Origin of the sequence: Streptomyces sp. NPDC059874 (assembly GCF_042731135.1) — a bacterium.
Lineage (GTDB): Bacteria > Actinomycetota > Actinomycetes > Streptomycetales > Streptomycetaceae > Streptomyces.
Genome location: NZ_JBHWJY010000073.1, coordinates 1 through 43,699, shown reverse-complemented (window position 1 = coordinate 43,699; position 43,699 = coordinate 1). Strand labels below are relative to the sequence as shown.

44 protein-coding genes and 1 pseudogene are annotated in these 43,699 nt (G+C 71.8%); 21 read left to right on the top strand and 24 right to left on the bottom strand.

The annotated features are described in order from the left end of the window. Positions 1 to 94: 94 nt before the first annotated feature. Complete coding sequence (locus ACFV9H_RS31810; protein ID WP_385405049.1) at positions 95 to 1,942, bottom strand: phosphatidylglycerol lysyltransferase domain-containing protein; 1,848 nt, start codon at positions 1,940 to 1,942, stop codon at positions 95 to 97. Positions 1,943 to 2,095: 153 nt separating this feature from the next. Between ACFV9H_RS31810 and ACFV9H_RS31805 the strand changes: the two genes are divergently transcribed. Beyond that, the gene (locus tag ACFV9H_RS31805; protein WP_385405047.1) at positions 2,096 to 3,205 is read left to right on the top strand and encodes an alpha/beta hydrolase-fold protein; all 1,110 of its coding nucleotides are present in this window, start codon (positions 2,096 to 2,098) and stop codon (positions 3,203 to 3,205) included. A gap of 138 nt (positions 3,206 to 3,343) precedes the next feature. On the opposite strand, the gene ACFV9H_RS31800 is transcribed toward ACFV9H_RS31805, so the two are convergent. Continuing rightward, positions 3,344 to 4,309, bottom strand: coding sequence for an ABC transporter ATP-binding protein (locus tag ACFV9H_RS31800; protein ID WP_385405044.1), 966 nt, complete (start codon positions 4,307 to 4,309; stop codon positions 3,344 to 3,346). 130 nt (positions 4,310 to 4,439) lie between these two features. Here ACFV9H_RS31800 and ACFV9H_RS31795 point away from each other — a divergent pair, with 130 nt between their 5' ends. The 4 genes from ACFV9H_RS31795 to ACFV9H_RS31780 all read left to right on the top strand — a co-directional run bounded on the left by ACFV9H_RS31795 (position 4,440) and on the right by ACFV9H_RS31780 (position 7,953). After that, positions 4,440 to 5,132, top strand: a complete 693-nt coding sequence (locus tag ACFV9H_RS31795; RefSeq protein WP_385405042.1) for an ABC transporter permease — start codon at positions 4,440 to 4,442, stop codon at positions 5,130 to 5,132. Positions 5,133 to 5,139: 7 nt separating this feature from the next. Beyond that, a complete protein-coding gene (locus ACFV9H_RS31790) occupies positions 5,140 to 5,805 on the top strand; it encodes an ABC transporter permease (RefSeq protein WP_385405061.1) in 666 nt (221 codons plus the stop codon). 51 nt (positions 5,806 to 5,856) lie between these two features. Then, on the top strand, positions 5,857 to 6,840 hold the full coding sequence (locus tag ACFV9H_RS31785) for an ABC transporter substrate-binding protein (protein ID WP_385405039.1): 984 nt from the start codon (positions 5,857 to 5,859) through the stop codon (positions 6,838 to 6,840). A gap of 99 nt (positions 6,841 to 6,939) precedes the next feature. Beyond that, positions 6,940 to 7,953 carry a hypothetical protein gene (locus ACFV9H_RS31780; RefSeq protein WP_385405036.1) on the top strand — a complete coding sequence of 338 codons (1,014 nt, stop codon included), beginning with the start codon at positions 6,940 to 6,942 and terminating at the stop codon, positions 7,951 to 7,953. Between the two features lie 10 nt (positions 7,954 to 7,963). On the opposite strand, the gene ACFV9H_RS31775 is transcribed toward ACFV9H_RS31780, so the two are convergent. The 5 genes from ACFV9H_RS31775 to ACFV9H_RS31755 all read right to left on the bottom strand — a co-directional run bounded on the left by ACFV9H_RS31775 (position 7,964) and on the right by ACFV9H_RS31755 (position 11,987). Then, complete coding sequence (locus tag ACFV9H_RS31775; RefSeq protein WP_385405033.1) at positions 7,964 to 9,217, bottom strand: alpha/beta hydrolase family protein; 1,254 nt, start codon at positions 9,215 to 9,217, stop codon at positions 7,964 to 7,966. 84 nt (positions 9,218 to 9,301) lie between these two features. After that, positions 9,302 to 9,637, bottom strand: coding sequence for a hypothetical protein (locus tag ACFV9H_RS31770; protein ID WP_385405030.1), 336 nt, complete (start codon positions 9,635 to 9,637; stop codon positions 9,302 to 9,304). A 69-nt stretch (positions 9,638 to 9,706) separates the two neighbouring features. Next, entirely contained in the window at positions 9,707 to 9,922 is a 216-nt protein-coding gene (locus tag ACFV9H_RS31765) for a hypothetical protein (RefSeq protein WP_385405027.1), read from the bottom strand. 28 nt (positions 9,923 to 9,950) lie between these two features. Continuing rightward, on the bottom strand, positions 9,951 to 10,799 hold the full coding sequence (locus ACFV9H_RS31760) for an arylamine N-acetyltransferase (RefSeq protein ID WP_385405024.1): 849 nt from the start codon (positions 10,797 to 10,799) through the stop codon (positions 9,951 to 9,953). Between the two features lie 45 nt (positions 10,800 to 10,844). Continuing rightward, positions 10,845 to 11,987, bottom strand: coding sequence for an NADH-quinone oxidoreductase subunit D (locus ACFV9H_RS31755; RefSeq protein WP_385405021.1), 1,143 nt, complete (start codon positions 11,985 to 11,987; stop codon positions 10,845 to 10,847). A 31-nt stretch (positions 11,988 to 12,018) separates the two neighbouring features. Between ACFV9H_RS31755 and ACFV9H_RS31750 the strand changes: the two genes are divergently transcribed. From ACFV9H_RS31750 to ACFV9H_RS31740, 3 genes are all read left to right on the top strand, one after another. Further along, the gene (locus tag ACFV9H_RS31750) at positions 12,019 to 12,510 is read left to right on the top strand and encodes a PH domain-containing protein (RefSeq protein WP_385405019.1); all 492 of its coding nucleotides are present in this window, start codon (positions 12,019 to 12,021) and stop codon (positions 12,508 to 12,510) included. Then, the gene (locus ACFV9H_RS31745; RefSeq protein ID WP_385405016.1) at positions 12,507 to 13,880 is read left to right on the top strand and encodes a PH domain-containing protein; all 1,374 of its coding nucleotides are present in this window, start codon (positions 12,507 to 12,509) and stop codon (positions 13,878 to 13,880) included. Before ACFV9H_RS31750 ends, ACFV9H_RS31745 begins: the two co-directional genes overlap by 4 nt. 136 nt (positions 13,881 to 14,016) lie before the next feature. After that, on the top strand, positions 14,017 to 14,643 hold the full coding sequence (locus tag ACFV9H_RS31740; RefSeq protein ID WP_385405013.1) for a hypothetical protein: 627 nt from the start codon (positions 14,017 to 14,019) through the stop codon (positions 14,641 to 14,643). A 77-nt stretch (positions 14,644 to 14,720) separates the two neighbouring features. On the opposite strand, the gene ACFV9H_RS31735 is transcribed toward ACFV9H_RS31740, so the two are convergent. Both ACFV9H_RS31735 and ACFV9H_RS31730 read right to left on the bottom strand, forming a co-directional pair. Continuing rightward, positions 14,721 to 15,398 carry a response regulator gene (locus tag ACFV9H_RS31735; protein ID WP_385405011.1) on the bottom strand — a complete coding sequence of 226 codons (678 nt, stop codon included), beginning with the start codon at positions 15,396 to 15,398 and terminating at the stop codon, positions 14,721 to 14,723. Between the two features lie 17 nt (positions 15,399 to 15,415). Beyond that, the gene (locus tag ACFV9H_RS31730; protein ID WP_385405009.1) at positions 15,416 to 16,618 is read right to left on the bottom strand and encodes a sensor histidine kinase; all 1,203 of its coding nucleotides are present in this window, start codon (positions 16,616 to 16,618) and stop codon (positions 15,416 to 15,418) included. A 155-nt stretch (positions 16,619 to 16,773) separates the two neighbouring features. Between ACFV9H_RS31730 and ACFV9H_RS31725 the strand changes: the two genes are divergently transcribed. Then, positions 16,774 to 17,718: an SAM-dependent methyltransferase gene (locus ACFV9H_RS31725; protein WP_385405058.1), complete on the top strand. Its 945-nt coding sequence runs from the start codon at positions 16,774 to 16,776 to the stop codon at positions 17,716 to 17,718. Between the two features lie 73 nt (positions 17,719 to 17,791). Here the strand turns inward: ACFV9H_RS31725 and ACFV9H_RS31720 are convergent, their stop codons facing one another. Both ACFV9H_RS31720 and ACFV9H_RS31715 read right to left on the bottom strand, forming a co-directional pair. Then, positions 17,792 to 19,339 carry a M28 family metallopeptidase gene (locus ACFV9H_RS31720; RefSeq protein WP_385405006.1) on the bottom strand — a complete coding sequence of 516 codons (1,548 nt, stop codon included), beginning with the start codon at positions 19,337 to 19,339 and terminating at the stop codon, positions 17,792 to 17,794. 151 nt (positions 19,340 to 19,490) lie between these two features. Next, entirely contained in the window at positions 19,491 to 20,612 is a 1,122-nt protein-coding gene (locus ACFV9H_RS31715) for a DUF5937 family protein (RefSeq protein ID WP_385405004.1), read from the bottom strand. A gap of 259 nt (positions 20,613 to 20,871) precedes the next feature. Between ACFV9H_RS31715 and ACFV9H_RS31710 the strand changes: the two genes are divergently transcribed. Next, positions 20,872 to 21,072: a hypothetical protein gene (locus ACFV9H_RS31710; protein ID WP_385405001.1), complete on the top strand. Its 201-nt coding sequence runs from the start codon at positions 20,872 to 20,874 to the stop codon at positions 21,070 to 21,072. Here the strand turns inward: ACFV9H_RS31710 and ACFV9H_RS31705 are convergent. The 5 genes from ACFV9H_RS31705 to ACFV9H_RS31685 all read right to left on the bottom strand — a co-directional run bounded on the left by ACFV9H_RS31705 (position 21,069) and on the right by ACFV9H_RS31685 (position 26,516). Further along, positions 21,069 to 21,878 (bottom strand): type III pantothenate kinase, encoded by an 810-nt coding sequence (locus tag ACFV9H_RS31705; RefSeq protein ID WP_385404999.1) that lies wholly within the window; start codon positions 21,876 to 21,878, stop codon positions 21,069 to 21,071. The two genes, ACFV9H_RS31710 and ACFV9H_RS31705, sit on opposite strands and share 4 nt — an antisense overlap. Positions 21,879 to 21,881: 3 nt before the next feature. Next, complete coding sequence (gene nadC, locus ACFV9H_RS31700) at positions 21,882 to 22,850, bottom strand: carboxylating nicotinate-nucleotide diphosphorylase (protein ID WP_385405056.1); 969 nt, start codon at positions 22,848 to 22,850, stop codon at positions 21,882 to 21,884. Positions 22,851 to 22,852: 2 nt separating this feature from the next. Further along, positions 22,853 to 24,544, bottom strand: coding sequence for an L-aspartate oxidase (locus ACFV9H_RS31695; RefSeq protein WP_385405053.1), 1,692 nt, complete (start codon positions 24,542 to 24,544; stop codon positions 22,853 to 22,855). Between the two features lie 68 nt (positions 24,545 to 24,612). Then, on the bottom strand, positions 24,613 to 25,605 hold the full coding sequence (gene panC / locus ACFV9H_RS31690; protein ID WP_385404997.1) for a pantoate--beta-alanine ligase: 993 nt from the start codon (positions 25,603 to 25,605) through the stop codon (positions 24,613 to 24,615). After that, positions 25,602 to 26,516, bottom strand: coding sequence for a Rossmann-like and DUF2520 domain-containing protein (locus tag ACFV9H_RS31685; RefSeq protein ID WP_385404994.1), 915 nt, complete (start codon positions 26,514 to 26,516; stop codon positions 25,602 to 25,604). Before ACFV9H_RS31685 ends, panC begins: the two co-directional genes overlap by 4 nt. Before the next feature lie 101 nt (positions 26,517 to 26,617). Here ACFV9H_RS31685 and ACFV9H_RS31680 point away from each other — a divergent pair, with 101 nt between their 5' ends. The 7 genes from ACFV9H_RS31680 (at position 26,618) to ACFV9H_RS31650 (ending at position 30,766) form a co-directional block, all read left to right on the top strand. Beyond that, positions 26,618 to 27,781, top strand: coding sequence for a threonine aldolase family protein (locus ACFV9H_RS31680; RefSeq protein ID WP_385404992.1), 1,164 nt, complete (start codon positions 26,618 to 26,620; stop codon positions 27,779 to 27,781). A gap of 187 nt (positions 27,782 to 27,968) precedes the next feature. Beyond that, on the top strand, positions 27,969 to 28,169 hold the full coding sequence (locus ACFV9H_RS31675) for a DUF397 domain-containing protein (RefSeq protein WP_385404990.1): 201 nt from the start codon (positions 27,969 to 27,971) through the stop codon (positions 28,167 to 28,169). Positions 28,170 to 28,234: 65 nt separating this feature from the next. Beyond that, positions 28,235 to 28,819 (top strand): hypothetical protein, encoded by a 585-nt coding sequence (locus ACFV9H_RS31670; protein WP_385404987.1) that lies wholly within the window; start codon positions 28,235 to 28,237, stop codon positions 28,817 to 28,819. Between the two features lie 202 nt (positions 28,820 to 29,021). Further along, the gene (locus ACFV9H_RS31665; RefSeq protein ID WP_385404986.1) at positions 29,022 to 29,186 is read left to right on the top strand and encodes a hypothetical protein; all 165 of its coding nucleotides are present in this window, start codon (positions 29,022 to 29,024) and stop codon (positions 29,184 to 29,186) included. Positions 29,187 to 29,293: 107 nt separating this feature from the next. Beyond that, on the top strand, positions 29,294 to 29,722 hold the full coding sequence (locus ACFV9H_RS31660) for a BlaI/MecI/CopY family transcriptional regulator (RefSeq protein ID WP_385404984.1): 429 nt from the start codon (positions 29,294 to 29,296) through the stop codon (positions 29,720 to 29,722). An 11-nt stretch (positions 29,723 to 29,733) separates the two neighbouring features. Further along, complete coding sequence (locus ACFV9H_RS31655) at positions 29,734 to 30,264, top strand: amino-acid N-acetyltransferase (protein ID WP_385404981.1); 531 nt, start codon at positions 29,734 to 29,736, stop codon at positions 30,262 to 30,264. 166 nt (positions 30,265 to 30,430) lie between these two features. Further along, the gene (locus ACFV9H_RS31650) at positions 30,431 to 30,766 is read left to right on the top strand and encodes an Lsr2 family protein (protein ID WP_385404978.1); all 336 of its coding nucleotides are present in this window, start codon (positions 30,431 to 30,433) and stop codon (positions 30,764 to 30,766) included. On the opposite strand, the gene ACFV9H_RS31645 is transcribed toward ACFV9H_RS31650, so the two are convergent. Next, positions 30,751 to 31,452, bottom strand: coding sequence for an SCO3374 family protein (locus ACFV9H_RS31645; RefSeq protein ID WP_385404976.1), 702 nt, complete (start codon positions 31,450 to 31,452; stop codon positions 30,751 to 30,753). The genes ACFV9H_RS31650 and ACFV9H_RS31645 overlap by 16 nt on opposite strands. Positions 31,453 to 31,915: 463 nt before the next feature. On the opposite strand from ACFV9H_RS31645, the gene ACFV9H_RS31640 reads away from it, so the two are divergent. Together ACFV9H_RS31640 and ACFV9H_RS31635 are read left to right on the top strand one after the other, a co-directional pair. Then, positions 31,916 to 34,441, top strand: a complete 2,526-nt coding sequence (locus ACFV9H_RS31640; RefSeq protein ID WP_362592261.1) for an ATP-dependent Clp protease ATP-binding subunit — start codon at positions 31,916 to 31,918, stop codon at positions 34,439 to 34,441. 407 nt (positions 34,442 to 34,848) lie between these two features. Next, complete coding sequence (locus ACFV9H_RS31635; protein ID WP_385405051.1) at positions 34,849 to 35,427, top strand: M23 family metallopeptidase; 579 nt, start codon at positions 34,849 to 34,851, stop codon at positions 35,425 to 35,427. Positions 35,428 to 35,497: 70 nt separating this feature from the next. On the opposite strand, the gene ACFV9H_RS31630 is transcribed toward ACFV9H_RS31635, so the two are convergent. Beyond that, on the bottom strand, positions 35,498 to 36,682 hold the full coding sequence (locus tag ACFV9H_RS31630) for a LamG-like jellyroll fold domain-containing protein (RefSeq protein WP_385404973.1): 1,185 nt from the start codon (positions 36,680 to 36,682) through the stop codon (positions 35,498 to 35,500). A 460-nt stretch (positions 36,683 to 37,142) separates the two neighbouring features. Further along, on the bottom strand, positions 37,143 to 38,450 hold the full coding sequence (cseC, locus tag ACFV9H_RS31625) for a two-component system sensor histidine kinase CseC (RefSeq protein ID WP_385404971.1): 1,308 nt from the start codon (positions 38,448 to 38,450) through the stop codon (positions 37,143 to 37,145). A 44-nt stretch (positions 38,451 to 38,494) separates the two neighbouring features. Here cseC and ACFV9H_RS31620 point away from each other — a divergent pair. Then, a pseudogene (locus ACFV9H_RS31620) lies at positions 38,495 to 38,707 on the top strand (zinc ribbon domain-containing protein); the annotation flags it as partial. Between the two features lie 23 nt (positions 38,708 to 38,730). On the opposite strand, the gene cseB reads toward ACFV9H_RS31620, so the two are convergent. The 5 genes from cseB to ACFV9H_RS31595 all read right to left on the bottom strand — a co-directional run bounded on the left by cseB (position 38,731) and on the right by ACFV9H_RS31595 (position 42,592). After that, positions 38,731 to 39,444, bottom strand: coding sequence for a two-component system response regulator CseB (cseB, locus tag ACFV9H_RS31615; RefSeq protein WP_385404969.1), 714 nt, complete (start codon positions 39,442 to 39,444; stop codon positions 38,731 to 38,733). A 14-nt stretch (positions 39,445 to 39,458) separates the two neighbouring features. Continuing rightward, complete coding sequence (locus ACFV9H_RS31610; protein WP_385404966.1) at positions 39,459 to 40,211, bottom strand: hypothetical protein; 753 nt, start codon at positions 40,209 to 40,211, stop codon at positions 39,459 to 39,461. Continuing rightward, on the bottom strand, positions 40,199 to 40,759 hold the full coding sequence (locus ACFV9H_RS31605; protein WP_385404963.1) for a SigE family RNA polymerase sigma factor: 561 nt from the start codon (positions 40,757 to 40,759) through the stop codon (positions 40,199 to 40,201). Before ACFV9H_RS31605 ends, ACFV9H_RS31610 begins: the two co-directional genes overlap by 13 nt. Positions 40,760 to 41,021: 262 nt before the next feature. Beyond that, on the bottom strand, positions 41,022 to 41,939 hold the full coding sequence (locus ACFV9H_RS31600) for an A/G-specific adenine glycosylase (protein ID WP_385404960.1): 918 nt from the start codon (positions 41,937 to 41,939) through the stop codon (positions 41,022 to 41,024). Then, positions 41,936 to 42,592 (bottom strand): phosphatase PAP2 family protein, encoded by a 657-nt coding sequence (locus ACFV9H_RS31595; RefSeq protein ID WP_385404958.1) that lies wholly within the window; start codon positions 42,590 to 42,592, stop codon positions 41,936 to 41,938. The genes ACFV9H_RS31600 and ACFV9H_RS31595 overlap by 4 nt, the downstream gene beginning before the upstream one ends. Positions 42,593 to 42,752: 160 nt before the next feature. Here ACFV9H_RS31595 and ACFV9H_RS31590 point away from each other — a divergent pair, with 160 nt between their 5' ends. Next, positions 42,753 to 43,559, top strand: coding sequence for a hypothetical protein (locus ACFV9H_RS31590; protein WP_385404956.1), 807 nt, complete (start codon positions 42,753 to 42,755; stop codon positions 43,557 to 43,559). Positions 43,560 to 43,699 lie beyond the last annotated feature (140 nt).

Below are 43,699 nucleotides of genomic sequence, written 5' to 3'. Positions count from 1 at the left end.
CGGGGGCTCCGCCCCCGAACCCCCGCGCCTCAAACGCCGGCGGGGCTGGAAGATCCAGCCCCGCCGGCGTTTGAGGGGTGCGCCCGGTCGGGGTTCAGGCCGCCTGGATCTCGCGGTCGGCCTGGCGGACCGACGGCATCTGGTTGTGCGTGCACGTGCGGACCGGCTTGGGGCGGCGGCGGCTCGCGAACAGCCGCGGCAGCGCCAGCGTCACGAAGCCCTCGGCCTGCATCGCGGCGAAGCCGATGCGGGGCAGGTCGCGGGTGGTGCGGAAGACCACGAAGCGGGGCTCCCAGCGGGGGCGGAACTTCGCGTTGAACTTGTACAGCGACTCGATCTGGAACCAGCGGGAGAGGAAGACCAGCAGGCTGCGCCACATCCGCAGCACCGGTCCGGCGCCGATCTTCTCGCCGCGGGCCAACGCCGAACGGAACATCGCGAAGTTGAGGGAGACCTTCTCGATGCCGAGGCCGGGGGAGGCCTCCAGGGAGGCCACGATCAGCAGCTCGTTCATGCCGGGGTCGGCGGAGCGGTCGCGGCGCATCAGCTCCAGCGACATGCCGTCCTTGCCCCACGGGACGAAGTGCTGGATCGCCTTGAGGTCGCCGAAGGGGCTGGTGTCGCCCTCCTCCACCCGGTGGGCGGTGGCGATGAAGCAGTCGCCGTCGCCCGGGTCGCCGACCCGGCCCAGGGCCATGGAGAAGCCGCGCTCGGTGTCGGTGCCGCGCCAGGCCTCGGCCGCGCCGCGGACCTGCTCCAGCTCCTCCTCGGTCAGCTCGCTGACCCGGCGGACCTTGGTGGTGTAGCCGTTGCGCTCGATGCGCTTCACCATCTGGCGGACATTGCGCATGGCGCGGCCCGAGAGGGAGAAGTCTTTGACATCGACAATCGCCTCGTCACCCAGCTCCAGGGCGTCCAGGCCGGTCTCGCGGGTCCAGACCTCGCCGCCGGTCTCGCTGCAGCCCATGACGGCCGGGGTCCAGGAGTGGGCCTTGGCCTCCTCCATGAACCGCTCGATGGCGCCGGGCCAGGCCTCGACGTCGCCGATCGGGTCGCCGGAGGCGAGCATCACGCCGGAGACGACGCGGTAGGTGACGGCGGCCTTGCCGCTCGGGGAGAAGACGACGGCCTTGTCGCGGCGGAGCGCGAAGTGCCCGAGGGAGTCGCGGCCGCCGTGCTTGGCGAGGAGCTCGCGCAGCTTCGTCTCGTCGTCGGCGGTGAGGCGGGCGGCCGGGTGTTCGGGGCGGAAGGCCAGGTACATGGTGGTCAGGGCGGTCAGCATGCCGAGGGCGCCGAGGGAGTAGCCGACGGTCCAGGACACCCTTTCGGCGTAGTTGACGGGACCCTCGAAGCCGAAGAGCCCGAAGACCACGTGGGTGAGCTGCTCGGACAGGCTCGGGTTGCCGACCACCTTGTTGGGGTGGACGTTGACGATGAGCAGGCCGAGGCCGATGGAGCCGGCGCTCATCAGTACGAAGTTCGCGAGCGCCTTCCAGCGGCTGCGCGGGTCGGGCAGCGCCTTGAATTCACCCTGGTGGCGCAGCAGCAGCGCGAGGAGCACCGCCGCGATGATCACGCCGATGACGGAGTGCCGGGAGTTGAACTGCGCGACCGCGCCCGCCGGGAGCAGCACGACGGCGGCCCGCCAGGCGCGCCGCTTGTGCCGCTTGAGGCCGTGCGCGAGCAGCAGGAGCAGCACGCCCGCGCTGATCGACATGGCCGCGGCGAAGGGGCCCAGGGAGCCGGGCAGCACCTCGGTGATCGCGTGGATCCGGCTGTGCCGGAAACGCGGGAAGACCCCCGCCGCGATGTCGAGCAGGCCGACGAACGTGACGGCCGTACCTACGAGACCGGGGACGGCCTCCGGTCGGGGACCCCGGAGGATTCGGCCCACCAGGGACGGAACCTGTCCGGACTTATCGCCATCTATCCTGCTAGACATCGCTTCCCGTTGCTCCGCGAGAGAATCATGTGGCCGAAGGCCGCGACAGCCTCCGGAGTGTGGTGCGTCCATTAGGACGACGTCGACGAGGAGCGGGTTCACTCTTCCGTCGGAAATTTCCAGTCCTGCCATCAGAAAGTCGACTGACTGCTCATGGGTCTCACCAGTAACACGGTTCTTGTGCTGGCCGTCCTCGCCGGTGTGCTGCTCTTCGCGGCCACCGTGTGGTTCTGGCCGAAGCTCTCGAGCCGCAGCTGGCGCTCCGTCGCCGGCCGGATCGGGCTCCTGCTGGCGACCCAGCTGGCGCTGTTCTCGGCTGTGGGGCTCGCGGCCAACAAGTCGTTCCTCTTCTACGGTTCCTGGGCCGACCTGTTCGGCCAGGAGACGTCCATGGGCAAGGTCGTCGACCACTCGATGAGCAGCAAGGACATCAAGGTCGTCGACAAGCAGAAGCTGGACGTGCCCGGCGGAGCCAAGCCTCAGGTCGGCGGACAGATCCTGAAGGTTGCCATCACCGGGCAGAAGTCGAAGATATCGAGCCCCGGCTACGTGTGGCTCCCGCCGGAGTACTTCCAGCCGCAGCACAAGAACGAGAACTTCCCCGCGTCGATCGTCCTGACGGGCTACCCGGGCACCGCCGAGAACCTGATCAAAGGGCTCGACTACCCCATGAAGGCCTTCAGCCTGTCCAAGGCGGGCAAGATGAAGCCGATGATCCTGGTCATGCTGCGCCCGACCGTCGCGCCGCCGCGCGACACCGAGTGCGTGGACATACCCGATGGCCCGCAGACCGAGACCTTCTTCGGCGTGGACCTGCCGCAGGCCATCCAGGACACCTTCCGGGTCGGCAAGAAGCCGGAGAACATGGGCTTCATCGGCAACTCCACCGGCGGATACTGCGCGCTGAAGATCGCGGCGCACTACCCGGAGACCTTCGGCGCGGCCGCGGGGCTGTCCGCGTACTACGACGCACCGGACGACCCGACGACCGGTGACCTCTTCCACGGGGACGGCAAGTTGAAGAAGCGCGCCGACGTCCTGCACAGCATCGAGAACAAGAAGCCGAGCGGTACGTCCTTCCTCGTCACCAGCAGCGAGAAGGGCGAGCCGAACCTCGGGGACACCAAGAAGTTCATCAAGAAGGTGCAGAGCCCGGACCGGGTCTCCTCGATCATCCTCGACAGCGGCGGCCACAACTTCAACACGTGGCGACGCGAGATCCCGCCGATGCTGGTGTGGATGAGCGGCCGCATCCAGGCCTGACCCGCCGGGCCCGCTCGCGCTCGGCCCACCCGACCGACGCCAACGCCAACGCCAACGCCCGTGCCCGGCCCGTCCAGGCCGGGCACGGGCGTTTCCGCGCGTTGCGGGCCCCGCCTCTTCCGCGCCCGCCGGGGCGGGTTACGCGTGCTGCGGTTCGGTCCGGCGCAGCGCCCGGTGGACGCCCTCCGGGGTCAGTACGCCGACCAGCGCGCCGGAGTCCGGATCGGTGACCCCGATCCGGCCCGAGTCCTCCTGGAGCAGCGCCGCGAGGGCCTCGCGCAGCGACGCGCCCAACTCCACCGCCGCGGCGACGGGGGCGCCGTCCTCGGCCGCCGTCAGGTCGGCCCGTTCCACCGCGGTGACCGCGAGCCGCTTGAGCCCCCGGTCGGCGCCGACGAAGGAGGCCACGTAGTCGGTGGCCGGCGCGCCGAGCACCGCCGCCGGGCGGGCGAACTGCTCGATGGTGCCCTGTCCGTAGACCGCGATGCGGTCGCCGAGCCGGATCGCCTCCTCCAGGTCGTGCGTGACGAGCAGGATCGTCTTGCGCACCGTGCGCTGGAGCGCCAGGAACTCGTTCTGCAGGCGCTCGCGCACCACCGGGTCCACCGCGCCGAACGGTTCGTCCATCAGCAGCACCGGCGGATCGGCGGCGAGGGCGCGGGCCACGCCCACGCGCTGCCGCTGCCCGCCCGACAGCTGGTCCGGGTACCGGCCCCCGTACACGGCCGGATCCAGGCCGACCAGTTCCAGCAACTCGGCGGCCCGCGCGCGGGCGCTGGCCTTCGGGGTGCCGAGCAGCAACGGCACGGTCGCCGTGTTCTCCAGCACCGTCTTGTGGGGGAACAGCCCGACCTGCTGGATCACGTACCCGATGCGGCGGCGCAGCTCGACCGGGTCGGCTGCGGCGATGTCCTCGCCGCCGAGCAGGATCCGGCCGGAGGTGGGCTCGATCAGCCGGTTGACCATCTTCATCGTGGTCGTCTTGCCGCAGCCGGAGGGGCCCACGAGCGTGACCAGCTCGCCCTCCGCCACCTCGAAGGACAGGTCCTCGACGGCCGTCGTCCCGTCGGGGTAGCGCTTGGTCACGTGCTCGAATCGGATCACCCCGCCATCCTTCCCTACCGGGCCTACCGGTTTGTGAAGGGCGTGTTGCCCACGTGCGAAGGATTCCGGCCATGGACAGTGCCGGGGGTTATGGTCGAACCCACGTGCGTTCGGTGACGGGGGTGAGGAGATGGCCGGGCAGAACTGCCTGGTGGCGAACGACTGGTTCTGCTGGGAGTACGTCTCCTCCCGCTCCCAGGAGCTCACCGACGCCACGCTCGAACACATCTGGATCACGGGCGCGTCGGTCCTCATCGGCCTCGCCGTGTCCCTCCCGCTCGCCCTGCTGGCCCGCCGCGGCCGCCGCTGGGCGGCGCCCGTGCTCGGGCTCACCACCCTGCTCTACACGATCCCCTCGCTCGCCATGTTCTCCCTGCTGCTGCCGCTCTTCGGGCTGTCGGCGGCGCTGGTGGTGACCGGGCTCGTGCTGTACTCGCTGACCATCCTGGTCCGCAACGCGCTGGCCGGCCTGGAGGCCGTGCCCGAGGAGGTGCGGGAGGCCGCGCGCGGCATGGGGTACGGTCCGGGCCGGCTGCTGTGGCAGGTCGAACTGCCGCTCGCGTTGCCCGCGTTGCTCGCCGGGGTGCGGATCGCGACGGTGTCCACGGTCGCGCTGACCACCGTCGGCTCCATCGTCGGCAAGGGCGGCCTCGGCAACCTCATCGCCCCGGCGGTGAACAGCTCCTTCAAAGCCCAGGTGCTCACCGCCTCCGTGCTGTGCGTGCTGCTCGCGCTCGTCGCCGACCTGCTGCTGCTCGGCGTACAGCGGCTGCTCACGCCGTGGACCCGGGCCGGGCGCCGGCCGGCCGCCAAGGAGGCCTGACGTGGCGATGGGTGTGGCGGGGGACGCCTGGGACTGGCTGGCGGACGGCGCCAACTGGGCGGGGGAGAGCGGTGTCTGGCACCGGCTCGCCGAGCACGTCTACGTCAGCGGGGTCGCGCTCGGACTCGCCTGCGCGGTGGCGCTGCCCGTCGGGCTGTACCTCGGCCACCTCGGCAAGGGCGGCGCCCTCGCGGTGAACGTGTCGAACATCGGGCGGGCCGTGCCGGTCTTCGCGGTGCTGGCCCTGTTCATGGTCTCCCCGCTGCGCAACGCGGGCTACCTGCCGACGATCGCCGCGCTCGTGCTCTTCGCCGTGCCGCCGCTGCTGACGAACGCGTACGTCGGCATGCGCGAGGTGGACCGCTCGGTGGTGGAGGCCGCCCGGGGCATGGGCATGTCCGGCGCCCAGCTCTTCTTCCGGGTGGAACTGCCGCTCGCCCGGCGCCTGGTGATGACCGGGCTGCGCTCCGGGGCCGTGCAGGTCGTCGCCACGGCCACGATCGCGGCGATGGTCGGCCAGGGCGGCCTCGGCCGGATCATCACGGCCGGCTTCAACACCTACAACACCGCGCAGGTCGTCGCGGGCGCGCTGCTGGTGGCGGCGCTCGCCCTGCTGGTGGAGGGAGCGCTGGTGGCCGCGGAGCGGCTGCTGCCGCGGACGACCCCGCGCTGATCCCCTTACCTGCTCCATGCCCCTTTTCCCCGCCTCGAACGGAGTTCTTCCATGAGCAAGACCACACGCGTCCTCGGCGCGTCCCTGGGCGCCCTCGCGCTGACGGTGTCGCTGGCCGCGTGCGGCGGCGACAGCCTGGAGAAGAGCAAGGACGGCGGCGCCTCCGCCACCCCCGCCTCGGGCGGCGCCCAGGGCAGCCTGGTGGTCGGCGCCGCCGGGTTCACCGAGTCCAACGTGCTGGCCGAGCTGTACGCGCAGGTGCTCAAGGACGCCGGCTACAGCACGTCGATCAAGACGGTCAACAACCGCGAGCTGTACGAGCCGTCGCTGGAGAAGGGCGAGATCGACGTCGTCCCGGAGTACGCGGCGACGCTCGCGGAGTTCCTCAACGCCAAGGTGAACGGCCCGAAGGCGCCGGAGGAGAAGCCCGTCGCGTCGAGCGATGTCGCGGCGACCGTGGCCGGCCTGGAGAAGCTCGCGGCCCCGCTCGGTCTGAAGGCCCTCCCGGCCGGTTCGGCGGTCGACCAGAACGCCTTCGCGGTGACCAAGGAATTCGCCCAGAAGAACAACCTGAAGACCCTTTCCGATCTCGGGAAGTCCGGCCTCAAGGTGAAGATCGCGGCGGGCGACGAATGTGCCGTCCGGCCCTTCTGCGCCCCCGGGTTGACGAAAACATACGGAATTCAGGTCTCCGGTATCGACCCGAAGGGCGTCGGCACCCCGCAGGCCAAGCAGGCGGTCAAGGACGGCGCGGACCAGCTGGTGCTGACCACGACCACCGACGCCACGCTCGACGGTTACGGCCTGGTCCTGCTGGAGGACGACAAGAAGCTCCAGAGCGCCGACAACGTGCTGCCGGTGGTCAACGCCAAGGATGCCGGGGCCCCGGAGATCGCGGCGGCGCTCGACAAGTTGACCAAGGCCCTCACCACGGCCGACCTGGTCGAGCTGAACCGCAAGGTCGACGCGGAGCGCGCCAAGCCGGCGGACGTCGCGAAGGCCTATCTGGAGTCCAAGGGGCTTGTGAAGAAGTAACGGTCACGCGGTTTGCGCCGGAAATGACGGGTAACCGCCTGGGAACAGTTTCCCGGGCGGGTACCCCAATCGAGGTCCACGCCCTGTAAATTTCAGGCCATGCCCCGTGGACGCCACCGCAACCCCGAACCCCTGCACCGGCTGCTCACGCCGACGACCGTCGCCGGTGTGTCCGTCGTCGGTGCCGGCGCCGCCTGGCTGCTCGCGGACCCTGTGGCACTACGACTGCTCGTGGCCCTCACGGCGGTCGCAGGAGTCGCCGGCGCCGTCGTCATGCGCGCCTGGGACCGGTCGGCGGGCCGCCGCGTCGCGGAGCTCGCGCGCGAGCGGGTCAAGGACGAGTGGAAGACGGAAGAGCGGATAGCCGAGCTCGAATCCGACCTCGAAGAGGCCCGGATGCTGCGCGGCAAGCTCGAAAGGAAGCTGCGCGCCAAGCGGGTCGAACTCGCGGGACTGCGCGGCGAACACGCGGCGCTGCTGCGGCGGTACGCGACCGCCGAGACCGAGCGGGCCAGCGCCCTGGAGGGCCGCCGGCTGCTCGCGATCGAGGCCGCCACCACGGCCCCGGCGCCCGCGCCGAAGGAACTGCCGGCCGTCACCGAGGAGCGCACCTCGGCGGGCGCGCCCACCGCGGTCGGCTACGCCCGGGCCCACGCGGCCATGGTCGCGCTGGCACGCAAGAAGCCCTCCGGGCCCGAGCCGGAGCCCGAGCCCAGGAAGCAGACCCGCCCGGCGCTGCCCGCCGCCGAGACCCATGCCCGCCCGGCCGCGCTCCCCGCGCGCCGTCCCGCCGCGCCCGTGGCCCCGTACGCCTCCCAGCGGCGCCCGGCCTCCCGGGCCGAGGGCGGCTTCGACTTCTTCGGCACCAAGAACGCGGCGCAGGCCCGCGCGGCCATCGAGGCGGTCCAGAACGAGGACCTGGCCGACGTGGTCGGCGCCGAGGCCCTCGCCGTCCACCAGGCGGAGACCGCGCAGGCCCCCGCCGGGGCGAAGCCCGCGGCGGAGTCCACGGAGCCCGAGCAGACCCGCCCGGTGGGCCAGGTCATCGACCTGACGGCCCACGACGAGACGGAGCCGATCGACGTGGCCCGGCTCCGCAGCGCCATCTCCTAGCGACTGGCGACTATCGGAGCGAGTCGAACCAGCGGGTCACCTGGGGGGCCGAGCGGATCGCCGTCGTGAAGTGGTCGGCGTCCGGCCCCTGGTCGACGACCCGCGCCCGGACCCCGTGGCGGGCCAGGTCGGCCGCGCAGGCGCGGGTGTTCGCGATCGGCACGTCGGTGTCGGCGGTGCCCGTGTAGAGGCGTACGGGGACGGCCGGCTTCCAGTCGCACGCGTCGTCGTTCGCCTTCAGGAAGTCGAGCAGTTCCCCGTGCGGGGCGCGGATGTTCTCGTACCACTCCGGGGTGAGCAGCTCCTGGGGTGTCGCGGGCAGCGCGGCGACGATCTCCTCCTCCGTGTGGCTCCCGTCGAACAGACTTTCCACAGCCTGTGCATAAGGTGCGCGGAACACCTCGGCAGGGTCCTTGTAGAGCGGGTGCACCCGGTTCTGCGCGGTGAGGGCGTAGGTGAGGTAGAAGACGGCGGTGCGCGGGGCGACCCGGCCGTCGGTGATGCCGGGGACCTCGGAGCCGGTCAGGTCGTAGGGCCCGGCTATCGGGGCCAGCGCGCGCAGCCGGAAGTGGCTGCCGGGGCGGGAGAGTTCGCGGCCCAGGGCCATCGCCACCTGCCCGCCCTGCGAGAAGCCGGTGGCGTACACGTCTCGGGTGACGGGGCGGCCCAACCGGTCCCCGGCGGTGCGGGCGGCCCGCAGCATGTCCACGGAGGCGGTGACGGAGGACGCGGTGTCCATGTAGGGGTGCCGGCCGGGCCCGCCGCCGAGGCCCAGGTAGTCGGGGGCCGCGACGGCCCGACCGGCCGAGGCGTGCAGGTACGGGGTGAACCGGTTGTAGCCGGCCCCGCCCGAAGGGGCGGCGTCCCGGTGGGCGGTGGTGCCGTGGGTGTCGGAGACCAGGTCGAGGCGGTGCGGGCCGCCCTGCGGCAGTACGAGGAGCCCGGTGGCGGTGGTGGGGCGGCCCTGCGGGTCGACGGTGGCGTAGGTCAGCCGATGGGCGGTGATCCCGTACCGGACGGTGCCCGCGTCCATGTCGAGGCCGGAGAGGTACGCGGCGACGCCCGCGCGGTCCAGGGAGTCGGCCGGGGCGACGGAGAGCAGGGTGCCGCGCTGCGCGGTGCCGTGGGAGGCGGCGGTGGGCGCGGCCAGCGCGGCCGGGGCGGCGACCCCGCCGAGTACGGCCGCGAGGGCCACGGCGGCGGCCCCGCGCCGCAGCCACCGCCTCTTCGCCCGGATCTGCCTCTGCGCCTGTGTGTTCGTCATGGCTCGAACGCTACGGTCGGCCCGCGCGCCTCAACATCCGGGCTACCCCCGCCAGTTGAGGGGGGAAAGCCCCCGGGTGGAGGCTCAGGGGAGCGCCAGGACGAGAACCACGGCCGCGGCTTCCAGGGCGAGTTGGACGCCGAGCGCGAGCCGCCCCACCCGCACCGGCGTGGCGATCGCGAGGACGGCGGCCACCACCGTGGCGACGAGCAGTGCCCCGAAGGCTTCGACCGGGAACGGCGTGCATTCGATGTCGTTCACGAAGCACCGGCCGCCCCTGTCGGTGGCCAGCAGCAGGAACTTCGCCACGAACAGCGCCGGCAGGAGCAGGAGGAGCGCCAGGACCGACCGACCGCGGATCCGGATCCTGTCCTCGGACGGCGGCGGGGAGACGGCTGCGGGCTGCTGCTTCCAGGTCATGCCCCCATCCTGTTCGGCGACGGCGGTACGGGGACCCGCGCGGCTACTCAGCCCGCACGGCTCCGCTACTCAGAACAGCGGTAGCTGCCCCGGGTGCTCGGACAGCACGAAGCCGTCCAACACCGGCGCCGAGGCGCCCAGCACCACCCGGGCCCGCGATCCGGGGCAGGACACCATGTCGCCGCGGCTCCGCCCGGCGGGCGGGTCGTGGCGGGCGATCCGACCGGCGGTCACGGCGCAGTCGCGGCCGCAGGTGGGGCAGGCCCGACGGGGGGAGTGGGACATGCCCCAAGTCTGCCCTGCCCCACCGACATCAGCCCTGCTGGGAGGCGAGCCACGCCTCGTGGGCCTGCTCGACCCGGGCCCACAGCGCGTCCCGGTCCGCAGGGGTGAGGTCGTCGAGCTCACGCCCGAAGACGCCGGTCAGGGCGTCGAACAGCTCCTCGGCGCTGCCCAGTTCCCGCTCGACGGGACCCTTCTCCGGGTCGATGCGGGTCAGTATCCGCCCGCGCAGCAGGTCGATGCCGGTGGCGTCGCGGCGCAGCGCGGCCAGGGTCCGGATGAAGGGGGAGTCCGGCGCGGTCGACAGCCGAAGGTGCTCCTCGGCGAAGTCGGCCATCGTCGCGGGTGCGGAGCGGAAGTTCATGACGGGGAAGGGGCCGCCGGTGTTGTGGTAGGTCCAGCCCTGCTCGGCGCCGTCGAGCCGCTCCAGGCGGTAGAGGAACCCGCCCTGCTCGTGGCTGCCCTCGCGCAGCGGCAGCGGCTCGTGCGGGCCGTCGCCGAGTCCGGCGTCGACGAAGTAGCTCTCGCCGTCGACGCGCACGGTCAGCGCGAGGTGGTTTCCGTTGATCTCCCGCACGTCGGCGTCTTCGTACACCGCGCCGACGTGGCGGGTGACGTCGTACCCGAGCGATTCGAGGAGGGCGGCGAATCCACCGTTGAGGTGGAAGCAGTAGCCGCCCCGCCCGGCACCGAAGCGGCGGGCCGACAGCTCGGGGTCGATGCCGGGCGGCCGGCCGAGCTGGATGTCGATGTTCTCGTACGGGACGCGTTCGAGGTGGGCCCGCTGGAGCGCGAAGAGCCCCTCGACGGACGGGGTATGGGGTCCGGTCGTGCCGAGCCGCCGCAGGTAGCCGTCGAATATGCCAGTGGTGGTGGTCATCGGCCCACTCTAAATGCCGATGACCCTTCAAGTCCGTTTATATGTCTACTTGTCGATGTCGCCGACGACGAAGAACAGCGAGCCCAGGATCGAGACCATGTCCGCGACGAGCTGCCCCGGCAGGAGCACCGACAGGGCCTGGATGTTGTTGTAGGAGGCACTGCGCAGCTTCAGCCGGTACGGGGTCTTCTCGCCCTTCGAGACCAGGTAGTAGCCGTTGATGCCGAGGGGGTTCTCGGTCCACGCGTACGTGGCACCCTCGGGCGCCTTCAGGACCTTGGGCAGGCGCTGGTTGATCGGGCCGGGCGGCAGGTCGGCCATCCGGTCCAGGCAGGCCTCGGCGAGGTCGAGGGCGTTGTGGGTCTGGTCGAGGAGGACCTCGAAGCGGGCCAGGCAGTCGCCCTCGGCGCGGGTGACCACCTTGAGGACGTCCTGGAGCTCGCCGTAGGCCAGGTACGGCTCGTCGCGGCGCAGGTCGAAGTCGACGCCGGAGGCGCGGGCGATCGGGCCGGAGACCCCGTACGCGTGCACCGCCTCGGCGGACAGGACGCCGACGCCGCGCGTGCGGCCGCGGAAGATCTCGTTGCCGTGGACCAGCTTGTCGTAGACGTCCATCCGGGTGCGGACGTCGGCGATGGCCTCGCGGGCCCGCCCGAGCCAGCCGGCCGGGAGGTCCTCCTTGAGGCCGCCGACCCGGTTGAACATGTAGTGCATGCGGCCGCCGGAGATCTCCTCCATGACGGCCTGGAGCTCTTCGCGCTCGCGGAAGGCGTGGAAGATCGGAGTGATCCCGCCGAGCTCCAGGGGGTAGGACCCGAGGAACATCAGGTGGTTCAGGACCCGGTTCAGCTCGGCGAGGAGCGTCCGCATCCACACCGCGCGCTCGGGGACCTCCATGCCGAGCATCCGCTCGACGGCCATGACCACGCCGAGCTCGTTGGAGAACGCGGACAGCCAGTCGTGGCGGTTCGCGAGCATCACGATCTGCCGGTAGTCGCGGGCCTCGAAGAGCTTCTCCGCACCGCGGTGCATATAGCCGACCACCGGGTCGGCGCTGGCGATCCGCTCCCCGTCCAGGACGAGGCGCAGGCGCAGCACGCCGTGCGTGGAAGGGTGCTGGGGCCCGATGTTGAGCACCATGTCGGTGCTCTCCGCCGCGCCGCCGATGCCGACCGTGGTCTCCGTCATGCGGGCATTGTCTCAGCCCTAGTGTGTAGGGATGGATACGGGGACAGTGGGTGAGACGGCGTCGCCCGGGTGGGTGGGGCTGCCGGGTGGGCTGCTGGCCCTGCGGCGGACGCTGCTGGCGATCTGGACGATCCTCCTGATGGTGGCGACCGGCGTCCTGCTCGGCTTGTTCGTGGGCCCGGGATGGGCGGCCCTCGCCCTGGTCTGGGCGGCGGCCGCGGCCTGGGGATGGGTGCTGCTGGGCCGGAACTGGCGGTCCTGGCGGTACGCCGAACGCGCGGATGACCTGCTGATCAGCCGGGGCGTGCTGTGGCGGGAGGAGACCGTGGTCCCGTACGGGCGGATGCAGCTGGTCGAGGTGACCTCGGGCCCGCTGGAGCGGCGCTTCGGGTTGGCCTCCGTGCAACTGCACACGGCGGCCGCCGCCACGGACGCCAGGATCCCGGGCCTGGCGCCGGCCGAGGCGGAACGGCTGCGCGACCGCCTGACCGAGCTCGGCGAGGCAAGGTCGGCGGGCCTGTGACCCCCGACCCGTCGGGCGCGGCCCCCACCGCCGGACCCGCTGCGGGCGACCCCGCCGGAGACCCCGCAGGTGGTACGGCGGGTGAAGGGCGTCGGCTGCACCCCTTCACCCCGCTGCGTAGGGCCTGGGTGCCGATCGCCGCCACCGTCGGCGTCATAGCCCAGCAGGGCGACCGCGCCGGGGAGTGGATCGCGGAGCTGTCCGCGGTGCTCCGGGTGGTGGGCGTGCTCGGTCTGGTCCTCGTCTTCGGCGTGTACGGGTTCCTGAGCTGGTGGTTCACCCACTACGAGGTCACCGACACCGAGCTGCGCATCCGCAGCGGGCTGCTCTTCCGCCGCACCGCGCACATCCGCCTCGACAGGCTCCAGGCGGTCGACGTCACCCGGCCGCTGCTGGCCCGGCTGACCGGGGTCGCCAGCCTGCGGCTCGACGTGATCGGTACGGAGGACAAGGACGAGCTGTCCTTCCTCGGCGAGAAGGAGGCCGTCGCCCTGCGCGCGGAGCTCCTCGCCCGGGCGGCCGGCTTCGCCCCCGAGGAGGCGGTGCGCCTGGGCGAGGCCCCCGAGCGGGAGCTGCTGCGGGTCCGGCCGCGCGACCTCGTCGTGTCCCTGGTGCTGAGCCTCGGCTTCTGGGCGGCGGTGGCCGGCGTCGTGATCGGGCCGGTGCTCGTGTTCTGGTTCAGCTCCAGCCCGTGGGTGGCCCTCGCCGTCCTGCTCCCGGTGGCCGGCGCGCTCTGGAAGGGCAGCGCGGGCCGTCTCCTCGCCGACTACGACTGGACGGTCGCCGAGTCCCCGGACGGGCTGCGCCTGGACCACGGACTGCTGGACCGGGTCCACGAGACGGTGCCGCCGGGGCGGGTGCAGAGCGTACGGATCGTGGAGCCGCTGCTGTGGCGGCGGCGCGGCTGGGTCCGGGTGGAGCTGGCCGTGGCCGGCTCGAAGAACGGGCTGCTGGTCCCGGTGGCCTCGCGGGCCGCCGCCCACGCCGTGATCGCCCGGGTCCTGCCGGGGGTGGACCTGGCGGCGCTGTCCTTCTCCGGGGCACCGCGGGCCGCCGCGCGCTGGGTGGTCCCGGTGTGGTGGAAGGGGTACGCGTTGGCGCTCTCCCCGGACGTGTTCGCCGCCCGGCACGGCCGCCTGTGCCGGCGTACGGAGGTCGTCCCGCACGCCAAGGTGCAGAGCGTCCGGCTCACCCAGGGCCCCTGGGAACGCGCCCGCGGCCTGGCCGACGTCCACGTGGACACCGGCGCGAACGGCACGGTCACCGCCCGGTTGCGGGCGGCGGGCGAGGCCGCCGAGCTGCTGCGCGCCCAAGCCGCGCGCTCCCGCACCTCACGCGCCGCGGCCCGCCCGGACCGCTGGATGACGTAGGGCCGGACGAGGGGTTGAGCGTGGCACAGGGGCTAACTCTCCGATTGTCACACCGGCTTGCGGGTGACTCCGGGTAGCGAACGGGGCGTCGGATTCTCGACACGATCCGTCATCGACAACCCGAAGGACAGCACAGATGAACCCGAACACGTCACGTCTCCTGCGCACGGCCCGCCTGGCCGCCCCCGCCCTGGGCGCCCTCACGCTGACAGTGGCGCTCGCCGGTCCCGCGGCCGCCGATCCTTCGTTCGCGTCGCGGTCGGGGGGCGAGGTCCGCTTCGCGGCTCTGCCCGGGGAACAGAACACCGTGAAGATCAGCGACAACGGCGGTTTCCTCGAGATCAACGACTCGACGAGCAGGATCACCCCCGGTCCGGGCTGCGTCCCGGTCGACCTCAACACCGTCCGGTGCGGCACGGTCGCCGGCACGACCCGCATCCAGGCCTCGCTGGGTGACCGGAACGACGTCTTCGACAACACCCTCCTGGGGCCGGTGCCGAACGACGTCGACGGCGGAGCGGGCGACGACAAGATCTACGGTGGCTTCGGCACCGACCGGCTGACCGACCCCGACGGCTGGAACTCCCCGATCCCGATCGGCACCGTCACCTTCGACGGCCGGGGCGGAAACGACACCATCGTGAGCCGCAACGGCGGCTACGACCGGGTCCAGTGCGGCGGCGGCGCCTTCGACCTCGTCGTGGCCGATGCGGCCACCCTCGACAACATCCAGGCGGGCTGTGAGTTCGTCGTGCGGAGCTGACGCGCGCCATTGGCGAGCGGACGGGATCCCCCGCTCGGGCCCGGGCGGCCCGAGCGTGGGGACGCGCTGCCCGGCCGCTACATGGCCGGACCGCTCCCGGCCCGCACCAGGCCCGTCTCGTACGCCAGGACCACCACCTGCACGCGGTCGCGCAGGTTCAGCTTCGTCAGGATCCGGCCCACGTGCGTCTTCACCGTGGCCTCGGAGAGGACCAGCCGGGCCGCGATCTCACCGTTCGACAGCCCCTGGGCCACCAGCAGCATGACCTCGCGCTCACGTTCCGTCAGCCGCTCGACGTCCTTGTTCTGCGGCTCCTGCGTGGTCGTCGGCAGCATCGGGGCGAAGCGGTCCAGCAGGCGCCGCGTCGTGGACGGGGCGACCACCGCGTCCCCGCTGTGCACCGAGCGGATCGCCGCGAGCAGCTCGGCCGGCGGGACGTCCTTCAGCATGAAGCCGCTCGCCCCCGCCTTCAGCCCCGAGAAGGCGTACTCGTCCAGGTCGAAGGTGGTCAGGATGATGACCTTCGGGTGCTCCTCCGGCTCGCAGATCCGCCGCGTCGCCTCGACGCCGTCGAGCTTCGGCATGCGGACGTCCATCAGCACCACGTCCACCTTCGTGGCCCGCAGCACCTCCAGCGCCTCCAGGCCGTCGCCCGCTTCGGCGACGACCTCCATGTCCGGCTGTGCGGCCAGCACCATCCGGAAACCGGTGCGCAGCAGCACCTGGTCGTCTACCAGCATCACGCGGATGGACATCGGTTACCTCGTCCTCGTCATCGCTTCTTGAGTGGGAGCAGCGCGCTGATCCGGAAGCCGCCGCCCGGCCGCGGCCCCGCGTCCAGGGTCCCGCCGACCATACCGATCCGCTCGCGCATGCCGATCAGCCCGTGCCCGGCGCCGTCCGCGCCGCCGTCCTCGTACAACTCGTGCGCCGCGCCCCGCCCGTCGTCCTCGACGAGCAGACCGAGCCCGTCGTCGAAGTAGACCAGCCGCACGCTCGCCTTCGCGTCCGGACCCCCGTGCTTGCGCGTATTGGTCAGCGCCTCCTGCACGATCCGGTACGCCGTCAGCTCGACTCCGCTGGGCAGCCGCCGCGGCGCGCCCTCGACCTCGAAGTCCACCGCGAGCCCCGCCGCCCGTACCTGCTCGACCAGGACCTCGATCTGCTCGACGTCCGGCTGCGGCACGTAGTCCTCGGACTCCTGCGGCTCGCCCGTGCGCAGGACGCCCAGCAGCCTGCGCATCTCGGCCAGCGCCTGGCGGCCGGTCCCGGAGATCGTCTGGAGGGCCTCCTTGGCCTGCTCCGGAGCCACGTCCATGACGTACGCGGCCCCGTCGGCCTGGACCACCATCACCGAGACGTTGTGCGCGACGACGTCGTGCAGCTCGCGGGCGATCCGGGCGCGCTCGGCGGCCACCGCCACCTTCGACTGCGCCTCGCGCTCCTTCTCCAGCCGCTGGTTGCGCTCGATGATCTGGGCGTAATAGGCCCGGCGGGTGCGCAGGGAATCGCCCATCACCCAGGCCAGGACGAAGGGGACGATCATGAAGACGGTGAAGAGGACGTTGTCCGTGTCGCTCGTCCCCTTGTCCACTCCGAACCGCACGAAGTAGAGCGGTGCGGCGGCCAGTCCCCAGCCCAGGGCGGTCCGGGAGACCCAGCGGGGCACCTCGCTCGCGGCCACGGTGAAGAGGATGACGAGCATCGCGAAGTCGTACACGCCCGCTTCGAAGCCCAGGACCAGCTGGTAGAGCCCGGCGCCGAGGGTGACCCAGAACATCGCCTGCGTCCACCTGCGGCGCAGTGCCACGGCGGTGCTCAGGGCGACCACCGCGGGGACCATGGCGAACCGGGAGCCGGTCCCGATGCCGTCGTCGCCCACCACGTTCAACATCGAGACCCCGAAGAAGAGGACAGCCCAGAAGCTGTCGACGCCCGTCGGGTGTCTGCGGAGGAAGTCGTAGAGGCGCTGCACGTAACCCAGAGTAGGGAACGGCGACAGGTGCTGGAGTCAACCAGAGGTGCGAACCTCGCACGGGGGGCGTACTCCGCAAGGTGGACGGTGAAATTAACCTTTGCGTGGTGAGCACTCAGTCTGAAGTCGTGGATCCGGTTCGGTGGCGGGCGGCGATGGAAGCCGCCCTGTACGGCCCCGGCGGCTTCTACGTGCGCCCCGGCGGGCCCGGGCCCGCCGGGCACTTCCGCACCTCGGTGCACGCCTCGGGGCTGTACGCGGGGGCCGTGGCCCGGCTGCTGCGCCGGGTGGACGCGGAGCTCGGGCACCCGCGGGAGCTGGACCTGGTCGACATGGGGGCCGGGCGCGGGGAGCTGGTGGCCGGTGTGCTCGCCGCGCTGCCGGCGGAAGTGGCCGCGCGGGTGCGTCCGTACGCGGTCGAGCGCGCGCGGCGGCCGGAGGGACTCGACCCGAGGATCCTCTGGGTGGCGCGGCCGCCCGAGAGGACGACGGGACTCCTCTTCGCCAACGAGTGGCTGGACAACGTACCGCTGGAGGTGGCCGAGGACGGGCACTACGTACTGGTCGCCGGCGACGGTACGGAGTCCCCGGGCGGGCCCCTCGACCCCGAGGACCGGGCCTGGCTGGAGCGCTGGTGGCCCGGCGGCGAGCTCGCCGGCCGCGCGGAGATCGGCCGGGCCCGCGACGAGGCCTGGGCGGCCGCCGCGGCGACGGTGGAACGGGGCCTGGCGGTGGCGGTGGACTACGCCCACACCCGGGAGGCGAGGCCCCCGTACGGCACCCTGACGGGCTTCCGCGCGGGCCGGGAAGTCCCGCCCGTCCCGGACGGCAGCTGCGATGTCACCGCGCACGTGGCACTGGACTCCTGCGCGGGCCCCGGCGCGGTGCTGCTGACCCAGCGGGCCGCACTGACCGCCCTCGGCGTCTCGGGAGCCCGCCCCCCGCTGGCCCTGGCCTCCACGGATCCGGCGGCGTATGTCCGCGCGCTGTCCTTGGCGGGCGAGGCGGTCGAGCTCACCGCTCGCGGGGGGCTGGGGGACTTCTTGTGGCTCTGCCAGCCCGTGGGGATCCGGGCGGCGTGGCCGGGGGCGACTGGCTGACGTAGCCCTGCGGCGCCGTTGCCGGGGGCAGAGCCCCCGGCAGCGGTGCCGCGCCCGGCGGATGGGGGCTTCGTTACTCCGTCACCTCGTCGTGGCCCGTGTGCAGGCCGCCGCCGCTGCCCGTGCCGTTGGTCGGCTCGGAGACGACCGGCCGCGACAGGGGCGCCAGGTCGAAGGCGTAGTGGCCGACCGCGTCCGCGATGACGTCGACGTTGATGTCGAGCGCCTTCTGGTCGATGTTCGCGAGGGTGTCACCCTTGCCGTGGTAGTTCACGTCGTAGGCGACGCCCGCCTGGCCGCCGAACTTCGCGGCCTGCTCGGCCGTCATGATGCCCTCGGCGCCCGTGAACGTACCGCCGGACGGGATGCCCACCGCGATGAACGGGCCGTAGTCCGAGCGCCCGGAGAAGTCCGTGCCCTCGTGCGGGATGTTCTTGGAGTCGAGGAAGCTGGTGATCCCCTTCTCCAGTTGGGCGGAGCCCTCCGGGCCGGGGCCCGCGCCCGTCGCGTCCGAGTCGTCGCCGTCGTAGACGAAGTACGCGGAGTTCGGCGAGGCGATCATGTCGAAGTTCAGGTAGAGCTTGATCTGCTTCTTCTGCTCGTCCGTCAGCCCGTCGACGTACGCCTCCGAGCCGAGCAGGCCGAACTCCTCAGCCGACCACCAGGCGAACTTGACCTTGTTCTTGATCTTGTCCTGGCTGCTCGCGAGACGCTGCGCGACCTGCAGGATGCCGGCCGAGCCGGAGCCGTTGTCGTTGATGCCCGGGCCCGCCGCGACCGAGTCGAGGTGCGCGCCGAGGAAGACGGTGTTGTTCGCGTCGCCACCGCGGGTCTCCGCGACGACGTTGTACGTCTTGCGGTTCTCGCGCAGCTGCCGGATGTCGAGGGTGACCTCGACCGGGCCGGCCGCGACGTCGGCGGCGAGCTTCTGGCCGTCGGCCAGGGTGATGCCGCCGGTCGGGATCTTGCCCACGTTCGGGTCGCCGAGGGTGCCGTTCAGGGCGCCTTCGGTGTTGTTGTATATGACCGCGCCGACCGCGCCGGCGGCAGCCGCGTTGGTCTGCTTGGTCGCGAAGGTGCAGCCACCGCGCTTGATCAGCGCGACCTTGCCGGTGAAGGCGCCGGCGGCGAAGTCGCCCGGCTCGCAGCCGTTCGTCCCGTCCGCGTCGACGGGAGCGGCGGCGACCTGGGCGGTGACGCCCCCGGCCGGGGAGTTCGCCGTGTACGTCATCAGGTGGATCGGGACGTCGTGCGCGTTCGCGCCGTTCACCGTGAGCTTCTCGGCGATGGCCTCGACGTACACGAACTCGAACTCGTTCTTCGTGACCTTGTAGCCGGCCGCCCGCATCACGGCCTCGACGTACTTGGCGGACTGCTCGTGGCCCTTGGAACCGGCCACACGGGTGCCGTTGTTGTAGTCGGCGATCGACTGGAGCACCTTCAGGTGGTTGTAGGCACCCTTGCCCGTCGAGTCCTTCACCAGTTTCCTGGCCAGTGCGTCAGCCCGCGCGGCATCGCTCGCAGGGCTCGTGGCGCCGGCCGGACCGGCGAGCATCAGCGGGGAGACAAGGGCCGCAGCGGCCAAGGCGGCGGTTGCTGCGGCTATACGGCGTGAGGGCATGCAAGGTCCTTCCACGGCAAAAGTGCGAGCAGGGAGGAGCGGTGGACGCACGTTAAGCAACAAGGGGCCACTCTGACCAGAGTTTTCACTGATTCCGGTTTATGAATTCCGTATATCGGCGACTTGGACGGCTTCGGGCCTGGCAGGGGGCCTAGCGGAGGATGCCCTCGATGAAGTCCGAACCGATGCGCGCCACGGCGCCCAGGTCCAACTGATGCTGGGCGTACCGGCCTTGGCGCCGCGTATGCATCAAACCGGCCTTTTTCAGGACGGAAAGGTGCCGCGACACCTCGGGCGCGGTGATGCCGTACAGGGCCGCCAACTCGCTGGTCGTGTACGGGGCCCGCGCCAGGCTCCGGCACAGCCTCATCCGCATCGGGTGCGCCAGCGCCTCCATCCGCCGCTGGAGCAGCTCCACCGAGCCCGGACCGGAGGCCAGTTCGGGGGTGCCGAGCGGATAGTGGACCACCGGACGCCAGCCCGGCGCGTGCAGCACGAGCAGATGCGGCCAGCCGAAATTGGTCGGTACGAACACCAGGCCCGTGCCTATTCGAGCGTCGGTCGCGGTGGTCGAACCGTTGACCATCTTGTCCGCGGTGATGGTGGTACGGGCCTCGTCCACGCTCAGCGCCGAGGAGACCTCCTTCAGCGCGGCCGGCAGCCCCTTGTGGCGCAGCACCTCGGTCTTGTGCCGGGCGTCCGCGCTCTGACCGGGCTCGATCCGCCGCCAGGTCTCGGCGAAGAAGGCCTCGTCGCACTCCTCCAGGAGGCGCCGCATCCACACCCGGACCCCGCTCGGGTCGTCCAGCAGCCGCAGCGAGAAGTCCAGCTGGCGGGGGCCGCGCGCGGCGGCCGTCTCCAGGGCCTTGGCCCGGGCGCGGGGGTCCGTCAGCGGGGAGGGCATGCCCTCGTCGTACAGCGCCATCCAGCAGTGCTCCAGGGCGGCCATCACGAACCGCTCGTCGTCCAGCCGGTCGACCACGTCGAGCTCCGCGGCCAGGGTCGCGGCGGGCAGCCCGGTCCCGTCCGGGATGCCGGCGAAGGCCATGAAGATGTCGGAGAAGGAACTGCGCCACATGAAGTCCGCCTCCAGCAGCCGGTCCGCGAGGCTCGGATCGAGCGCGGCGGTGGTGGCGGCGGTCCAGGAGGCCAGCGCGGGGTGATGGGCGGGCTGCGACAGCGCGTGCAACGCCATGCAGAGCTCCGCGAGTGGTGAGGGCGAGAAGGAGATCCGCCGCTCGGGGAGGCCTGCGATGTCGATGGTGACGCCCATCAGGCCATTCTGTCGGTTGGCCCCGCGTGGGGGTGCGAGGCCCGCACGGCCGAGCGAGTGTTTCCGCCCGCCCCGCCGCTGCCGGGGGCTCTGCCCCCGGACCCTCCCCCAGACTTCGTCCGGGGGGACCCCCAGCGCCTCAAACGCCGGCGAGGCTGGATCTTCAGCCTCGCCGGCGTTGGGCCCCGCGCCGCGGCCCGGATTGACGCGGGCCGTCAATCGTCGTGCGGCATCACGGCAACGGGGTCAGGGTGGAGGCATGACCTCCATGGAGCAGTACCTCATAGACGCCTGGCGGGCGTCCCAGCACGGCGACCCGCCGCCACCCCCACCCGGTCGCGACGACCTCGCCGTCATCCGCTCCGCCCGCTCCTACGAGCAGTTCCGCGCGGTCCTGGACGGCCGCCCGGCAGGGCACCCCTGGTGGGCGGCGGCGCGCAGGCTGCTGCGGCTCGGCTAGTCGAAATTCGGCGCGTTGCGTTCGTACACCAGCCGGAGCCCGATCAACGTCAGCCACGGCTCGTGGTCGTCGATCACCGACGACTCCCCGAGGACGATCGGCGCCAGACCACCGGTGGCGATCACCCGTACGTCGTCCGGGTCGCCCGCAGGACCGGCCAGCTCCTTCGCCATCCGGTTCACGATCCCGTCGACCTGGCCCGCGAACCCGTAGACCACGCCCGACTGCATCGCCTCGACCGTGGACTTGCCGATCACGTTCCGCGGCCGGGCCAGCTCGATCTTGCGCAGCTGCGCACCCCGTACGCCGAGCGCCTCCATCGAGATCTCGATGCCGGGGGAGATGACCCCGCCCACGTACTCGCCCTTCGCGGACACCGCGTCGAAGGTGGTCGCCGTACCGAAGTCGACCACGATCGCCGGGCCCCCGAAGAGCTCGACCGCCGCGACCGCGTTGATGATGCGGTCCGCGCCGACCTCCTTCGGGTTGTCCATGAGGATCGGCACGCCCGTCTTGATCCCGGGCTCCACCAGCACCGCCGGGACGTCGCCGTAGTAGCGGCGGGTGACCTCGCGCAGCTCGTGCAGGACCGACGGCACCGTCGAGCAGATCGCGATGCCGTGGATGCCGTCGCCCAGCTCGCTGCCGAGCATCGGGTGCATGCCCATCAGGCCCTGCATCAGCACGGCCATCTCGTCGGCCGTGCGTCGCGGGTCGGTCGAGATGCGCCAGTGCTCGACGATCTCGTCACCGTCGAACAGGCCCAGGACCGTGTGGGTGTTGCCTACGTCGATGGTGAGGAGCATCGGTTACACCGCCTCGCGCAGGTCGAGGCCGATGTCGAGGATCGGCGAGGAGTGGGTCAGCCCGCCGACCGCCAGGTAGTCCACGCCGGTCTCGGCGTACGCCCGGGCGGTGTCCAGGGTCAGGCGGCCCGAGGACTCCAGCACCGCGCGACCGGCCACCAGGGCCACGGCCTCGGCGGTCTGCTCGACCGTGAAGTTGTCCAGCAGGATCAGGTCGGCGCCCGCCGCCAAGACCTCGCCGATCTGCTCCAGGGTGTCGACCTCGACCTCGATCGGGACCTCCGGGAAGGCCTCCCGTACGGCCTTGAAGGCCTGCGCGACGCCGCCCGCGGCCACCACGTGGTTGTCCTTCACGAGCGCGGCGTCCGACAGCGACATGCGGTGGTTGACGCCGCCGCCGCAGCGCACCGCGTACTTCTCCAGCGCGCGCAGCCCCGGGGTGGTCTTGCGGGTGTCGCGGACCTTCGCGCCGGTGCCCTCCAGCACGTCGGCCCAGCGGCGGGTCGCGGTCGCGATTCCCGACAGCCGGCACAGGATGTTCAGCGCGCTGCGCTCGGCCGTCAGCAGGTCGCGGGTGCGGGAGCGTACGGACAGCAGCAGCTGCCCGGCCTCGACGCTGTCGCCGTCCTCCGCGTGCCGCTCCACCTCGAAGGCCTCCGTGCAGACCACGGAGAACACGGCCTCGGCGATGCGCAGGCCGGACACGACGCCGTTCTCACGCGCGACGAAGTCCGCGACGGCCTCGGCGTCCTCGGGGACGGTGGCCACGGTGGTCACGTCGACCCCGCCGTCCAGGTCCTCGGAGAGCGCCATGTGGGCGATGTCCTCGACCTCGATGGGGTCGAGGCCCGCGTCCACCAGCAGCTGGGCCAGCGCCGGGTCCAGGCCGGTCTCCTCGCCGTCGCCGCAGGCGCAGTCGTCGCCGCAGCCGCCGTCGTTCTGGTCGATCAGGGGAAGTTCGGGGGTGCTCACGGTCACTGCTCCAGGCTGAGGGGGTGGGTCACGGACGGGAAGTCCGCGGAGTCGGTGGGGGTGACGACCAGGGCCCGCTTCTCGGTCGCGGACAGCCTGACCACCAGGTGGCGCCGCCAGGCGGCGTCGTCCCGGTCCGGGTGGTCCTCGCGCCAGTGGCAGCCGCGGGTCTCCACCCGCCGCTCGGCGGCGGCGACCAGCACCCGGGCCACGCACAGCAGGTTCGTGGCCTCCCAGGTGTCCACACCCGGTTCGGCGGTCTTGCCGTGCGCTTCGAGCTCGCCCAGGGCGGTCGAGTACAGCGCTTCGAGGGACTCGGCGGCCGTGCGCAGCGACTCGGCGGAGCGCAGCACGCCCGCGCCGTCGGTCATGATCCGCTGGATCTCGTACCGGGCCCCGGCGGGCTGCAGCGGCCCCGACGCGGGGACCGGGACGCCCGGTCCGCTGCCCGAGGGCGGCTGCCGGGTGATGTCGTCGGCGATGCGCTCGGCGAAGACCAGGCCCTCCAGGAGGGAGTTGGAGGCCAGCCGGTTCGCTCCGTGCACGCCGGTGCAGGCGACCTCGCCGCAGGCGTACAGGCCGGGGACCGTGGTCCGCCCGTGCAGGTCCGTCCGTACGCCGCCCGACGCGTAGTGCGCGGCGGGCGCGACCGGGATCGGCTCGGTCACCGGGTCGATGCAGTGGGCACGGCAGGCGGCCAGGATGGTGGGGAAGCGCTGCTCCCACATCTCGGCGCCGAAGTGCCGGGCGTCCAGGTACATGTGCTGCGCGCCCTGCTCCTGCATGCGGCGCATGATGCCCTTGGCGACGATGTCCCGCGGGGCCAGCTCGGCGAGCTCGTGCTGCCCGACCATGAACCGGACGCCGTCCGCGTCGACGAGGTACGCGCCCTCGCCGCGGACCGCCTCCGACACCAGGGGCTGCTGCCCCTCGGCGTCCGGGCCGAGGAACAGCACCGTCGGGTGGAACTGCACGAACTCCAGGTCGGAGACCTCGGCACCGGCCCGCAGGGCGAGCGCCACGCCGTCGCCGGTCGACACGGACGGGTTGGTGGTCGCGGAGAACACCTGGCCCATGCCGCCGGTCGCGAGGATCACGGCGGGGGCGTGGACGGCGCCGACGCCGTCGTGCTGGCCCTCGCCCATGACGTGCAGCGTCACCCCGGCCGTACGGCCCTCCGCGTCCTGGAGCAGGTCCAGTACGAGCGCGTTCTCCACCGTCTCTATGCCCGCCGCGTGCACGGCCTCGACGAGCGCCCGGGAGATCTCGGCGCCGGTGGCGTCGCCGCCCGCGTGCGCGATCCGGCGCCGGTGGTGGCCGCCCTCCCGGGTCAGCTCTATCTCCCCGGTATCCGCGGACGTGTCGAAGACGGCGCCCGCCGCGATCAGCCTGCGCACCGCGTCCGGCCCCTCGGTGACGAGCAGCCGTACGGCGTCCTCGTCGCACAGGCCCGCGCCCGCGACCAAGGTGTCGTCGAGGTGCTGCTCGGGGGTGTCGCCCTCGCCGAGGGCCGCGGCGATGCCGCCCTGGGCCCAGCGGGTGGAGCCGTCGTCGAGCCGCGCCTTGGTGACCACGACCGTCCGGCGGCCCGCGGCGGCGCAGCGCAGCGCCGCGGTCAGGCCCGCGACGCCCGAGCCGACGACGACGACGTCGGCGTCCACGGCCCAGCCGGGGGCCGGCGCGTTCAGCCGTATGCCGGTGCCCGGGCCCTTGCCCGAGCCCGCGTCCGTGCCGCCCGACGGGACGGCTCTGCCTGGGGTGCTCACGTGTGTGCTCCGAATTCCAATGGAATGTTGTCGATCAGCCTGGTCGCGCCCACCTTCGCCGCGACGGCCAGCACGGCCTGCCCGGTGAACTCGGGGCCGACGTCGGTGAAGTCCTGCGGATCCACCAGCGCCAGGTAGTCCAGTACGAGCGGAGGCTCGTACCGGCCCGCCTCCTCCAGGACGTGCCGCGCGGCGGCCCGTACGGCGTCCGGCAGCCCGGCGCCCGCCGCCGAAACGGCGTGCGCGTCGGCGGAGGCGCGGATCTCGCCCAGCCGGGCCAGGGCCGTGGCCCGCTCGTCGCTGGCCGGGGAGGCCTCGGCGCGGGCCCGCAGCGCCGCCTGCGCGGCGAGCCGGTCCTGTCCGGCGAACAGGGCCCGCGACAGGGCCAGGGCGGTACGCCGCTCCGTGGGGGAGAGGTACCGGTTGCGGGAGGACAGCGCGAGCCCGTCCTCCTCGCGGACGGTCGGTACGCCGACCACCTCCACGGGGAAGTTCAGGTCCGTCACCATCCGCCGGATCAGGGCCAGTTGCTGCGCGTCCTTCTGGCCGAAGAACGCCACGTCGGGACGGGTCAGGTGGAGCAGCTTCGCGACGACGGTCAGCATCCCGTCGAAGTGCCCCGGCCGGGTGGCCCCTTCGAGGCGCCCGCCCATCGGCCCGGCGCTGATCCGCACCTGAGGATCGCCACCCGGGTACACCTCGCCGGCGGCGGGCGCGAACACCGCGTCGGCGCCCGCCCCTTCGGCGATCGCGAGGTCGGCGTCGAGGGTGCGGGGGTAGCGGTCGAGGTCCTCGTTCGCCCCGAACTGCAGGGGGTTGACGAAGACGGTGACGACGACCTGCCCCTCGGGCCCGGCCAGCTCACGGGCCGAGCGGATGAGGGTGGCGTGCCCCTCGTGCAGGGCGCCCATGGTCATCACCACGGCCCGCAGGCCGCCTCGCGGGAGCTTCCTCAGCTCCTCGGCGGTGTCGAGCAGCAGTTCGCTCACGGGGCACTGCCCCCTTCCGGCTCCGCGTCGGCGAGTACGCCGAGCAGGTCCTCGGCGAGTTCGGGCTTGAGCAGACCGTGCGCCAGGGCCCGGTCCGCGGTGGTGCGGGCCATCGCGAGATACCCGGCGACCGTGCCGGGCGAGTGCTTGCGCAACTCCGCGACGTGCGCGGCGACCGTACCGGCGTCCCCGCGGGCCACCGGCCCGGTCAGGGCGGCGTCCCCGGAGCGCAGGGCGTTGTCCAGGGCCGCGCCGAGCAGCGGGCCGAGCATCCGGTCGGGGTGCTCGACCCCGGCCTTGCGCAGCAGCTCCATCGACTGGGCGACCAGGGTCACCAGGTGGTTCGCGCCGAGCGCGAGAGCCGCGTGGTAGAGCGGACGGCTCTCCTCCGCGATCCACTCGGGCTCTCCGCCCATCTCGATGACCAGGGCCTCGGCCGCCAGCCGCAACTCCTCCGGGGCGGTGACGCCGAAGGAGCAGCCGGCCAGGCGCTGCACGTCGACCTCGGTGCCGGTGAAGGTCATCGCGGGGTGCAGGGCCAGCGGCAGCGCCCCCGCACGGCGCGCCGGGTCGAGCACGGAGGTCCCGTACCGGCCGGAGGTGTGCACGAGGAGCTGTCCGGGCCGGACGGCGCCCGTCTCGGCGAGGCCCTCCACGAGGCCCGGCAGCGCGTCGTCGGGCACGGTGAGCAGCACCAGGTCGGCCAGCTCCAGCACCTGCGCGGGCGGTACGAGCGGCACGTCGGGCAGCATCCGGGCGGCCCGGCGCACGGACGCGTCGGAGACTCCCGACACGGCGACGGGCCGGTGCCCGGCCTGCTGGAGCGCACGGGCCAGCGCGGGTCCGACCCGGCCGGCTCCGACGACGCCGACGGCGAGCCGGGCAGGGCGCGGCTGCTGTGATGGATTCACGCGGGGAAGGCCTTCCGTTCCAGTCCGCGGGGGGTACCGGACGATACGCCGCCATGCTAGCTCCTGGGGCCGCCGCCGCCCGGTCGGCGATGATCGGCCCCATGACCGATCAGACCGAGCCCGAGACCGGCGCGCCCCAGGACACCGACGACACGGAGTACGAGCGACGACTGGTGGCGGCCTGGCGCGGAGCGGACCGCACGCTGTCCCGCGGCCTGCGCGAGCCCACGATGGCGGAGCTGCTCGCGACGCTGGCCGATTCCCCGTACGACCTGGACGAACAGGCCGACGTGTACGGCGACGGCGTGGTCCGCGCCCTGGAGCGCCGGGTCGCCGACCTGCTGGGCACCGAGGACGCGGCCTTCTTCCCCTCCGGCACCATGGCCCAGCAGATCGCCCTGCGCTGCTGGGCGGGCCGCACCGGGAACCCGGTGGTCGCCCTGCACCCGATGAGCCACCCGGAGCGGTGGGAGGGGGACGCGCTGTCGACCGTCTCCGGCCTGCGCGTGGCCCACCCGACCACGGAACCCCGCCAGCCCTCCGCGGCGGAGATCGCCTCCCTCCCGGAACCCTTCGGCACCCTGATGCTGGAGCTGCCGCTGCGCGACGCGGGCTATCTCCTGCCCACCTGGGAGGAACTGGAGGAGCTGGTCGACGCGGCCCGGGAGCGGGAGGCGGTGGTCCACTTCGACGGCGCCCGGCTCTGGGAGTCCACGGTCCACTTCGGCCGCCCGCTGCGGGAGATCGCAGCGCTGGCGGACTCGGTGTACGTCTCCTTCTACAAGTCCCTCGGCGGGCTCGGCGGGGCGTGCCTGGCGGGACCGGCCGGGTTCGTCGAGGAGACCAGGGTCTGGCGCCACCGCTACGGGGGCCGCGTCTTCCGCCAGTTCCCCGCGGCGCTGTCCGCCCTGGCGGGCCTGGAACGCGAGCTGCCGCTGCTGCCGTCGTACGTCGCGCAGGCCCGCCTGGTCGCCGAAGCCCTGCGCGTGGGCTTCGCCGAGGCTCCGGGCATCGCCTGGTCCCGCATCAACCCGGAGGTCCCGCACACGCACCAGTTCCAGGTGTGGCTCCCCTTCGAGGCCCCCCACCTGACGGAAGCGGGCCTGCGCACGGCGGAGGAAACGGGCCGCGTCCTCTTCCGCCAGTGGTCCGAGACCCCCGTCCCGGGCGTCTCGATGACGGAACTGACGATCACCACCCCAGGCCTCTCTTGGACGACGGAGGACGTCACGTCGGCCCTCACGGACTTCACGGCGAGGCTGTAGGTCCAGCCAAATCCGGCCTCGCCGGCGTTTGAGGCGCGGGGCCTGGGGCGGAGCCCCGGCAACGGCGCCGCACCCGCCCACCACCACTCGCACGCGAATCACCGAATTCGGCGAAAGTCACCGACCAAGTCCGGCCACGGCGCTACCGTCCACTTCGACGGGAATTCCTGGGACCGGAGGAGACATCATGACCGTCCAGCCCGCGGCCGGCGCCACCGCCTGGCAGAAGTCCTCGTTCTGCGGCGAAGGAGACGCCTGCGTCTACGTCGCCGCCACCCCCGGCACCCTCGTGCGCGTCGCCGACCGCGCGGACCCCGCCCACCTCGTCCTCGCCACGACCCAGGCCGCCTGGGCCGATTTCCTCCGCGCGGTAAAAGGAACCGGCTAGAAGAACCGCCGCGCCGCACCCACGCCCTCAGGGGATTTTGTCCGATTAGCGCGTATCTTCGGCCCATGCCCACGCCCTACGGATCCCGCGGCGGCATGGCGTTCAGCGCTGCTGAACTGCTTGTGCTCAGGCGCTCCCTCGCCCACGCCCTTCAGTCCTCCACGGCCCCCCTCACGGCCCCGGAGGTCCAGGACTGCCTGCGCCTCGCGCAGTCGGTGGACGACGTGGTCCAGGAGGCGGGGCGGCTCAGAGCCTTCCTGATCGAGGATCTGGGCCGCTACCGGGGCGCCCTGCCCGGCAGCCTCTCCGGCTACCTGGAGCTGCTCCAGGACGCCCTCGCGGGCGGCTACGAGCCCGTGCCCGACGACCTCGCAGCCCTGCGCGCCCTGCGGGCCAATCCGGTCGCGGCCGCGCTTCTGGACCGGGCCCAGGGCGTCGCGGAGCGTTCCGTACGGCGTCGGCTGTCGACGGCCCCCGCGCCCCGTACGCGGCTGCTGACGCTGGCCGGCGGCCAGGACCAGCGGCCTTCGCCGGACCCCCGGCCGAAGGAGCCGCAGCGGCCGGAGAAGCCGATCCCGACGCCCGGCGAGGTGTTCCCGCCGCGCCGCAAGCCCGCCCCGCCCCCGGCGGCCGGTCGTGCCGTCGGCTAGTGCCGTGACCGGAAAGGTTCACCGGGTCACGGCGCTCCCCCAGCTACCGCTGGGAGGTGCCCCCAGGCACGGCACCTCGCCGCGCTGTCGGACCGCGCAAGTACGTCCAGTACGAGCCGCGGTCCTCCGCCTTGCGATGCACCGCGTCGGACACCGCGCCCCGGCAAGCCTTTACGGCCACGGCACTGGTTAGGCTGTCGGCATGGACTACGTCTCCGCGCTCGTGCCCCCCGTCGTGATGGCCGCGTTCTTCATCGCCCTCGTCAGGACGATCGTGAAGAGCCAGGGCGGCGCGAACAAGGCCAAGGAGGACGCGGCGGTCGACGCCGTGATCGCCCGGGCCGCGGGCGCTCGGCAGCAGAAGTAGCCCGAGGGGCGACGGGCGGACGGCCCCACGGCCCTCCGCCCGATTTTCTTGCGCGTTGCTCTCCGAATAGTCGGGCAATTCCGCACAACCCGCACTATCGTGCTGCTGTGCCTCGCCCCTTGGGAGAACTCGAAGACGCCGTCATGACGCGGGTGTGGCAGTGGAACCGCCCGGTCACCGTTCGGGAAGTACTGGAAGACCTCCAGCAGGAACGGTCCATCGCGTACACCACGGTCATGACCGTTATGGACAATCTTCATCAGAAGGGCTGGGTCCGTCGGGAAGCCGAAGGCCGCGCCTATCGATATACGGCGGTCTCCACCCGCGCCGCCTACTCGGCCGCACTGATGAACGAAGCCTGGTCCACGAGCGACAACCCCGCAGCCGCTCTCGTGGCCTTCTTCGGCATGATGTCGGCGGAACAGCGTGAAGCCCTCCGCGACGCCGTACGCATCGTCCAGCACGACGACGAGACCCCCGCGGCCCCCGAAGCCGAAGGGGAGTCCGACGAGCAGGCGGGGGAGCCGGGGCGATAGCGTCCGGTCGCATGGGAGAGTTTTCCGCTGCACATGCAGAAACAGTGACGATCCGCCGTGCCCGCACCGGTGATGTTCCCGCGCTGCGCCGCCTGCTCGACCAGTACGTGCAGCAGCGGATCCTGCTCGACAAAGCGCCGGTCGTCCTTTATGAGGACATCCAGGAGTTCTGGGTCGCGGAACGCGCCTCGGACGGCCAGGTCGTCGGCTGCGGAGCCCTCCACGTGATGTGGGAAGACCTCGCCGAAGTGCGCACTCTCGCCGTCGATCGGGAGTTGAAGGGCGCGGGTGTCGGCCATCGCGTGCTGGAGCAGTTGTTGCGCACGGCCCGCGAGGTCGGCGTGAGCCGGGTTTTCTGCCTGACCTTCGAAGTGGACTTCTTCCGCAAGCACGGGTTCGTCGAGATCGGCGAGACGCCCGTCGAGACGGATGTCTACATGGAGCTGCTGCGTTCCTATGACGAGGGCGTCGCGGAGTTCCTGGGTCTCGAACGAGTGAAGCCGAACACCTTGGGCAACAGTCGGATGCTTCTGCACCTCTGATCGATCACCCGCGGCTTTTCCCGTGCTCTGCCCGCCTGTGGCCTATGTCCGAATCGCGCACGTTTCCCGCCTCGTTGCGGTCTCGAACCTCTCCCCGGGGGTTTGTGTTTTTCAGGCAAAAGCGGTTTCCTTTCCGCGTACTGCTTTTCGATGAAAGGAAATCCCGGTGGCACAGAAGGTTCAGGTCCTTCTTGTCGACGACCTCGACGGTGGCGAGGCGGACGAGACGGTGACGTTCGCTCTGGATGGCAAGACCTACGAGATCGACCTCACCACCGCCAACGCTGAAAAGCTCCGCGGCCTGCTCGACCCGTACACCAAGGGCGGCCGCCGTACCGGTGGCCGTGCGACCGCGGCCCGTGGCTCCAAGGCCCGCGCGGCCGCGACGGCCGGCAGCACGGACACCGCCGAGATCCGCGCCTGGGCCAAGGCCCAGGGGCTCAACGTCAACGACCGCGGCCGTGTCCCGGCCGACATCCGCGAGGCCTACGAGAACCGCTGACCCGCGGCTTCCCGTAGGGGCGTACGTCGCCTCAGGCGCGCCCGGTGGCATTCCGTCGCCGCCGCCGCCACCAGGCGTACGAGATCGGGCCCGGCAGTGCCTTTTCCACGACTGGGCCCGGCGGCCCGCCCGGGACCGGGCAGGGCCGGCAGCAGTGCCTCACACCCCTGCTCGGGGGGTCGCAACCACACAGCGGCCCCCCGAGGGCTTTTTCCCGGGGGCGTCCCCGGGGGGATCGGGGCGGTGATCCGGCCCCCCGCACCCAGGGCGGTGAGATCGAGGGCGACCCCGCCCCACTCCAGCCAGTCGAGCAGCCCGTCCAGCTCCTCCGCGCTCCCCGCGGCCACCAGGAACCGCATCCGCCGCCCCGTCAGCGCGACCGGACCCGTGGCGACCGGCCCGCGCAGCAGCGCCGCCCCCGCGTCGGACGGCAGGTCCAGCACGTCGAACCGGATCCCCGTGGCGAGCAGTGCGGGCGTCCCGCCCAGGACGGTCCAGCCGAGCACCCGCTCGTACCAGCCGGCGCGGGTGTCCCCCTCGGGCGGCCTCCGAGGCCCGGGAACGATCCGGGCCGGGGGTCCCCCCGGGCGGAGTCCGGACGAGGTCGTCGGGGAGATCGGCGGCGAGGTCGGCGAAGAGGTCGGCGAAGAGGTCGGCACGGAAGTCTGCGGGACGGTTGCGGCCATGTCCGGAGCAACTCTCGAAACGTCCCTGGGTTACGGTCGGTGTGACACACCGCGCTCACGCCGATGCGGAACGTAAACATCCGTGAGGCCGGAGTCCCGCATTCGGGACGGAACCGTGTTCGCCCTTAGCGGAGGGAACCGGTGCCACCGGCATGGAGTGTCAGTCCTTACGGGTAAGACATTCCTAGTGGATCGGGGCGACACGCTGATTTGAACGGCTTCCGTTCGCCATCGGCGTACACGCATGACGGGTATCTGCCTGGCCTGCGGGAACATCGTCTCGCACCATCGAGTTGGAGCAGTAGTCGGCTCTAACAGCCGGTTTTCCTCACCGACGTGGGGGTGAGCCGTGGACGGATGTCGGCAGTTGGAATGAGCTGTCCCGCCCCACGGGACTAGCATGCGGAAGGACAGGGCGGGGACCGACCCCGAACTGCCCGACCGCTCTGAGGAGCGATAAACGATGTTCGAGAGGTTCACCGACCGCGCGCGGCGGGTTGTCGTCCTGGCTCAGGAAGAAGCCCGGATGCTCAACCACAACTACATCGGCACTGAGCACATCCTCCTGGGCTTGATCCACGAGGGTGAGGGTGTCGCCGCTAAGGCCCTGGAGAGCCTCGGGATTTCGCTCGAGGCTGTTCGCCAGCAGGTTGAGGAGATCATCGGTCAGGGGCAGCAGGCCCCGTCCGGCCACATCCCCTTCACCCCGCGGGCGAAGAAGGTCCTGGAGCTGTCGCTCCGAGAGGCCCTCCAGCTCGGCCACAACTACATCGGCACCGAGCACATCCTGCTCGGCCTGATCCGCGAGGGCGAGGGCGTCGCCGCCCAGGTCCTCGTGAAGCTGGGCGCCGATCTCAACCGAGTCCGGCAGCAGGTCATCCAGCTGCTCTCCGGCTACACCGGGGGCGGCAAGGAGTCGGCCACGGCCGGCGGCCCGGCCGAGGGCACGCCCTCGACCTCGCTGGTCCTCGACCAGTTCGGCCGCAACCTCACCCAGGCGGCCCGCGAATCCAAGCTCGACCCGGTCATCGGGCGCGAGAAGGAGATCGAGCGGGTCATGCAGGTGCTGTCCCGCCGGACCAAGAACAACCCGGTCCTCATCGGCGAGCCCGGCGTCGGCAAGACCGCCGTCGTCGAGGGCCTGGCCCAGGCGATCGTCAAGGGCGAGGTCCCCGAGACCCTCAAGGACAAGCACCTCTACACGCTTGACCTGGGTGCCCTGGTCGCCGGTTCCCGCTACCGCGGTGACTTCGAGGAGCGCCTGAAGAAGGTGCTCAAGGAGATCCGCACCCGCGGCGACATCATCCTGTTCATCGACGAGCTCCACACCCTCGTGGGTGCGGGCGCCGCCGAGGGCGCGATCGACGCCGCCAGCATCCTCAAGCCCATGCTGGCCCGTGGTGAGCTCCAGACCATCGGTGCCACGACGCTGGACGAGTACCGCAAGCACCTCGAGAAGGACGCGGCCCTCGAGCGCCGCTTCCAGCCGATCCAGGTGGCGGAGCCTTCCCTCCCCCACACGATCGAGATCCTCAAGGGCCTGCGCGACCGTTACGAGGCCCACCACCGCGTCTCCATCACGGACGAGGCCCTCGTCCAGGCGGCGACGCTGGCCGACCGGTACATCTCGGACCGCTTCCTCCCGGACAAGGCGATCGACCTGATCGACGAGGCCGGCTCCCGGATGCGCATCCGCCGGATGACCGCGCCGCCGGACCTCCGCGAGTTCGACGAGAAGATCGCGGCCGTGCGTCGCGACAAGGAGTCGGCCATCGACTCCCAGGACTTCGAGAAGGCGGCCTCTCTCCGCGACAAGGAGAAGCAGCTGCTGGCGGCGAAGACCAAGCGCGAGAAGGAATGGAAGGCCGGCGACATGGACGTCGTCGCCGAGGTCGACGGCGAGCTCATCGCCGAAGTCCTCGCGACCGCGACCGGCATTCCCGTCTTCAAGCTCACCGAGGAGGAGTCCTCGCGACTGCTCCGCATGGAGGACGAGCTCCACCGTCGGGTCATCGGCCAGAAGGACGCCATCAAGGCGCTCTCCCAGGCGATCCGCCGTACCCGTGCGGGTCTGAAGGACCCGAAGCGCCCGGGTGGCTCGTTCATCTTCGCCGGTCCGTCCGGTGTCGGTAAGACCGAGCTCTCCAAGACGCTCGCCGAATTCCTCTTCGGCGACGAGGACGCGCTGATCTCCCTCGACATGTCGGAGTTCAGCGAGAAGCACACGGTTTCCCGTCTCTTCGGTTCGCCCCCCGGTTACGTGGGCTACGAAGAGGGCGGCCAGCTCACCGAGAAGGTGCGCCGGAAGCCGTTCTCCGTCGTCCTCTTCGACGAGGTCGAGAAGGCCCACCCGGATATCTTCAATTCCCTTCTCCAGATCCTGGAAGACGGTCGACTGACCGACTCCCAGGGCCGGGTCGTGGACTTCAAGAACACGGTCATCATCATGACGACCAACCTGGGTACCCGGGACATCTCGAAGGGCTTCAACCTGGGCTTCGCGGCTCAGGGCGACACCAAGACCGGCTACGACCGGATGAAGGCGAAGGTCAACGAAGAGCTCAAGCAGCACTTCCGGCCCGAGTTCCTCAACCGTGTCGACGACACGGTCGTCTTCCACCAGCTCACGCAGGAAGACATCATCCAGATCGTCGACCTGATGATCGCCAAGGTGGACGAGCGCCTCAAGGACCGCGACATGGGCATCGAGCTCAGCGGTGACGCGAAGCAGCTCCTGGCCAAGCGCGGCTACGACCCGATCATGGGTGCGCGCCCGCTGCGCCGGACCATCCAGCGCGAGATCGAGGACATGCTGTCGGAGAAGATCCTCTTCGGCGAGCTGCGCCCCGGTCACATCGTGGTCGTGGGTGTGGAGGGTGAGGGCGAGGAAGCCAAGTTCACCTTCCGCGGCGAGGAGAAGTCGGCTCTGCCGGACCTCCCCCCGATCGAGGCCACGGGCTCCGGCCCGGACCTGTCGAAGGGCGCGTAACGCGATAGCAGTGCCAAGGGGCGGCCCCGGGACCGAAAGGTTCCGGGGCCGCCCCTTTGGGCTGCCCGCCCGGTTGTCCGATCGGTTGCCCGCCGAAGGTCCCGAACCCACCCGCCGAAGGTCCCGGGCCGGTGACAAGCCGCACAGAACAAATCGGACGTACTAGGTGGTTTCGTAGATCCAATGGGCCCCGGAAGGTGCCCTCCGCCCCAGGTGGGAGGCGCGTCAACAGGCCGCGCAGCCTTGGGCCGGCTACGAGACCGGGTAGTAATCGGGCGGTTTGGGGAAGTTCGGGGGCTCGGGTTACCAAGGCGGGGCCAGCCCGGTACGCGCTTCATCGTGCCGGGTCACTTCATGCCCGTAGCGGCGTGAACCCGCCCCTGTCCCCGGCCCCGGAGGTCTCCTTCATGTTCGCGAAGCGCGTCAGCACCCGTCGTACCCGTATCGCCGTCGGCGCCACCGCTCTCGGTGCCGTGCTTGCCCTGGGAGCCGGGACGACCGCCGCGTTCGCCGACACGACGCAGACCGCCGCGCAGGCGCCCAAGGCCGCCCCCGACGCGAAGGCCTCCCTGTGGGAGAAGCCGGTGGACAAGTACACGCTGTCCGCGACCTTCGGCAAGGGCGGCACCATGTGGTCCCACAAGCACTCCGGCCAGGACTTCGCCGTCCCGTCCGGCACCCCGGTGGACGCCGTTTCCGCGGGCACCGTCGTCAAGGCCGGCCCCAACGGCGGCGGCGACGGTCCGGCGTACGGCAACGCCATCGTGATCAAGCACGCGAACAAGACGTACTCGCAGTACGCGCACCTCTCGAAGATCAAGGTCAGGATCGGCCAGAAGGTCACCAAGGGCCAGCAGATCGCCCTGTCCGGCAACACCGGAAACTCCAGCGGCCCGCACCTGCACTTCGAGATCCGCACCACGCCGAACTACGGCTCGGCCATCAACCCGATGACCTTCCTGCGCAACGCAGGCGTCACGGTCTGACCTGACACCCCGAAGCCCGGACGACCATACGGTCGTCCGGGCTTCGTCGTTCGGTCGTTCGATCAGCGGCTCAGCCGACGATCCACCCGTGGATGCACTTGGCCTTCGTCGCGTCGTCGAGGGTGCCGGCCTGGTACGCGGCGGCCAGCTCCGCCGAGAACCCGACCTCGTAGACCCGCACCGATTTGATGGCGCCCTGCCAGTCGCCCGCCCAGGCGTTGGCGTGGCGGGAACGGCCCAGCTGCAGCGGGCCCGAGTTCTTCCAGATCCCCGGGACCGGGGCCTCGGCGGCCTTCTTGCCCTCCACGTAGAGGGCGATCGTCTTCTTCTCGGCGTCGTAGGTGGCGAGCAGCGACGTCGTGGTCTTGACCGTCTTGAGCCCTTCGGCCGCGACGGTCACCAGGGTGGGCTTCTCGCTCTTGTCGGAGGTCCGCACGCGGAACACCCAGGCCTGCTTGCCGTTCACCTCGTCGGCGCCCAGCTCGAACGCGAACGACTCCCCGGTGCCCTGGCTCACGGCGATGTGCGGGCCCTTCGCGCCGGAGGAGTTGTGGACGCGGGCCGTGAGGGTGAAGCCCTTCTCCGTGTCCACCGCGGCCTTGGTGGCCTGCGCGTACGACTCCGGATTCCCCTTGAGGCGCAGCTCGTGACGAGTGCCGACCTTGGGCACGGAGGCGTCGTTGCCCATGCGGATGTGGACCTTGCCGACGCTGTCGCGCAGCTGCGAGGGGTCTTCGGCGAGGGTGGGGGAGTAGGTCTTCGTCGGGCTCGCGCCGGGCTTGGGCGAGGAGGACGGCTGCACGTTCTCGGCGACGTCCTTGGAGCCGTCGTCTTCCGCGTTGTCGCCCTTCAGCAGCATGAACGTTCCACCGCCGGCCAGCAGCAGCAGGACGGCCACCGCTCCGCCCACCATCCAGAGCCGCTTCTTGCGCCGCTCCGCGGCCGAGCGGTCCGCCATGGCCTCCCAGTCCGGCTGCTCGACGGAGGGTATGCCGGGCAGCCCCTGGTCGGGCCCGACCGGGCCGGGATCCTGCGGGAACACCGGCGGGGGGCCGAAGCCGCCGCCCGCGGGCGCGTTCGGCGGGTAGCCGTAACCACCGCCCTGCGGGTACCCGTACCCGCCGTCCTGGCCGGGGGCATTGGGCGGGAAGCCGTAGCCGCCTTGCGCGGGGGGGCCCGGCGGGAACCCGTAGCCGCCGCTCCCCGGGGCGGGCTCGGGCTGCGGATTGCTGGAGGGATTCGTGCCGTCGGTCATGCCTGGGATGCTAAGTCACGCGCCCGTGGGGGCGTAGGGCCAGGGCCCGGACACCCCGGCGCCGCCGGAGTCGGGTATGCGTCGGGGCGTCCCCGCAGCGCGTCGAACGCAACCGCCCTCGGCCCTTCGACCCCTGGAAACGTTCGACGCCCGAGGAGACGCCCCGGCGCGCGGCCGGCCCCGCCGGCTCCTGACGACGCCGCCCGAGGGGCGCAGCCAACCGGCGGCCGGCCCCGGCGAACCCCACGCGCGGGCCGCGCCGGGTCGGGGCGGGCCGCTGCGCGGAGCCTTCCCCCACCCCGCCCCTTCCCGAAACCGGGGCTCCGCCCCAGACCCTCCCCCACACTCCGTCCGGGGGGACCCCCGCGCCTCAAAAACGCCGGCGAGGCTGGATTTCCGTGCCCGGCGCAGCCAAGGCCGGGGCGGCGCCGCGCAGCCACCCGGTGCCGCCCCGGAACCCCTACGGCAGCTGGACCACCGGGAAGCTGCCCGTGGTCGTCGGGGCGTGTTCCGGGAGCCACAGCACCGCCACCGCGCCCGCCGCGCTGCTCCCGGAGCCACCCGCCGGGGCCGCCACGTTGCGGAATGTCAGCCTGGCGCCCAGTACCCGCGCCTGGCCCTCCGCGATGGTCAGCCCGAGCCCGTGCCCCACGCCCGCCCGGTCCGTCGACCCGGTCCGGAAACGGCTCGGCCCCTCGCGCAGCAGCGCCTCCGGGAAGCCCGGCCCGTGGTCGCGGATCCGTACGACCCGGCCCTCCACGTCGACCTGGATCGGCGACTGCCCGTACCGCGAGGCATTGGCCAGCAGGTTCCCCAGGATCCGCTCCAGCCGGCGCGGGTCGGTGCTGACCATCTCGTCCGCGACCACCCGCACCGAAGCCTCCGGCATCAGGGCCTTCACCCGGCGGCTCACGAACTCGCCCAGCGCCACGTCCTGGAGCTCCGCCCGCTCGGACGCGCTGTCCAGCCGGGCCACCTCCAGTACGTCCTCGACCAGCGCGCGCAGCGCCTGCGCCCGGTCCCGCACCAGCTCGGTCGGCCGCCCCGGAGGCAGCAGTTCCGCCGCCGTGAGCAGGCCCGTCACCGGGGTGCGCAGTTCGTGCGCGATGTCCGCGGTGACCCGCCGCTCGGCCTCCAGCCGCTGCTGGAGCGCGTCGGCCATGGCGTCCACGGCCCGCGCGAGGTCGTCCGTCTCGTCGCGTACGACGCCCCCGACCGCGTCCCGTACGCGTACCTCGGGATCCCCGTGCGCCACCCGCTGCGCGGCCGCCGCGGCCTTGCGCAGCCGGCGCGAGATCTGCCCGCCGATGAGCACGCCGAGCGCCGAGCCGCCGATGACCACGGCGAGGGAGCCGACGACGAGGGCCCGGTCCAGGTCGCGCACCATGTTGGCGCTCTCGCGGAACTGCGTGTGCAGCGACAGCACCTGCCCGTTGCCGAGCGGTACGGCTGCCCACACCTCCGGCAGCCCGTGCGGGTTCTCCTGCACGAAGGTGCCGCGCCGCCCGGACCGCGCCTTCTCGCGCAGCTGCACGGGCAGCTCCGGGTCGTTGACCTTGGCGCCCATCATCGGCTTGCGCCCCGAGTCGGCGTTGCGGGAGATGAACTGCACCCGGTCCAGCTGGGTCTCGCGGGCGCTCTCCAGCATCGACACCCGGGCAGCGCTGTGCACCACCAGGCTCAGCGCGACGGCGGTGAGTGCGCCGACGGCCGCGATGGCGAGCGTGATCTTCCAGCGGATCCCCGTACGGAGGGTGAACCGTCTCATGCCTGTCTTCTCGTGTGGCGAGCCCCGGTCGAGGCCGGGTGAGGAAGGGGAAGATGCCCCTCAACGTCCGCGAGTGGACGTGCGAGAGCTGCGGGACGACCCACGACCGGGACGAGAACGCGGCTGTCGATCTTCTGGCCGCCGGGCCGGCGGTCGCTGCCTGTGGAACGGGTGCAAGACCTCAATGGGAGTCCTCCTCTCGGCCGGGGCGGTCCGTGGTGAAGCAGGAAACCCCACCCCGTGAGGGTGGGAACCCCCTCCCGGTAGGGAGGGGGCGAAGTCAAGCCTTGAGCTTGTATCCGAAGCCCCGGACCGTTTCGATCCGGTCCTGCCCGATCTTGGTGCGCAGCCGCTGGACGTGGACGTCGACGACGCGGGTGTCGCCGCCCCAGTCGTAGTCCCAGACCCGTTCCAGCAGGCGGTCGCGCGACAGTACGGTGCCGGGCGCGGAGGAGAACTCCAGCAGCAGCCGCATCTCGGTCGGAGTCAGCGCCACCGCCGCGCCCGCCTTCCGGACCTCCATGCCCTCGGTGTCGACCTCCAGGTCGCCGAAGGACAGCACCCCGCGCTCCCCGTCCGGGCCGTCGCCGTCGGCGCCCGACCCTCCGTTCTGCGGGCCGCCGGCGTGGCCGAAGCGGCGCAGTACGGCGCGGATGCGGGCGACGAGCACGGAGCCGTCGAAGGGCTTGGTGACGTAGTCGTCGGCGCCCGCCTCCAGGCCCAGCACCACGTCGATGCTGTCGGCGCGCGCCGACAGCATGATCACGGGGACGGTGGACTCGTCGCGGATGCGACGGCACAGGCTCACGCCGTCCATGCCGGGGACCATCACGTCGAGCAGGGCGATGTCGGGCCGGTTGGCCCGGAAGGACTCCAGGCCGGACAGCCCGTCGGGCATGGCGGTGACCACGAACCCGTCGCGTTCCAGCGCCAGGGTCGTGGCCTCGCGGATGACGTCGTCGTCCTCGACGAACAGGACATGGGTCTCGGCCATGCGGAAGCCTCGCCTCAGTTCTTCTGGGTCACGGCCGGAGCGGGCTGGCCCCCGCCGTCGACCACATTGCTGTACTCCGAGTGAACTCGGTCCTGCTCGGCGAACCTCTGCCCGTTCCAGTGGTAGGTGATCACGTCCTCGCCCGACGGATACGCGAGCGCGTCGCTCTTTCCGTAGACCTGCTTCGTGACCACCAGATCGCCCCGGTCGATCTCCGCGTAGATGGGCGGCTGTTCGTCCGAGAAGACATTCTCGTACGTGCCGCCGTCCGCCCTGTACACGTACGAGCCGCGGCCAAGCGCGTCGACGCAGGACAGGACGTTGACGACGATGTCGACGACGGGGCTGCCGGTGACCCGGCCGTAGCTCACGTCCACCGGGTACTCCTTGCCCGAGCAGGGCTTGAGGTCCCGCTTCACCGCGGCGCTGACCTTGGGGTCCGCCAGCAGGAGCTTGACGGGGTCGACCTTCTTCAGGGGCTGGTCGAAGGGGGCGGTGGAGGGCGAGCCGGGGTCCTTGACCTCCGTCGACGATTCGGAGGAGGGGGAGGGCGAGGGCGAGGAGGACTCCGCCGGCGCCGCCGTGCCGGCCTTGGCCACGGCCTCGCTGCGGGCGGGCCCGCCGTCGCGCAGGCCGGTGCCGCCGGTGGAGCAGCCGACCGCGAACACGGCGGTGCCGACGAGGACGATCGTCCCCGCCGACACCAGTGCCAGCGAACTGCCGGTCAGGCCCGTCAGACCGCCGTCTTGGCCGTTCAGGCCGCGCACCGCTCACGCCCCTCGTACCGGATGGTGTGGTCACCGCGTTCCAGCGCGCGCATGTCCAGATCCCGGCTCTCCAGTTCCTGCCGGAGGCGGGCCAGCGCGCGATGCAGAGTGCTCTTCACGGTACCCGTCGACATCCCGAGCGCGGCAGCCGTCTCCTCGGTGCTCATCTGCTCCCAGTGTCGCAGCACGACCACACTGCGCTGCTTGGGCGCGAGCACCTTGAGGATGTCCATCAGCAGGGCGCGGTCGGCGCGCTGGTCGGAGCCGTCCTCGACGGAGGCGTCCGGGAGCTGCTCGGTGGGGACCTCTTCGAGCTTGCGGGCACGCCACCACTCGGTGCGGGTGTTGATCATGACCCGGCGGAGGTAGGCGTCGGCCAGCGACTTGTCCGCGATGCCGTCCCAGCGGCCGTAGGTGCGCACGAGCGCGGTCTGCAGGAGGTCCTGCGCGTCCGTGGGGTCCGGGACCAGGCGCCGGGCACTGCGCAGCAGGGCGTCCTGCCGGGTGCGTACGTACTCTTCGAATTCGAGTACCTCACCGTGCGCCATCTCAACCGCCTCCACTGCCGTTCCCCCGGTCATCCGCTGTCTTACGGATTCGACGGTACGGAGGGGTTGTCACGGGCCTGTGCGGGCCAGCCTTCGGTGGGCGCACGGACACCCATAGGTTGTGTAACAGCGGCTGTGAGCTGGGGTTTCCCGGCAAAAAGCGGAATGGTTGAGTCGGCTACCAGTCTGGCCCCGGCCGGTGGTGACGCACCTTCGGATCCCGTCGTCGGCGCGTTACCGCGGCGTCGTCTCCCCTTCGCCCTCAGGTCATCGGAAGCCGGTACGAGGATCCGGCGAGGGGCTCCACCAGCCCGTCGGCGACCAGCCCGTCCAGCGCCCGCGCCCGCTGCACCGGCTCGTCCCAGACCGTGTCGAGCACGGCCTGCGGTACGGGTCCCACGGCCTCCCGGAGCACGGCGAGCAGCCTGCCGCGCACCTGCCGGTCCGTTCCCGCGTACGTCTGCCCGCGCCGCGGCGGTCCCTCGTGCGCCGGCTTCCCGGCGAGGCGCCAGGCGCACAGCCCGGCCACCGGGCAGCGGGCGCAGTCCGGGCTCTTGGCGGTGCACACCAGCGCGCCGAGCTCCATCGAGGCCGCCGCCCAGCGGGCCGCGGTCTCCTCGTCCTCGGGCAGCAGGGCCCGGGCCAGGCGCCGCTCGGCGGCCGTGGTGGCGTTCGGCGGGTACTCGACCCCGGTGGCGGTGCGCGCGAAGACCCGCCGCACGTTCGTGTCGAGAACGGCGTGCCGCTGCCCGTACGCGAAGGAGGCCACGGCGGCCGCGGTGTACTCGCCGATCCCGGGCAGTGCCAGCAGCTGCGCGTGCTCCCGCGGTACGTCGCCCCCGTGCCGCTCCGTTATCGCGACGGCCGCGCCGTGCAGCCGCAGGGCCCGGCGGGGGTAGCCGAGCCGCCCCCAGGCCCGTACGGCCTCGCCGGGGGCCTCGGCGGCCAGGTCGGCGGGGCGCGGCCAGCGGGCGATCCACTGCTCGTAGACCGGCAGGACCCGGTTGACGGGGGTCTGCTGGAGCATGAACTCGCTGACCATGACCCCCCAGGGGCCGGCCTCGGGGCGGCGCCAGGGCAGGTCGCGGGCGTGCTCGTCGAACCACGCGATGACGGGGGAGTGCAGCGCGTGGGAGGCGGCGGAGTCGGGGGACGCGGGTGCGGGTGCGGATGCAGTCATGGCAGACGGCATCCTGGCACGTTTCGGGGGCAGGGGGTGTCCTGGCGTGTCCGGTTCGGGCCGGTGAACCAGACGGCGGCGCGGACCCCGCTGGCCCGCATGGCGCCGATGACCGTACCGATCGGGCCGGCGAGCGCGAGGACGACGAGGGCGGCCAGTGAACCGCCCAGCAGCAGGCCCATCGCCACGTCGTGCGGATAGTGCACGCCGACGTAGACGCGGGAGAAGGCCATCAGCAGCGCGAGAGGCACGGTCAGGAGCGCCAGGCGGGGGACGGCGATGGCCAGCGTGACGGCGGCGGCGCCCGCGATGGCCGCGTGGTTGCTCGGGAACGACCAGTCTCCGACGGCGGGGCACTTGATCAGCGAGGCCGCGGCTCCCGCGACGGCCCGGCAGGGCCGCTCCTCGTCCACGGTCGACTTCACGACCTCGGACGCGACGTACGCGACGGCGGTGGCCAGTGGCGCGAGGACGGCGAGTGCCACCGGGCGGGGGCCGCCCGGCAGTCCGCGCGAGCGCCACCACACGGCTGTGAAGAGCAGCCCGAACAGCAGGAGCCCGTACTCCGTCCAGACCTCGAACGCCGACTGCGCCCAGGTGGGCGTGGAATGGGCGAAGTCGGTGATGTCGCGGTAGAGGTCCGAGCTGTCCATGGTGACCGACCGTACGCACGGAGGCATCGGCGGGGCATCAGACCCTTGGCCGATTTCGGACCATTCCGGTTCCGCCCGCAGGATGATCATCGGCAAATCGAGTCCGCTGCGCGGCATGTGGGGCACTGATCGGGCCGCGAATTCTCGTAAGGTTCCGTCCGTGGGATCTCTGCGCAATCCGGTCGGGCCGCTCCCCTCCTCCATCTACTGGCGACGGAGGGCTGTGCTGGCGTCCGTCGTCGCGCTCCTCGCGCTCCTCGCCGTATGGACCGTCAGTTCCGGCGGGGGGAAGACCAGTACGAACGGGAAGGGCCAGAAGGGCCCCGACGCCGTCCCCGCGATCACTCCCGGGCCCTCCGGAACGGGACCGGCCATCGGTACCGCCCCGGGCGGCCGCACGGAGTCCTCGGGCGGCGGCGGGAGCACCGGTTCCGAGGGCGGCACGGGCGGCGCGGGCGCCGGCAAGAACGGCGACCCGGGCGCCGGTACGGGCTCCGGCGGAGCCGCGGCCTCCGGCGGCTCCGGGGGCGGCCCGGCGGCCGTCCCGGCGGACTCCCCGCTCCCCACCTGCGCGCCGGGTGCGCTGCAGTGGGAGGTCAAGAGCGTGAAGAACGAGTACGAGGCGAACGAGAAGCCCCGCCTCGAACTGGTCGCCCGCAACATCTCCGGCACCACCTGCAAGGTCGACCTCGGCCCGAAGCAGGCGGTCCTGACCATCCTTCAGGCGACGACCAGCAAGGCGGTCTGGTCCTCGGCGGACTGCCCGACGGGCGCGGGCAACGCGTTCTTCCGCCTCCCGGCGGGCGGCGAAACGAAGCAGCCGCTGGACTGGGACCGGCACTTCAGCGCGCCGGACCAGTGCCAGTCGCCTCCGGCGGGGTCTGCGGTGCCGGACACGTACGTGGTCGAGGTCAAGTCACCCGGCATGCCGGTGGCCCGAACCTCGTTCGTCCTCAAGCGGGACTAGCGGCCGCGGACCGTTGCCGGAGGCTCCGCCCCCGGACCCTCCCCCAGACTTCGTCCGGGGGGACCCCCAGCGCCTCAAACGCCGGCGAGGCTGGATTTGGCCGACCGGGCTGGTTTGCCGCGCAGCGTCTTTTATAGGGT

Bases quoted from the DNA above. Each gene is read 5' to 3' on its own strand.
- ACFV9H_RS31770 (WP_385405030.1), bottom strand. From the start codon at position 9,637: ATGACCTGGAAGCAGCAGCCCGCAGCCGTCTCCCCGCCGCCGTCCGAG.
- ACFV9H_RS31805 (WP_385405047.1), top strand. From the start codon at position 2,096: ATGGGTCTCACCAGTAACACGGTTCTTGTGCTGGCCGTCCTCGCCGGT.
- ACFV9H_RS31640 (WP_362592261.1), top strand. From the start codon at position 31,916: ATGTTCGAGAGGTTCACCGACCGCGCGCGGCGGGTTGTCGTCCTGGCT.
- ACFV9H_RS31705 (WP_385404999.1), bottom strand. From the start codon at position 21,878: ATGCTCCTCACCATCGACGTAGGCAACACCCACACGGTCCTGGGCCTG.
- ACFV9H_RS31735 (WP_385405011.1), bottom strand. From the start codon at position 15,398: ATGTCCATCCGCGTGATGCTGGTAGACGACCAGGTGCTGCTGCGCACC.
- ACFV9H_RS31790 (WP_385405061.1), top strand. From the start codon at position 5,140: ATGGGTGTGGCGGGGGACGCCTGGGACTGGCTGGCGGACGGCGCCAAC.
- ACFV9H_RS31740 (WP_385405013.1), top strand. From the start codon at position 14,017: ATGAACCCGAACACGTCACGTCTCCTGCGCACGGCCCGCCTGGCCGCC.
- ACFV9H_RS31765 (WP_385405027.1), bottom strand. From the start codon at position 9,922: ATGTCCCACTCCCCCCGTCGGGCCTGCCCCACCTGCGGCCGCGACTGC.
- ACFV9H_RS31775 (WP_385405033.1), bottom strand. From the start codon at position 9,217: ATGACGAACACACAGGCGCAGAGGCAGATCCGGGCGAAGAGGCGGTGG.
- ACFV9H_RS31600 (WP_385404960.1), bottom strand. From the start codon at position 41,939: ATGACTGCATCCGCACCCGCACCCGCGTCCCCCGACTCCGCCGCCTCC.
- ACFV9H_RS31645 (WP_385404976.1), bottom strand. From the start codon at position 31,452: ATGGCCGCAACCGTCCCGCAGACTTCCGTGCCGACCTCTTCGCCGACC.
- ACFV9H_RS31720 (WP_385405006.1), bottom strand. From the start codon at position 19,339: ATGCCCTCACGCCGTATAGCCGCAGCAACCGCCGCCTTGGCCGCTGCG.
- ACFV9H_RS31710 (WP_385405001.1), top strand. From the start codon at position 20,872: ATGACCTCCATGGAGCAGTACCTCATAGACGCCTGGCGGGCGTCCCAG.
- ACFV9H_RS31635 (WP_385405051.1), top strand. From the start codon at position 34,849: ATGTTCGCGAAGCGCGTCAGCACCCGTCGTACCCGTATCGCCGTCGGC.
- ACFV9H_RS31655 (WP_385404981.1), top strand. From the start codon at position 29,734: ATGGGAGAGTTTTCCGCTGCACATGCAGAAACAGTGACGATCCGCCGT.
- cseC (WP_385404971.1), bottom strand. From the start codon at position 38,450: ATGAGACGGTTCACCCTCCGTACGGGGATCCGCTGGAAGATCACGCTC.
- ACFV9H_RS31725 (WP_385405058.1), top strand. From the start codon at position 16,774: ATGGAAGCCGCCCTGTACGGCCCCGGCGGCTTCTACGTGCGCCCCGGC.
- ACFV9H_RS31760 (WP_385405024.1), bottom strand. From the start codon at position 10,799: ATGACCACCACCACTGGCATATTCGACGGCTACCTGCGGCGGCTCGGC.
- cseB (WP_385404969.1), bottom strand. From the start codon at position 39,444: ATGGCCGAGACCCATGTCCTGTTCGTCGAGGACGACGACGTCATCCGC.
- ACFV9H_RS31675 (WP_385404990.1), top strand. From the start codon at position 27,969: ATGACCGTCCAGCCCGCGGCCGGCGCCACCGCCTGGCAGAAGTCCTCG.
- ACFV9H_RS31595 (WP_385404958.1), bottom strand. From the start codon at position 42,592: ATGGACAGCTCGGACCTCTACCGCGACATCACCGACTTCGCCCATTCC.
- ACFV9H_RS31810 (WP_385405049.1), bottom strand. From the start codon at position 1,942: ATGTCTAGCAGGATAGATGGCGATAAGTCCGGACAGGTTCCGTCCCTG.
- ACFV9H_RS31755 (WP_385405021.1), bottom strand. From the start codon at position 11,987: ATGACGGAGACCACGGTCGGCATCGGCGGCGCGGCGGAGAGCACCGAC.
- ACFV9H_RS31670 (WP_385404987.1), top strand. From the start codon at position 28,235: ATGCCCACGCCCTACGGATCCCGCGGCGGCATGGCGTTCAGCGCTGCT.
- ACFV9H_RS31715 (WP_385405004.1), bottom strand. From the start codon at position 20,612: ATGGGCGTCACCATCGACATCGCAGGCCTCCCCGAGCGGCGGATCTCC.
- ACFV9H_RS31605 (WP_385404963.1), bottom strand. From the start codon at position 40,759: ATGGCGCACGGTGAGGTACTCGAATTCGAAGAGTACGTACGCACCCGG.
- ACFV9H_RS31795 (WP_385405042.1), top strand. From the start codon at position 4,440: ATGGCCGGGCAGAACTGCCTGGTGGCGAACGACTGGTTCTGCTGGGAG.
- ACFV9H_RS31665 (WP_385404986.1), top strand. From the start codon at position 29,022: ATGGACTACGTCTCCGCGCTCGTGCCCCCCGTCGTGATGGCCGCGTTC.
- ACFV9H_RS31780 (WP_385405036.1), top strand. From the start codon at position 6,940: ATGCCCCGTGGACGCCACCGCAACCCCGAACCCCTGCACCGGCTGCTC.
- ACFV9H_RS31630 (WP_385404973.1), bottom strand. From the start codon at position 36,682: ATGACCGACGGCACGAATCCCTCCAGCAATCCGCAGCCCGAGCCCGCC.
- ACFV9H_RS31750 (WP_385405019.1), top strand. From the start codon at position 12,019: ATGGATACGGGGACAGTGGGTGAGACGGCGTCGCCCGGGTGGGTGGGG.
- ACFV9H_RS31785 (WP_385405039.1), top strand. From the start codon at position 5,857: ATGAGCAAGACCACACGCGTCCTCGGCGCGTCCCTGGGCGCCCTCGCG.
- ACFV9H_RS31680 (WP_385404992.1), top strand. From the start codon at position 26,618: ATGACCGATCAGACCGAGCCCGAGACCGGCGCGCCCCAGGACACCGAC.